Source organism: Nocardia sp. NPDC055053 (assembly GCF_053608285.1).
Window position 1 is genome coordinate 1 of the sequence record NZ_JBSGVD010000014.1, and the last position, 57,671, is coordinate 57,671.

48 protein-coding genes and 5 tRNA genes (1 of these 53 running past the window's edge) are annotated in these 57,671 nt (G+C 69.6%); 27 read left to right on the forward strand and 26 right to left on the reverse strand.

Going from position 1 to position 57,671, the window contains the following annotated elements:
- Positions 1–94: 94 nt before the first annotated feature.
- A complete protein-coding gene (locus ACWF82_RS16610; RefSeq protein WP_218716916.1) occupies positions 95–514 on the reverse strand; it encodes a cold-shock protein in 420 nt (139 codons plus the stop codon).
- A gap of 162 nt (positions 515–676) precedes the next feature.
- On the opposite strand from ACWF82_RS16610, the gene ACWF82_RS16615 reads away from it, so the two are divergent.
- Together ACWF82_RS16615 and ACWF82_RS16620 are read left to right on the forward strand one after the other, a co-directional pair.
- Positions 677–910, forward strand: coding sequence for a hypothetical protein (locus ACWF82_RS16615; protein ID WP_379307624.1), 234 nt, complete (start codon positions 677–679; stop codon positions 908–910).
- A gap of 373 nt (positions 911–1,283) precedes the next feature.
- Positions 1,284–1,892 (forward strand): transglycosylase family protein, encoded by a 609-nt coding sequence (locus ACWF82_RS16620; RefSeq protein WP_452502015.1) that lies wholly within the window; start codon positions 1,284–1,286, stop codon positions 1,890–1,892.
- A 67-nt stretch (positions 1,893–1,959) separates the two neighbouring features.
- Here ACWF82_RS16620 and ACWF82_RS16625 read toward each other — a convergent pair whose 3' ends face one another.
- Positions 1,960–2,151 carry a hypothetical protein gene (locus ACWF82_RS16625; protein WP_189030191.1) on the reverse strand — a complete coding sequence of 64 codons (192 nt, stop codon included), beginning with the start codon at positions 2,149–2,151 and terminating at the stop codon, positions 1,960–1,962.
- Between the two features lie 39 nt (positions 2,152–2,190).
- On the opposite strand from ACWF82_RS16625, the gene ACWF82_RS16630 reads away from it, so the two are divergent.
- Positions 2,191–4,491, forward strand: coding sequence for a helicase-associated domain-containing protein (locus ACWF82_RS16630; RefSeq protein WP_452502017.1), 2,301 nt, complete (start codon positions 2,191–2,193; stop codon positions 4,489–4,491).
- Positions 4,492–4,501: 10 nt separating this feature from the next.
- On the opposite strand, the gene ACWF82_RS16635 is transcribed toward ACWF82_RS16630, so the two are convergent.
- Positions 4,502–5,011 carry an LppU/SCO3897 family protein gene (locus ACWF82_RS16635; protein ID WP_452502019.1) on the reverse strand — a complete coding sequence of 170 codons (510 nt, stop codon included), beginning with the start codon at positions 5,009–5,011 and terminating at the stop codon, positions 4,502–4,504.
- A 108-nt stretch (positions 5,012–5,119) separates the two neighbouring features.
- On the opposite strand from ACWF82_RS16635, the gene ACWF82_RS16640 reads away from it, so the two are divergent.
- Together ACWF82_RS16640 and ACWF82_RS16645 are read left to right on the forward strand one after the other, a co-directional pair.
- Positions 5,120–5,980, forward strand: coding sequence for a hypothetical protein (locus ACWF82_RS16640; RefSeq protein ID WP_452502021.1), 861 nt, complete (start codon positions 5,120–5,122; stop codon positions 5,978–5,980).
- A 147-nt stretch (positions 5,981–6,127) separates the two neighbouring features.
- A complete protein-coding gene (locus tag ACWF82_RS16645; protein WP_452502023.1) occupies positions 6,128–6,991 on the forward strand; it encodes an LLM class flavin-dependent oxidoreductase in 864 nt (287 codons plus the stop codon).
- 21 nt (positions 6,992–7,012) lie between these two features.
- Here the strand turns inward: ACWF82_RS16645 and ACWF82_RS16650 are convergent, their stop codons facing one another.
- The 4 genes from ACWF82_RS16650 to ACWF82_RS16665 form a co-directional block, all read right to left on the reverse strand.
- Positions 7,013–7,405, reverse strand: coding sequence for an SgcJ/EcaC family oxidoreductase (locus ACWF82_RS16650; RefSeq protein ID WP_379307613.1), 393 nt, complete (start codon positions 7,403–7,405; stop codon positions 7,013–7,015).
- A 112-nt stretch (positions 7,406–7,517) separates the two neighbouring features.
- On the reverse strand, positions 7,518–8,909 hold the full coding sequence (locus tag ACWF82_RS16655) for a M1 family metallopeptidase (protein WP_452502025.1): 1,392 nt from the start codon (positions 8,907–8,909) through the stop codon (positions 7,518–7,520).
- Between the two features lie 70 nt (positions 8,910–8,979).
- Positions 8,980–9,645 (reverse strand): DUF3239 domain-containing protein, encoded by a 666-nt coding sequence (locus ACWF82_RS16660; RefSeq protein WP_452502027.1) that lies wholly within the window; start codon positions 9,643–9,645, stop codon positions 8,980–8,982.
- 94 nt (positions 9,646–9,739) lie between these two features.
- A complete protein-coding gene (locus ACWF82_RS16665) occupies positions 9,740–11,407 on the reverse strand; it encodes a DNA repair helicase XPB (RefSeq protein ID WP_452502029.1) in 1,668 nt (555 codons plus the stop codon).
- Positions 11,408–11,771: 364 nt separating this feature from the next.
- Here ACWF82_RS16665 and ACWF82_RS16670 point away from each other — a divergent pair, with 364 nt between their 5' ends.
- Together ACWF82_RS16670 and ACWF82_RS16675 are read left to right on the forward strand one after the other, a co-directional pair.
- The gene (locus ACWF82_RS16670; RefSeq protein WP_452502260.1) at positions 11,772–12,368 is read left to right on the forward strand and encodes a LysE family translocator; all 597 of its coding nucleotides are present in this window, start codon (positions 11,772–11,774) and stop codon (positions 12,366–12,368) included.
- A 268-nt stretch (positions 12,369–12,636) separates the two neighbouring features.
- The gene (locus ACWF82_RS16675) at positions 12,637–13,254 is read left to right on the forward strand and encodes a trimeric intracellular cation channel family protein (protein ID WP_379307654.1); all 618 of its coding nucleotides are present in this window, start codon (positions 12,637–12,639) and stop codon (positions 13,252–13,254) included.
- A gap of 118 nt (positions 13,255–13,372) precedes the next feature.
- Here the strand turns inward: ACWF82_RS16675 and ACWF82_RS16680 are convergent, their stop codons facing one another.
- The gene (locus tag ACWF82_RS16680) at positions 13,373–14,551 is read right to left on the reverse strand and encodes a pyridoxal phosphate-dependent aminotransferase (RefSeq protein WP_452502030.1); all 1,179 of its coding nucleotides are present in this window, start codon (positions 14,549–14,551) and stop codon (positions 13,373–13,375) included.
- 174 nt (positions 14,552–14,725) lie between these two features.
- On the opposite strand from ACWF82_RS16680, the gene ACWF82_RS16685 reads away from it, so the two are divergent.
- On the forward strand, positions 14,726–14,941 hold the full coding sequence (locus ACWF82_RS16685; RefSeq protein ID WP_189030173.1) for a hypothetical protein: 216 nt from the start codon (positions 14,726–14,728) through the stop codon (positions 14,939–14,941).
- 50 nt (positions 14,942–14,991) lie between these two features.
- On the opposite strand, the gene sigJ is transcribed toward ACWF82_RS16685, so the two are convergent.
- Entirely contained in the window at positions 14,992–15,885 is an 894-nt protein-coding gene (gene sigJ, locus ACWF82_RS16690) for an RNA polymerase sigma factor SigJ (RefSeq protein ID WP_452502032.1), read from the reverse strand.
- Positions 15,886–15,951: 66 nt separating this feature from the next.
- Here sigJ and ACWF82_RS16695 point away from each other — a divergent pair, with 66 nt between their 5' ends.
- The gene (locus tag ACWF82_RS16695; protein ID WP_452502033.1) at positions 15,952–16,530 is read left to right on the forward strand and encodes a GNAT family N-acetyltransferase; all 579 of its coding nucleotides are present in this window, start codon (positions 15,952–15,954) and stop codon (positions 16,528–16,530) included.
- A gap of 119 nt (positions 16,531–16,649) precedes the next feature.
- On the opposite strand, the gene hrpB is transcribed toward ACWF82_RS16695, so the two are convergent.
- Together hrpB and ACWF82_RS16705 are read right to left on the reverse strand one after the other, a co-directional pair.
- A complete protein-coding gene (hrpB, locus tag ACWF82_RS16700; RefSeq protein WP_452502035.1) occupies positions 16,650–19,136 on the reverse strand; it encodes an ATP-dependent helicase HrpB in 2,487 nt (828 codons plus the stop codon).
- Between the two features lie 176 nt (positions 19,137–19,312).
- Positions 19,313–20,401 carry a 3-deoxy-7-phosphoheptulonate synthase gene (locus ACWF82_RS16705; RefSeq protein WP_452502037.1) on the reverse strand — a complete coding sequence of 363 codons (1,089 nt, stop codon included), beginning with the start codon at positions 20,399–20,401 and terminating at the stop codon, positions 19,313–19,315.
- 316 nt (positions 20,402–20,717) lie between these two features.
- Between ACWF82_RS16705 and ACWF82_RS16710 the strand changes: the two genes are divergently transcribed.
- Entirely contained in the window at positions 20,718–21,536 is an 819-nt protein-coding gene (locus ACWF82_RS16710; protein WP_452502039.1) for an NmrA family NAD(P)-binding protein, read from the forward strand.
- A gap of 200 nt (positions 21,537–21,736) precedes the next feature.
- On the opposite strand, the gene ACWF82_RS16715 is transcribed toward ACWF82_RS16710, so the two are convergent.
- The 3 genes from ACWF82_RS16715 to ACWF82_RS16725 all read right to left on the reverse strand — a co-directional run bounded on the left by ACWF82_RS16715 (position 21,737) and on the right by ACWF82_RS16725 (position 27,227).
- Entirely contained in the window at positions 21,737–22,207 is a 471-nt protein-coding gene (locus ACWF82_RS16715) for a carboxymuconolactone decarboxylase family protein (RefSeq protein ID WP_452502040.1), read from the reverse strand.
- Between the two features lie 94 nt (positions 22,208–22,301).
- Positions 22,302–23,165 carry an oxidoreductase gene (locus ACWF82_RS16720; RefSeq protein WP_452502042.1) on the reverse strand — a complete coding sequence of 288 codons (864 nt, stop codon included), beginning with the start codon at positions 23,163–23,165 and terminating at the stop codon, positions 22,302–22,304.
- Positions 23,166–23,243: 78 nt separating this feature from the next.
- A complete protein-coding gene (locus tag ACWF82_RS16725) occupies positions 23,244–27,227 on the reverse strand; it encodes an amino acid adenylation domain-containing protein (protein ID WP_452502044.1) in 3,984 nt (1,327 codons plus the stop codon).
- A 261-nt stretch (positions 27,228–27,488) separates the two neighbouring features.
- Between ACWF82_RS16725 and ACWF82_RS16730 the strand changes: the two genes are divergently transcribed.
- Positions 27,489–29,108, forward strand: coding sequence for a (2,3-dihydroxybenzoyl)adenylate synthase (locus tag ACWF82_RS16730; protein ID WP_452502046.1), 1,620 nt, complete (start codon positions 27,489–27,491; stop codon positions 29,106–29,108).
- 108 nt (positions 29,109–29,216) lie between these two features.
- Here the strand turns inward: ACWF82_RS16730 and ACWF82_RS16735 are convergent, their stop codons facing one another.
- Positions 29,217–30,503 carry a salicylate synthase gene (locus ACWF82_RS16735; protein ID WP_452502262.1) on the reverse strand — a complete coding sequence of 429 codons (1,287 nt, stop codon included), beginning with the start codon at positions 30,501–30,503 and terminating at the stop codon, positions 29,217–29,219.
- A 204-nt stretch (positions 30,504–30,707) separates the two neighbouring features.
- Here ACWF82_RS16735 and ACWF82_RS16740 point away from each other — a divergent pair, with 204 nt between their 5' ends.
- Entirely contained in the window at positions 30,708–33,137 is a 2,430-nt protein-coding gene (locus ACWF82_RS16740) for a glycerol-3-phosphate 1-O-acyltransferase (RefSeq protein WP_452502048.1), read from the forward strand.
- Positions 33,137–34,552: an HAD-IB family hydrolase gene (locus tag ACWF82_RS16745; RefSeq protein WP_452502050.1), complete on the forward strand. Its 1,416-nt coding sequence runs from the start codon at positions 33,137–33,139 to the stop codon at positions 34,550–34,552. Before ACWF82_RS16740 ends, ACWF82_RS16745 begins: the two co-directional genes overlap by 1 nt.
- Positions 34,553–34,587: 35 nt before the next feature.
- Here ACWF82_RS16745 and ACWF82_RS16750 read toward each other — a convergent pair whose 3' ends face one another.
- The 3 genes from ACWF82_RS16750 to ACWF82_RS16760 all read right to left on the reverse strand — a co-directional run bounded on the left by ACWF82_RS16750 (position 34,588) and on the right by ACWF82_RS16760 (position 36,969).
- Entirely contained in the window at positions 34,588–35,793 is a 1,206-nt protein-coding gene (locus ACWF82_RS16750) for a Dyp-type peroxidase (protein ID WP_452502052.1), read from the reverse strand.
- Positions 35,786–36,322: a copper chaperone PCu(A)C gene (locus ACWF82_RS16755; RefSeq protein WP_452502053.1), complete on the reverse strand. Its 537-nt coding sequence runs from the start codon at positions 36,320–36,322 to the stop codon at positions 35,786–35,788. The genes ACWF82_RS16750 and ACWF82_RS16755 overlap by 8 nt, the downstream gene beginning before the upstream one ends.
- 98 nt (positions 36,323–36,420) lie before the next feature.
- Positions 36,421–36,969: a hypothetical protein gene (locus tag ACWF82_RS16760; protein ID WP_452502055.1), complete on the reverse strand. Its 549-nt coding sequence runs from the start codon at positions 36,967–36,969 to the stop codon at positions 36,421–36,423.
- 153 nt (positions 36,970–37,122) lie between these two features.
- Here ACWF82_RS16760 and ACWF82_RS16765 point away from each other — a divergent pair, with 153 nt between their 5' ends.
- Positions 37,123–37,563, forward strand: a complete 441-nt coding sequence (locus ACWF82_RS16765; RefSeq protein ID WP_452502057.1) for a DUF6069 family protein — start codon at positions 37,123–37,125, stop codon at positions 37,561–37,563.
- A gap of 61 nt (positions 37,564–37,624) precedes the next feature.
- Here the strand turns inward: ACWF82_RS16765 and ACWF82_RS16770 are convergent, their stop codons facing one another.
- A complete protein-coding gene (locus ACWF82_RS16770; protein WP_452502264.1) occupies positions 37,625–38,386 on the reverse strand; it encodes a polyprenol monophosphomannose synthase in 762 nt (253 codons plus the stop codon).
- An 84-nt stretch (positions 38,387–38,470) separates the two neighbouring features.
- A complete protein-coding gene (locus ACWF82_RS16775; RefSeq protein WP_452502059.1) occupies positions 38,471–39,154 on the reverse strand; it encodes a GAP family protein in 684 nt (227 codons plus the stop codon).
- Positions 39,155–39,305: 151 nt separating this feature from the next.
- Between ACWF82_RS16775 and ACWF82_RS16780 the strand changes: the two genes are divergently transcribed.
- From ACWF82_RS16780 to ACWF82_RS16790, 3 genes are read left to right on the forward strand one after another with little or no spacing between them, the layout of a single operon-like run.
- Positions 39,306–39,614, forward strand: coding sequence for a hypothetical protein (locus ACWF82_RS16780; protein ID WP_452502061.1), 309 nt, complete (start codon positions 39,306–39,308; stop codon positions 39,612–39,614).
- On the forward strand, positions 39,614–40,873 hold the full coding sequence (locus ACWF82_RS16785; protein ID WP_452502063.1) for a hypothetical protein: 1,260 nt from the start codon (positions 39,614–39,616) through the stop codon (positions 40,871–40,873). Before ACWF82_RS16780 ends, ACWF82_RS16785 begins: the two co-directional genes overlap by 1 nt.
- Before the next feature lie 9 nt (positions 40,874–40,882).
- Positions 40,883–41,908, forward strand: a complete 1,026-nt coding sequence (locus tag ACWF82_RS16790; RefSeq protein WP_452502065.1) for a hypothetical protein — start codon at positions 40,883–40,885, stop codon at positions 41,906–41,908.
- A 54-nt stretch (positions 41,909–41,962) separates the two neighbouring features.
- On the opposite strand, the gene ACWF82_RS16795 is transcribed toward ACWF82_RS16790, so the two are convergent.
- Positions 41,963–42,036: transfer RNA gene (locus ACWF82_RS16795), tRNA-Asp, on the reverse strand.
- 116 nt (positions 42,037–42,152) lie between these two features.
- Here ACWF82_RS16795 and ACWF82_RS16800 point away from each other — a divergent pair.
- The 8 genes from ACWF82_RS16800 to ACWF82_RS16835 all read left to right on the forward strand — a co-directional run bounded on the left by ACWF82_RS16800 (position 42,153) and on the right by ACWF82_RS16835 (position 51,814).
- Positions 42,153–42,806, forward strand: coding sequence for a TetR/AcrR family transcriptional regulator (locus ACWF82_RS16800; RefSeq protein ID WP_452502265.1), 654 nt, complete (start codon positions 42,153–42,155; stop codon positions 42,804–42,806).
- Positions 42,803–46,051, forward strand: a complete 3,249-nt coding sequence (locus ACWF82_RS16805) for a carboxyl transferase domain-containing protein (protein ID WP_452502066.1) — start codon at positions 42,803–42,805, stop codon at positions 46,049–46,051. The genes ACWF82_RS16800 and ACWF82_RS16805 overlap by 4 nt, the downstream gene beginning before the upstream one ends.
- A gap of 153 nt (positions 46,052–46,204) precedes the next feature.
- Positions 46,205–47,026, forward strand: coding sequence for an SDR family oxidoreductase (locus tag ACWF82_RS16810; protein ID WP_452502068.1), 822 nt, complete (start codon positions 46,205–46,207; stop codon positions 47,024–47,026).
- A 25-nt stretch (positions 47,027–47,051) separates the two neighbouring features.
- The gene (locus tag ACWF82_RS16815) at positions 47,052–48,272 is read left to right on the forward strand and encodes an acyl-CoA dehydrogenase family protein (RefSeq protein ID WP_452502070.1); all 1,221 of its coding nucleotides are present in this window, start codon (positions 47,052–47,054) and stop codon (positions 48,270–48,272) included.
- The gene (locus ACWF82_RS16820) at positions 48,272–49,054 is read left to right on the forward strand and encodes an SDR family oxidoreductase (RefSeq protein WP_452502071.1); all 783 of its coding nucleotides are present in this window, start codon (positions 48,272–48,274) and stop codon (positions 49,052–49,054) included. The genes ACWF82_RS16815 and ACWF82_RS16820 overlap by 1 nt, the downstream gene beginning before the upstream one ends.
- Positions 49,047–50,075, forward strand: coding sequence for a phosphotransferase family protein (locus ACWF82_RS16825; protein ID WP_452502073.1), 1,029 nt, complete (start codon positions 49,047–49,049; stop codon positions 50,073–50,075). The genes ACWF82_RS16820 and ACWF82_RS16825 overlap by 8 nt, the downstream gene beginning before the upstream one ends.
- 15 nt (positions 50,076–50,090) lie before the next feature.
- Positions 50,091–51,074, forward strand: a complete 984-nt coding sequence (locus ACWF82_RS16830) for an NADPH:quinone oxidoreductase family protein (RefSeq protein ID WP_452502075.1) — start codon at positions 50,091–50,093, stop codon at positions 51,072–51,074.
- Between the two features lie 50 nt (positions 51,075–51,124).
- Positions 51,125–51,814, forward strand: a complete 690-nt coding sequence (locus ACWF82_RS16835) for a TetR/AcrR family transcriptional regulator (RefSeq protein WP_452502077.1) — start codon at positions 51,125–51,127, stop codon at positions 51,812–51,814.
- 41 nt (positions 51,815–51,855) lie between these two features.
- On the opposite strand, the gene ACWF82_RS16840 is transcribed toward ACWF82_RS16835, so the two are convergent.
- The 4 genes from ACWF82_RS16840 to ACWF82_RS16855 form a co-directional block, all read right to left on the reverse strand.
- A tRNA-Phe gene (locus ACWF82_RS16840) sits at positions 51,856–51,932 on the reverse strand.
- Between the two features lie 58 nt (positions 51,933–51,990).
- Positions 51,991–52,064: transfer RNA gene (locus ACWF82_RS16845), tRNA-Asp, on the reverse strand.
- Positions 52,065–52,094: 30 nt separating this feature from the next.
- Positions 52,095–52,167 (reverse strand) — tRNA-Glu (locus ACWF82_RS16850).
- A gap of 92 nt (positions 52,168–52,259) precedes the next feature.
- Positions 52,260–52,931, reverse strand: a complete 672-nt coding sequence (locus tag ACWF82_RS16855) for a TetR family transcriptional regulator (RefSeq protein WP_452502078.1) — start codon at positions 52,929–52,931, stop codon at positions 52,260–52,262.
- 795 nt (positions 52,932–53,726) lie between these two features.
- Between ACWF82_RS16855 and ACWF82_RS16860 the strand changes: the two genes are divergently transcribed.
- A tRNA-Lys gene (locus ACWF82_RS16860) sits at positions 53,727–53,802 on the forward strand.
- Positions 53,803–53,988: 186 nt separating this feature from the next.
- On the opposite strand, the gene ACWF82_RS16865 is transcribed toward ACWF82_RS16860, so the two are convergent.
- Positions 53,989–57,012, reverse strand: a complete 3,024-nt coding sequence (locus tag ACWF82_RS16865; protein WP_452502080.1) for a toll/interleukin-1 receptor domain-containing protein — start codon at positions 57,010–57,012, stop codon at positions 53,989–53,991.
- 226 nt (positions 57,013–57,238) lie between these two features.
- Between ACWF82_RS16865 and ACWF82_RS16870 the strand changes: the two genes are divergently transcribed.
- On the forward strand, positions 57,239–57,671 hold the 5' portion of the coding sequence (locus tag ACWF82_RS16870; RefSeq protein ID WP_452502082.1) for a DUF937 domain-containing protein. It continues 161 nt past the right edge of the window; 433 of the gene's 594 nt are visible here — the first part of the coding sequence; the start codon lies at positions 57,239–57,241; its stop codon lies beyond the right edge, outside the window.

A 57,671-nucleotide genomic window follows, 5' to 3' on the forward strand; every position in this document is an offset into this window, starting at 1 on the left:
GCGCCGTTGCGTACGCGACGAAGGAGCAAGCAACGGTGCCTGACCGGCGGGACAGGAGGGGCCGCGACCTCGAGCGCGCCAGCGCTCCAAAAACTCAGTGGTCGAGTTCGCGCGCCACGGCGCGGACGACCTCGGAGATGCGCTGGGACAGCTTGCGATCCGGGTACTTGCCCCGGCGCAGGTCCGGCTGGACCTTGGTCTCGAGTAGCGTGATCATGTCCTCGACCAGGCCGTGCAGCTCGTCGGGCGACTTGCGCGGGCCCGCGTCCTTACGGGCGGGCTGCTGAGACTGGTTGCCGCGCACGGTCGGCGGCGCCTCGAGCAGCTTCAGGCTGAGCGCCTGCGGGCCACGCCGGCCAGCGGCCATGCCGAATTCGACGCGCTGTCCGGGCTTGAGCCCTTCGACGCCATCGGGCAGCGCGGAGGAACGGACGTAGACGTCCTCGCCCTCGTCTTGGGAAAGGAAGCCGAAGCCCTTTTCGACGTCGTACCACTTCACCCGGCCGGTCGGCACTGCGCTCACCCGTTCATCATTCGACACCCGAACCCTTGTGGTCCGGGTTACTTCGTACTCGTTGTCGCGAAAAGAACGCGCCCCACAACAAGGCAGGACGCGATGTGCTCAGAGTCTACCCCGGTGGCCATACCGCGAGCACATCAGTTTTACGGTGCAACGGTGACCAACACTCCTCCGCCCGCACGCGACCCTCGGCGCCCGAGCGATCGCCTGCTGCAACTCGCCGTCGCGCTGTTCGGAATCGGGATCCTGGCCGTGGTCGCGATCTTCGTGACGCCGATCGTCTCCGACAGCTCGCCGGGGCTATGGCTGTACGGGCTGGCGATGCTCGCGCCGGTAGGTTTCCTGCTCGGCCTGGTGTTCGCGTTGTGGTCGGGCCGTCGCACGCGTTGACGCGTCAACCGGTTACCCCGGTAGATCAATGCCAAGACGGTGGTGTGACCTTCGTCACATAACGGCATGGTCACGAAGTGAGCGTGCAACCGTCGCGCACACGCGGCACCGCGACTACCTGCGCCGACGCCTCCGGGATAACCCTGAGACCACCCCGATACCCGCCCGCACACGCCGGTTACCAAATAGTGACTTTCCCCGCTGTCCGTCGTACCGTTTCTCTCAGCCGGGGCAACCCCCGGAACCACCGGCCCGCCGCACCGAACTTCACCCCGCGGGTACCGGACCCCGATTGGAATCAGGGGTGAGGGCGGACCGGGAGACCTCTCAGTCCGGACCACATGCAGGTGCGCACGAGAGGAAGAAACCCGATATGAGTGGACGCCACCGCAAGCCGACTTCCACCGGCCGCACTGTCGCCAAGGTCGCCGTCACCGGCGCGATCATCGGCACCGCCAGTGCAGCTTTCGCCGGAAACGCCAGCGCGGCCCCCGACTCCGACTGGGATCGCCTCGCGCAGTGTGAAGCCGGCGGCAACTGGGGAATCAACACCGGCAACGGCTACCAGGGTGGGCTGCAGTTCTCGCCCTCCACCTGGAACGCACACGGTGGTGGCGAGTACGCCGCCACGGCCAACCAGGCCTCCCGCGAACAGCAGATCGCGGTCGCCGAAAAGGTTCTCGCCTCGCAGGGTTGGGGCGCTTGGCCCTCCTGCTCGTCCAAGCTAGGCCTGAGCAGCGGCCCGACCGAGCGCATCGCTCCCTCGGCCCCGAGCTGGGCCCCCCAGGTCAACGTCCCGCAGGTGCAGGATCCGAGCCAGGAAGTCTTCCAGGCCGTCGACCGCGCGCTCACCGTCGTGCAGCAGCAGGGTGTCGCCGTGCCCCAGCAGGCGCTCGATTTCTTCAACTCGGCCAAGGGCACTCAGCTCGACCCGGCCGTGATCGACTTCTTCGAGGCGAACAAGGGCCTGCTGCCCTCCTGATCGCCCCCACAGACAACAAGAGCCCGCATCCCCCCAGGGATGCGGGCTCTTGTCTTTCGCGTCCGAACTACACCCGGTTGATGACAGTCTGCGGGTGGATGTACGGCAGCTTGGCCGCCGGGACGGGAAACTCGGTGTCCTCACCGAAGGGCGAGAGATTACCGGCGCGGGTCGACGACAGTTCGGTCACGGCGTGCTCGCCGTCGGCCACCTGCGGCCAGCCGTTGTCGACGTAGGGTTTCTTCGATTTGTTCACCACGGCCTCATTCTGGCATACGCACAACGTAGGCTGGATCGGATGATCGCGACGGACTCCCTCGCCGATTGGCTCGGTGCGCGCACCGACGACCAGCTGGTGAAATTGCTGCAGTTGCGGCCCGATCTGGCGGTGCCGCTGCCCGCGTCGATGTCGGTGCTCGCGGTGCGCGCCCAGCAGCGGGCCTCGGTGCTGCGCGCCGCCGACGACCTCGACACGCTCGAGTTCGCGATCATCGAGGCGCTCACGGCCAACGAGGACGCGCGCACCATCGGCACCGCGATCACGCCGCTGTCCAAGACCACCCTGCACGCGCAGCTCAAGGACCGCGTCACCAAGACCGCGTTCACCGCCGCGCTGACCCGCCTGCTCGACCGCGCGGTGATCTGGCAGACCGGCGACGGCCTGCACCTGACGGCCAGCGCCGCCGAAGCCCTCCCCTGGCCCCTCGGCGCGACGACGGCGCTGCCGGACGCGCTCACCGAGCCCGAGGTCACCACCGCGCTGGCACAGGCGAGCCCGGCCGAACGGGCGCTGCTGGAGAAGCTGGCCACCACCGGCCCGCGCGGCCGCACCAGAGACGCGGCGCCAGGCACACCCGCCGACCGCCCGGTGCCGCGACTGCTCGATGCCAGGCTGCTGCACCGGATCGACGACGAGACGGTCGAACTGCCGGTCACGGTCGGCCAGGTGCTGCGCGGCGAACCGGTCACCGACCCGCACGCCCTCGCCCCGCCCAAGCCGACGCTGACCAAGCACGCGCCCGCCGAGGTGAACGCGGTCGGCGCGGGCGAAGTCGGTGAGCTGCTGCGCGATTGCGCCGATCTGCTCGACGCGCTGGGCCGCCTGCCCGCCCCCGCCCTGCGCGCCGGCGGACTCGGCGTGCGCGAATTGCGCAGGCTGGCCAAGCAGACCGGGGTCGACGAGCAGCGCGCCGGCCTGCTGCTGGAGTTGCTCGCCGCCGCGAAGCTCGTCGAGAAGGGCCTGCCCGAGCCGACACCGGAACTCGACACCACCGACGACTTCTGGGCCCCGACCCCCGCCGCCGACGCCTGGCTCGACGCACCGCCCGCGACCCGCTGGGTGCTGCTGGCGCAGGCCTGGCTCGACCTGGATCGCATGCCCTGGATGATCGGCCTGCGCGACGCCGCCGACAAGCCGATCGCCGCGCTCTCGGCGGAGCTGCGCATCCCGCACGCCGTGCGTGACCGGCACGCGATCCTCGGCCTGCTCACCGAGTACCCGAGTGGCTCCGCGCTGTCCGCGTCCGATATCGGCAAGCTGCTGGCCTGGCGGATGCCGCGGCGGCGCAGGCACTTCCGCCTCGACGCGGTCACCGCGACCCTCGCCGAGGCCGCCACGATCGGCATGCTCGGCCGTGGCGCGCTCGATTCCGCCGCCAGGGCCCTGCTGCACGGCGCGCCGACCAGCGTCGCCGACGCCGAGGCCGAGATGGCCGCGGCGCTGCCGGAACCGGTCGATCACGTGCTCGTCCAAGCCGACCTGACGGTGATCGCCCCCGGCCCGCTCGTCCCGGAACTGCGCGCCAGGATCGCGCTGGTCGCCGATGTGGAGTCGGCGGGCGCGGCCACGGTCTACCGGGTCGGCGACGCCTCGGTGCGCCGGGCACTGGACGCCGGGATGACCGCCGCCGAACTGCACGCCCTGTTCGCCACGCACTCCCGCACGCCGGTCCCCCAGTCGCTGACCTACCTCATCGACGACGTCGCCCGCCGCCATGGCCAGCTGCGCGCTGGCATGGCCCAGTCGTTCCTGCGCAGCGACGACCCGGCCCTGCTCGCCCAGGTCCTCGCCGCACCGGTGGCGGACACCCTGGCCCTGCGCGCGATCGCGCCGACCGTCGCCATCGCCCTCGCCCCGCTGGGCGAGCTGCTCGACCAGCTGCGCGCGGCCGGTTTCGCCCCGGCCGGTGAGGATTCCGCCGGCGCGATCGTCGACCTGCGCCCGCGCGGCGCCCGCATCGCCGTGCGCCCCCTGGCCCGCAAGCCCTACCGCCCGAGTCCCCCGAGCGACGAGCAGTTGTCCCTGCTGGTCACCGAACTCCGCGCGGGCGAACGCGCCGCGGGCGCCCGCACCGGCCAGTCCGTGCGCACCGACGGCACCCGCACGGGCACCGCGGCCACCCTGGCCCTGCTCCAATTGGCCGCCAGGGTGGGCCGCCCGGTGAACATCGGCTACGTCGACGCCCAGGGTGTCGCCAGCCAGCGCGTGGTCGAACCGATCCGCGTCGGCAACGGCCAATTAGACGCGGTCGACCCCGTCACCGGCGCGACCCGCCACTTCACCCTCCACCGCATCGCCTCGGTCGCCCTGCTGGACTGACGTTCCAGGATTACGGCTTGGCCATGCAGAACGTCGTCTTCGGGTCGGCGACCGTACGGAACTGGGTCGCGTCGGTGCCGCACTGGAGCTCGTCGGCAACTCCGTCGATCCGCTTGACGACCTTGAACGTCGCCTCCGGCGCGGTGCAGGCGACGGCCTCGGCGGGGCGCTTGCCCGCGTCGGCGTAGCAGCTGCCCTCGGCGAAATTGGGGGCGAGGCAGAGGCCGGTCTTGGTGTCGCCGACGGTGCCGTTGAAGGTGGCGTCGGAGACGGCGCAGGTCAGCGGGGCCGTGCCGACCTGAACGATCCGGTAGTTCGACGTCGCCGCCGAGCAGTCACCAACGGTCGCCTTCATCGCGTCGGCCGCGTTGTCGGTGACCTCGACGCAGGCGCCCTTGGTGACCGCGCCCGCCGACGAGTCGCTGTCCGACGAACAGGCGACGACCGCACCGACCAGTGCGACCGTCGCGACGGGGGCGAACAGAATCCGCGCCAGCAGTCGCTTTCCTGGGAAAATCACTGAAAACCTCACTCACCGAACGGTTCAGGCATACATGGCCGCCGGTGACGATACCCAAGCCGGTGTCGTCCGCGCTCGGCCACGTCGAACCTGGCTACCATCACAAAGATGACCCTCGACGATGTCGCAGGCGAGCTGTACGGCCTCGACCCCGGCGACTTCGTGGCGACCCGCAACCAGCGGGCCGCCCAGGCTCGCGAGGACGGTGACCGCGACCTGGCCAAGGCCGTCACCGCGCTGCGCAAACCCACGGTCGCGGCGTGGACGGTCAACCTGCTGGCCCGGCACGCGCCGAAGGAGATCGCGGCCCTGCTCGACCTCGGTGACGCCCTGCGTTCGGCGCAGCGCCAGCTCTCCGGCGACAAACTCCGCGCGCTCGGCGCGCAGCGCCAGCAGGTTGTCAACGCGATGACCAAGCGGGCGGGCGAACTGGCCACCGAGCACGACCGGCCCGCGAGCGAACAGGTGCTGCGCGAGGTCGGCCAGACCCTCACCGCCGCGCTGGCCGATCCCGATGTCGCCGATCAGGTCCGCGCCGGTGTCCTGCCCGCCACGGTCACCTACGACGGTTTCGGCCCGGCCGGGCTGGTCGCGATCACCGGGGGCAAGGCCGCCGCGCCCGCGAAGCGCGCGAGCCCCCGCCGTTCCGGCAGGTCACCGGAGGACGCCGAGGCGGCACGTCGCGCCGAGGCGAAGCAGGAACTCGACGACGCCGAATCCGCGCTGGAGACAGCCCGTTCAGCGCGGGATGTAGCGGAAACCGCCGCCACACAAGCCAAAACAGAGCTGGAAGAGATCGAGGCTCGCATCGACAAGTTGCGCACCGACCTCGAGCACGCCGAGCAGCAGCGCCATTTCGCCCGCACCACCGAGCATCGAGCACGCGGCGAATTGACCTCCGCACGTAGCCAATTCGAGCGGATGCAGCGATGGGCAGACCACGCCCGTGACCGCATGGAAGAGAAATAGTCATCCACCCGTGCCGAGCCCCGGCGGATGAGGACTGAACAGACCCAACACGTCGCCCCCAAGGTCATCGATACAGTCGCCGACTGGCTGAAGGTGCGCTGTCGGGGCTGGCATGATCGCGGTGTGGACCTACGATTCGGTATTCAGTTGGCACCGACAGCGACCGAGCTGCCGCAGCTACGCGCGATGGCAAAGGTGGCGGACCGGGAAGGCCTGGATCTGCTCGGCATCCAGGATCATCCGTACTCGGGCGGGCTGGCCGATACGTTCGCGGTGATCGCCACGATATTGGCGGAAACCGAACGGCTGCGGGTGTTCCCGGATGTCGCCAGCCTGCCGCTGCGCGGGCCCGCGATGCTCGGGAAGCAGGCCGCGACCTTGGATCTGCTCAGCGGCGGGCGATTCGAACTCGCTGTGGGAGCGGGCGCGTTCTGGCCCGCGATCGGCGCCATGGGCGGACCGGTGCGGTCGAATCCCGAAGCGCTGCGGGCGCTCGAGGAAGCTACCGCGATCATCCGCGCCATGTGGCGGCCGGGGACGAAGGCGACAGTCGAAGGCGCGCACTACACCGTGCACGACGTGCAGTCCGGACCCGCGCCGGCGCATCCGGTCGGGATCTGGTTCGGCAGCGTCGGCCCGAAGGCCAACGCGCTCACCGGACGTATCGCCGACGGGTGGGCCGCGCCCATCCCGCACTACCTGCCGTACGAGAAATGGCGGGCGACACAGGACATCATCTCCGCCGCCGCGATCGACGCGGGACGCAAACCGGCCGACATCACCCGGATGGCGCAACTCGTCGGAACGATCACCGACACTCCGGGGCCGGTCACCTTGCGCGGCGAGGATCCGATTCGCACCGACGCCGCGGGCTGGGCTCGCGTACTAGCCGATCTCGCCACGGAAACCGGCTTCGACACCTTCGTGTACTGGCCGGAATCCGCCGACGACACCCAGCTTCGCCGCTGGATCGGTGACGTCGTTCCCGCCACCCGCGCCTTGTGTGCCTGACCGTCCCCGGCGCTCCACCCGCTACCCGATACTCACCGGGGTGTTCTGCCCGGTACGGATACGCCATTCGCTCGCCCGCTGCTCGAGCGTCAAGATGATCACACCGTGCATCGGGTCCGGCGCCGAATCGTCGCTACCTCGTGTGCGTTGCCGGGCAACGACCTGCACGAAGGTCGGTGCCAATTCGATAGTCTTCTCGAGGCGGTAGTGCACATTCACGTCGTGCAGTGGGCCGTTCGCGCCGAACACGAAACGTTGTTTGATCAGCAGTTCGTCCCGGCCGGCGGCCACACTGCCACTGAAGTTCACGAAAGTGCTGTCCTCCCAGAACAACGCGTTCATGCCGTCGGCGTCGTTGGAGTTGAACGCCCCTTCATACCGCTCCAGCACCCGCACTGCCGCATCGATCGTCATCGCTTCTCCTAGCCTCGGTTTGACGCAGTACAACCCAGGCTAGAAGCTCGAGTGCACTTCAGGTAAAGCCCGCCGAGCTGGATCACATCTTGATCGACCCCGCCGCGGTGACTCAGCGGCCCAGCGTGCCCGGGTACAGGAATGCCTCCCGCGGCGGCGATGTCGAATCCAGCCACTCGCGCAGGAATTCACCGAGCGGCATCGAGGTCCGGCTCTGCAGGAACTCCCGGAATTCCGGCATCGAGGCATGGCCGTCGCGGCGCGCGGTCACGAAATCACGGATGGCCGTGAAGAACACGTCCTCACCGAGCAGTTTGCGCAACGCGTGCAGGAACAGCGGACCGCGATAATAGACCGAGGTGAACTCGTCGCCCGCGCCCGGATTCGCGAGCGCGATCTCCCAGAACTCCGGATCGTCACGGAATTTCGCGATCGTCTCGCGGTATTTGGTGTCGACATCGGCCTGCTCGACCCGCTCGATCCAGAGGTACTCGGCGGTGTAGCTGGCGAAGCATTCGTTGAGGCAGATATCGGACCACTGCTTCACCGACATGGTGTCGCCCCACCACTGGTGGGCCAGCTCGTGCACCACGGTGTCCAGGTCGGCCCACGGCGCATAGGTGGGGCGGGTCTGGGTTTCCAGCGAGAACGGGATCACGGCGTCGACGTAGATGCCGCCAGCGACGTCGAAGGGATAAGGGCCGTACAGGTTCTCGAGGAAGTCGAGGATTTCCGGCAGGCGCTGTTCGTCCTCGCGGTTGCCCTCGGACTCCGGCGCGAAGGCGCTCAGCACCGGGGTGCCGTTCGCCCGCCGCTGTTCGAGGAAGGTGAAGTGGTCGACCGCGATCGTGGTCAGGTACCCGAGGACGGGCGACCTGGTCTCCCAGGTGGTGACGAGCCTGCCGTCGCGCACCTCGTGCACGGTGCGGTCGCCGGTCGACATCACCTCCCAGTCGGCGGGCACGGTGGCGTGCAGGGTGAATGTCGCCTTGTCCAGGGGTGTGTCGTTGAGCGGATACCAGGTGCTCGCGCTGTGCGGCTGGCCGACGGCGAACGCGCCGCCGCTCGGCGCGTAGGTCCAGCCCTCGCCCGCGGTGTCGGCGGGCTGGCCTGCGTAGTCGACGATGATCCGCATCGGCAGGCCGGGCGGCAGCGGGAGCAGCGGGGTGACGACCAGCTCGCGGTCGCCGTCGCGGCTGAACCCCGCGGGCTGCCCGTTCACCGTCACCATCAGCACCTCGGGGCCGCGGTAGTCGAGGTTGAACTGGGCCAGCGGCTGGGTCGCGCCCGCATCGATGCGCGCGGTGCCACGCAGGAAGGAGGTGGCCGGGTCGTAGTCGATCGTCAGCTCGTAGTGGTCGACGTCGTAGCCGCCGTTGCCGTCCAGCGGATAGTAGGGATCGCCCAGCCCCGGCGCCCCGATCAGCCCCTGGTCCGCGGCGACCGGGCGGATACCGAGCGTCAGTATCGCCAGGATCGCGCAGATGGAGGCCGACCATCGCATCTGGACAGGCACCTTTCACCGGATCGAGCCCGCGGACACAGTCCATCGTCCCAGCCGCGCGGCGAGACTCCTAGCCCAGGTCGCCGGGCAGCTGCTGCGGGTCGAGCAGCAGGCGCTTGGTCGCCGTGCGCCGCACGCGCGCGGCCAGCGCCAGGTTCGCGGTGAGCAGCTGCCATTCGACCTCGGTGATCTCACCGCGGGCCCGCTCGATCACCGCACTGTCGCGAGTACCCCACGCGATCGGCATGGCGGTGACCAGCTGCCAGCGTTCGCCTACCTGCCGCGGCGCGCTGTCGGTGCGGACCGCGACGGCGGGCACCCGTTCGCCGGGTTCGGGCGCGTGGCCGGGCAGCGCGCGCACCTTGCGGGTGATCAGCGCCCAGCTGCGCGTGGCCGACGCCGGCTCGGCGACGTCGACGAGGGCGAGCAGCACGATGCCGGACGCCTCGGTCTCGGTGACCACGGCGGGCACCAAAGCGCCGTTCTGGTACAGCTTCTCGATACTGGAGCGGTGCGGAGTCCACAGCGCGACCCACAGCGCGATCGCCGCGACGAGGACGCACACCACCGCGAGCAGGTATCCCCACGCCTGCCCGCTCCACAGCAGCGCGGCCGTGGCCGCGACGGCGAGCCCGGCGACCAGCAGTGCGACCACGCGCAGCCTGCGTAACCCGGTGAACGTCTCGTTGACCGCATGAGCGTGCTCACGGTCGACCACGAATTCGAAGCGGCGCACGGTTCCTTCCTAGCACAAGTTGCGGAGGAGTTGCCTCCACTTATCTGCCGGGGACTTCACCGCACGGTACCGCGATCCGACCTGCCGATCAGCTCTACGCGCCGTCACCGATCGGCGGTCCGAGCAGATCGTCGGCATCGGTGATGCGGTAGGCGTACCCCTGCTCGGCGAGGAACCGCTGCCGATGCGCGGCGTACTCGGCGTCGAGGGTGTCGCGGGCGACCACGGAATAGAAATGCGCCTGTCCCCCATCCTGTTTCGGCCGCAACAGTCTACCGAGGCGCTGCGCCTCCTCCTGCCGCGAACCGAATGTCCCCGAAACCTGCACCGCCACAGACGCTTCCGGCAGATCGATGGAGAAGTTCGCCACCTTGCTCACCACCAGCACCGGTACCTCGCCGGACCGGAACGCGTCGAACAGCGCCTCGCGTTCCTTGTTCTTGGTGGCACCCGTGATCACCGGGGCGTTCAGATCGATGCCGAGTTCCTCGAGCTGATCCAGGTAGGCGCCGATCACCAGCGTCGGCGCGTCCTTGTGCCTGGCCAGGATCGACTCGACCACCGGGATCTTGGTGCGCGCGGTGGAGCACAGCTTGTAGCGCTCCTCCGGCTCCGCGGTCGCGTACGCCATCCGCTCGGCGTCGGTGAGCGTGACCCGCACCTCGATGCAGTCGGCGGGCGCGATCCAGCCCTGCGCCTCGATGTCCTTCCACGGCGCGTCGTAGCGCTTCGGGCCGATCAGCGAGAACACATCGCCCTCGCGGCCGTCCTCACGCACCAGCGTCGCCGTCAGGCCGAGCCTGCGGCGCGACTGTAGGTCAGCGGTCATCCGGAAGACCGGCGCGGGCAGCAGGTGCACCTCGTCGTAGATCACCAGGCCCCAGTCGCGACTGTCGAACAGCTCGAGGTGCTTGTACTCGCCCTTGGTCTTGCGGGTGATCACCTGGTACGTGGCGATCGTGACCGGGCGGATCTCCTTGCGCTCACCGGAGTACTCGCCGATCTCGTCCTCGGTCAGCGTGGTGCGCGCCAGCAGTTCGCGGCGCCACTGCCTGCCCGCGACGGTATTGGTGACCAGGATCAACGTGGTCGCTTTGGCCTTGGCCATGGCGGCAGCGCCGACCATCGTCTTGCCCGCGCCACAGGGCAGCACGACCACGCCCGAGCCACCGGCCCAGAACGAGTCGGCGGCCATCTCCTGGTAGTCGCGCAGGTGCCACTTGGCGTCGGTGTAGTCGAGGCCGATGTCGTGCGCCTCGCCGTCGACGTAGCCGGCCAGGTCCTCGGCGGGCCAGCCGATCTTCAACAGCATCTGCTTGATGTGACCGCGCTCGGACGGATGCACGATCACCGTGTCGTCATCGATGCGGGCACCGAGCATCGGCGCGATCTTCTTGTGCCGCAGCACTTCCTCGAGCACCGCGCGATCCAGGCTCACCAGGCACAAACCGTGCGCGGGATGCTTGACCAGCTGCAGCCTGCCGTAGCGGCCCATCGTGTCGACGATGTCGACCAGCAGCGGCTGCGGCACCGCGTACCGCGAGAAGTTCACCAGCGCGTCGACGACCTGCTCGGCATCGTGGCCTGCCGCGCGGGCATTCCACAGCGCCAGCGGCGTGATCCGGTAGGTGTGCACATGCTCGGGCGCACGCTCCAGCTCCGCGAACGGCGCGATGGCCTGCCGCGCGTTGCCTGACAGCTCGTGCTCGACCTCGAGCAGCAGGGTCTTGTCGCTCTGCACGATCAATGGGCCGTCGGTCACAGTGCTCCTCGGCGGCCGGGGCCGCGGGTTTCGGGGCCTGGTGACCCTCGACTCAGCACTCGAGACGCGCCTGCGCTTCGACTGCTGGGGCGAGGGGCAGCCCCGAACGGGCTCGTCAGCCCTGTGCGGGGTGCGTTCGGCCGGGATGTTTCTCCAGTGGGCGCCGACGCGATGGGACGCTTCGGCAGCCTTTGTCGATTGTACGGATCGGGACCGACACGACCTGGGCCGATTCAGCCACCCGCGCGATGGCCGGGGTCCAGCGAGTGTCGACTGGACCGCGACAAGGCCCGGCTGACCAGGTCAGACTCGATGCGTGCTTCAGACTACGGCGGTTCTCGGGGTTGCGGCGGCGGCGCTCGGCATGGTGCTGACGCCGGGACCGAACATGATGTATCTCGTCTCACGGACGGTGTCGCAGGGGCGGCGAGCGGGGATGATCTCGCTGGCCGGGGTCGCGGCCGGGTTCGGGGTGTATCTGCTGGCCGCCGCGGCGGGGATCACGGCGGTGTTCGCGGTGGTTCCCGGGCTGTACATGGGGATCAAGCTGGCCGGGGCCTGCTATCTGCTGTGGCTGGCCTGGCAGGCGGTGCGGCCGGGCGGGGTGTCGGTGTTCGCGCCCGCCGACCTGCCGGTGGATCCGGCGCGACGGCTGTTCACCATGGGATTCGTCACCAACCTGCTCAATCCGAAGATCGCGATCATGTACATGGCACTGATCCCGCAGTTCGTCGATCCGGAGCGCGGGACGCTGTGGTTGCAGAGCCTGTCGCTCGGCGCGGTGCAGATCACGGTCGCGCTCACCGTCAACGCGCTGATCGTGCTCGGCGCGGCAGGCCTGGCCGCCTTCCTCACCGCGCGGCCGCTCTGGTTGCGGACCCAGCGGTACCTGATGGGGACCGCGCTCGGCACCATCGCGGTGCTGCTCGCCACCGACAAGGCGCGGCCCTCGCCGGCCTGAACTCAGCCCCCACCGCGGCGGGCGAGTGTTCGACGAGGACACCCGCTGCCGCCGGGCCGCGCCACCGTGAGACCCGGCGTCGCGACGTGAAGTGCTTCCGCTCACATGCCGGGGGGCGACACGGTGAGGCCGGGTGGTCGGCGGTGAACTCCTGCGTGTCACGCTGCTGGGTGGTCCTGGCGAGAAGGAGTGAGCGGTGAGTGTTGGGTTGCTGGTGGCGGTGGTCGCGACCGGGCCGTCGGTGACGGAACTGGATTCGGCGGTGACCATGGTGCATCGGGGCGGCGAGCTGCTCGGGGTGATCTCGTTCGCCGCGTCCGGCGCGCTGGTCGCCGCCCGCAAGCGGCTCGATCTGTTCGGCATCGCGGTACTCGCCACCGCGACCGCGCTTGGCGGCGGCATCGTGCGCGACCTGCTGATCGGGCGCACGCCACCCGCCGCGTTCACCGACCTCACCTACCTGTCCGCTTCCCTGCTGACGGCCTTCGTCCTGTACTTCATCGCGCCGTCGCCCCGGCTCACCAAGGGTCCGCTGGAGATCGCCGACGCGATCGGGCTCGGCCTGTTCTGCGTCACCGGAACCGTGATCGCCGACTCGGCGGGTCTCGGCGCGCCCACCGCCGCGCTGCTCGGCATGACGACGGCGATCGGCGGCGGCGTCCTGCGTGACGTGCTCAGCGGCGAGGTGCCGCGCGTCCTGCGCCCCGACCAGGACCTCTACGCCATCCCCGCCCTGTTCGGCGCGGCCACCACCGCCACCCTGCTGCACTTCGACCTGTACCGGGCGTGGACCGGTCTGCTCGCCGCCGCCGGCGCCATCGGCTTCCGGCTGCTGGCCCGTCACTACCAATGGCACGCGCCACTGGCCCGACACGCTCGCGACTGAGCCATACCGACGATCGCCTGCCCGCTCGCGAGGCGTATGCCGACCGCCTGATCACTACCGGACGCTCACGCTGCACCCATGCCGGCGGGCACATCGGTACCGCCGGACCGGCAGCCCGTCAGCGCACCGCCATACCCGCGCGCAGGCGCCGCACTCCCTCGTCGATGGTCTCGTCGCGCTTGCTGAAGGTGAAGCGCACCAGGTGTTTCCATTCTTCGGGGTGGTCGGTGAACACACTCACCGGCACCGCGACGACGCCGAGACGCGCGGGCAGTTCGCGGCAGAAAGCCAGGCCGTCCACAGCGCCTAGCGGGCGGATGTCGGCGCAGACGAAGTAGCCACCGGAACTGGCGGCGACGCCGAAACCGGTGTCGCGCAGCGCGGCCGAGAGGCGCAGCCGTTTGTCGGACAGTCCGTCACGCATGGCGTGCACCCAGTCGAGCTCGGCGTTGATCGCGTGCGCGACCGCGGGCTGGAACGGCCCACCGCCGACGAAGGTGAGGAACTGCTTGGCCGCGAGCACGCCGTCGAGCAGCGGCGCGGGCGCGCAGACCCACCCGATCTTCCAGCCGGTCACATTGAAAGTCTTTGCCGCGCTGGACACCACGATGGTCCGCTCGCGCATGCCGGGCAGGGTGGAAATGCTGATGTGCTCCGCGCCGTCGTAGACCAGATGCTCGTACACCTCGTCGGCCAGCACCAGCAGATCGTGTTCGCGGGCCAGCTCGGCGATGGCGGTGAGATCGGCGCGATCGAGGACTGATCCGGTCGGATTGTGCGGTGAATTGATCACCAGCATGCGGGTTTTCGGGGTGATCGCGGCGCGCAGGCTGTCCAGGTCGAGGACGAAACGGTCGCCGTCGGGGACCAGGCGCGCGGTCCGCCGCCGGGCACCGGCCAGTGCGACCGCGGCGGCGTAGGAGTCGTAGTACGGCTCGATGAGCACCACTTCCTGGTCCGGCTCGACCAGCCCGAGCAGGGCGGCGCTGATTCCTTCGGTGGCGCCGACGGTGACCAGCACCTCGGTAGCCGGGTCGTAGGCGGTGCCGTAGCGGCGGGCGCGATCGTCGGCGATCGCCTGGCGCAGCACCGGCATGCCACGGCCGGGCGGGTACTGGTTGAGCCCGTCGGCGATGGCGGCCCTGGCTACCTCGAGCATGCCCGCGGGCCCGTCGGTATCCGGAAATCCCTGACCCAGATTCACCGCGTCATGGCGGACGGCCAGTTCGGTCATCTCGGCGAAGATGGTCGATCCGAACGGGCGCAAGCGGGAGACAGTGGGCGGCGCAGACGACATCTCCGCAGCGTATCCCACTTTTCGCGCACGTTGCCGACCGATAGCGAACACGCATGTTTCACAAACGTTTTGCGGGGTTGACCTGCGCTATTGTGCGATCACCCAGGCTGAGCTAGCCTCGCCGTGTTCTACCTCACACACCACTGCGTGGTGGTATATCGAAAGGGGCTCCCTATGGCCTCACCTCTGCTCGATTTCATCGCCGGACCGGCTGCGTCGGAGGTTGCCGGTTCCGCTCTGCGATTCATCCACGACCATCTGATGGGCAGCCCGATCGTGGACTACTTCACCGGCTCGGCGACCCCGGACAACAACATGGGTTCCTCCACCGGCGACCACAACCTCGGTTCGTCGACCGGCGACCACCAGTGGGGGTCGACCTACCCGTAGACACTCGCGGCATCGGACCGGATCGCGCGGGTCCGGTCCGATGCGAGGGTTCAGCGCAGCCGCGCGCCAGACAGCTTCATCACATTGGCGAAATCGTAAGCAGCCCAGACTTTTCCGTCGCGCACCGAGAATCCGAGGACGCGCACCGGCCGCCCGAACGGCGAGTTCGGATCGGTGAGCACGAGGCCCGATTGCCCGTTCACCGCGGCGAATCCCATGTCCAGCCCCGGTTCTTCCAGGTGCTTGCGCCACAGTCCCAGCGCCAGACGCGCGATCTTCTCCGCTCCCGCAACCACATTCAGTGCGGTCTTGGTCGTTCCGCCCGCATCGGCGACGAAGGTCGCGTCCGGATGCAGGGTGGCCGCCACCGCCACGACGTCGCCGGTCGCCAAGGCGGCGAGAAACTTCTGGACCGCCTGATCGTGCACCTCATCGGTGACCGGTTCCGGCGCCTTCGCCGCCGCCTTCCGGGCCCGGACCGCCAATTGCCGTGCGGCATCGGCGGATACGCCCAGGATCTCCGCGATCTCGTCGAACGGCACGTCGAGGCTGTCGTGCAGGACCAGCGCCACGCGCTGCTGTGGTGTCAGCGCGTCGAGTACCACCATCGCCGCCATCCGGCTGTCCTGATTGCGCACCACCACATCCAGCGGATCAGGGGTGCGCGACGGCGTGGTGACGATCGGCTCCGGTAGCCATTGCCCCACATACGTTTCCCGGCGTACCGCCGCACTGCGCAGATGATCGAGGCAGATCCGGCTGACCACCGTCGTCAGCCAGGCCCGCAGATCGTCGATCTCGGACTGGTGCACCCCGGCCATCCGCAGCCAGCTCTCCTGCACCGCGTCCTCGGCGTCGCCGACGCTTCCGGTGAGCCGATAGGCGACCGAAAGCAGGTGCGCTCGATGCGATTCGAACAGGTCGGCGAGAAGCGGGGAAACCATCGCCGATGATCCTACGGACCGGAAAACCTGCGGAGAAACCGGGCGTCGACCTGTCAGGATGACACGATGTACGAGCACACGCTCACCGACGGCACGGTCTGGCTCACCCGCCCGGCCCGCACCGACATCGACCGCATCACCGAGTGCTGCCAGGACCCCGAGGTGGGCCGCTGGACGACGATTCCCGTCCCGTACAGCCGCTCGGACGCCGAGCGATTCCTCGACCTGGTCGTCGCCCCCGGCTGGGCGGGCAACGCGCCCGTCTGGGCGATCCGCACCGCCGAAGACGGGCAGGTCGACGGCATGATCAGCCTGGACACCCGCGGCCCCGGCGTCTGCGAGATCGGCTTCTGGCTCTCCCCCGGCCACCGCGGCCACGGCCTGATGTCACGCGCCATCGCCCTGGTCTGCGACTTCGCCTTCGCCCCCGACGGCCTGGCCTTGGCCCGCATCACCTGGCGCGCCATGGTCGGCAACCACCCCTCAGCCGCCGCCGTCCGCCGCAACGGCTTCCACTACGAGGGCACCGCCCGCCTCGGCGGCATCCAGCGCGGCGCCCGCGTCGACGAATGGCACGCGGCCCGCCTCTCCACCGACCCACCCGGCCCCACCGACACCTGGCCCGCCGACATCGCACCCCGCTGACGTGGGAGCGAGGGAACCAAGATCACCACGCTCTGGTGGCGGTCGCTTCTCGGACGATGCTCACACCAGAGCGTGGTGATCGACCGTCCAACTGGGCGACTCGGCTGGGTGAGGGTTGGTCAGCGGTTCTGGGCGCGGCGGGCGGTGCCGCGGTGGGCGGTGATCGTGGTTGGGTCTTCCGGCCAGGCGTGTTTCGGGTAGCGGCCGCGGAGGTCGGCGCGGACCTGGGGCCAGCCGTTCTTCCAGAAGCTGGGGAGGTCGGCGGTGACGGCGACGGGGCGCTGGGCCGGGGAGAGCAGGTGCAGCAGGATCGGGGAGCGGCCGTCGGCGAGGGTTGGTGGGTCGGTCCAGCCGAAGATCTCCTGGACCTTCACGGCAAGGACCGGCGGTTCGGCGCTGTAGTCGAGGCGGACTCGGCTGCCGGAGGGGACTTCCAGGCGTTCGGGGGCGAGTTCGTCGAGGCGGGCGGCCTCCGGCCATGGGAGCAGGCGGCGCAGGGCGGTGCCCGCGTCGATGCGGGCGAGGTCGGCGCGGCGGCGGGCGGTGGTGAGTTCGGGGCCGAGCCAGTGGTCGAGGTCGGCGAGCAGCGCGCCGTCGTCGACGGCGGGCCATGGGGCGCCGAGCGCGCGGTGTAGGAAGCCGAGACGCTGCCGTAAGTTGCGGGCGTCGTCGGTCCAGCGCAGGAGCTCGAGCCCCTCGGACGCCAGGCCCTCGCGCACCGCCTTCTCCAGCAACCACGTATCCGGTTCGCGCAGCGTCTTTTCCGACAGGACGATCGCCCCGAGCCGCTCCACCCGCCGGGCAACCACGTCACCCGACTCCCAACGCACCTCCTCGGCCCGCGTCACCAACCCGGGCGCGGCCGCCCTGGCGAGATCCTCATCAGCGATGGCCGCCAACCGAATTCGCCCCTCGGCCCGCCCCGGATCACGATCCGCCACCGCCACCGCGAGCCACTTCGCCGCACCAAGACCGGAACCCGGCGGCAAAGTCACCGCCGTACCCCCGGCCATGAGATACGAAGACCCGCTCGCCCGCCGCTTGGCCAGCCGCTCCGGATACGCCAGCGCGATCATGAGCGCGGCGATATCCGCGGGGCTGTCGCTGGGCAGGTCGGTCGCGGCGACCAGTTTGGTCAGGCGCTGCACTTCCTTCGTCCAGCGGGGTGGGCGTTCGGCGCGCAGGGCGCGGAGGGCGGCGGCCGCGTCGACGCCTTGGGCCAGGGAGTCGTCGTCCATGAGCACCACCATTTCCGCGGCGGCGCGCGCACCGACGTGGGTGGCGCCGTCGAGGAGGGCGCGGGCGAGGCGGGGGTGCAGGCCGAGGGCGGACATGGCGCGGCCGCGTGGGGTGATGCGGTCGGTGCTGTCGAGGGCGCCGAGGGCGCGCAGGACGGCGCGGCCTGCGGCTAGGCCGCCTTCCGGTGGGGCATCCCACCAGGCGAGGCCGGTGCCGTCGGGGGTGCCCCAGCAGGCCAATTCCAGTGCTAGGCGGGTGAGTTCGGCGGTGCGGATCTCGGGTTCGGGGTAGGCGGGGAGGGTTTGGTGTTCGTATTCCGGCCAGCAGCGCCAGGCGGAACCGGGTGCTTCGCGGCCGGCGCGGCCCGCGCGCTGTTCGGCCACCGCCGACGAAACCCGTACCGTGGCGAGGCCGGACAGCCCGCGCCGATGATCGATGCGTGGCACCCGAGCCAAGCCGGAGTCGACGACAGCGCGCACGCCGGGCACGGTGAGGCTGGATTCGGCTACCGCCGTGGACAATACGACGCGACGCCGTGATCCCGGCCGCAGCGCGGTGTCCTGGGCGGCGCCACCGAGCCGCCCGTGCAGCGGCACGACATCGACGTCCAGATCGCGCAGCAGTGCGGCCGTCCGGTTGATCTCGCCGACGCCGGGCAGGAACACCAGCACGTCCCCGTCGGTATCCGCGAGCGCAGCCCGCGTAGCCCGCGCGACCTGCGCCTCGACCCGTTCGCGGGGCAACGCGGGAAGGTACCGGACCTCCACCGGATAGGTCCGCCCCCGCACTTCGAGCACCGGCGCTGACATCGAACTCCCACCCGGAGAATCCAACGGCGCCTGCTCGCCCGCGTCGAGAAGCTGCGCCAAACGATCGGCCGCCACCGTCGCCGAGGTCGCGAGCACCCGCAGGTCCGGCCGCAATCCCGATCTGGCGTCGAGCAGCAGCGCCAGCAGCAGGTCGGCGTCCAGATGCCGCTCGTGGCACTCGTCGAGCACTACGGTGCGGACCCCGGCCAGCTCCGGATCGCTCTGCAACCGCCGCACCAGCAAACCCGAGGTCACCACCTCGATCCGCGTCCTCGGCCCGACCTTCCGGTCCCCGCGCACGGAGTACCCGACGGTCTCCCCCACCTTCTCCCCGAGCAGCGCCGCCATCCGCGCCGCCGCCGCCCGCGCCGCCAACCGCCGCGGCTCGGCCACGACGACCCGGCCGTCGGCCTCGGCGGCCAATGCCAACGGCACCAGGGTCGTCTTACCTGTTCCCGGCGGCGCGACCAGCACCGCGACCCCGCGGTCGGCCAACGTCTCGACGATCTCTCCCAGCGCGGGCCGCACCGGCAGATCAGGCAGTTCAGGCAGCTTCATCACCCTCGAGTCTGCCGTCACCCCGCGAACCGGGAATCAGCCACCCTGACCATGGCCGTGCCGGTGGGCCTACACCGTGGACTGACGGGTTCCGCCGAGACCGCCGCGGTATCGAACGCCGTAGCCGGAAAGCCCTGTGGCCCCGGAATATTCCGGGGCCACAGGGCGAAAAGAACTCAGCCGCGACGGGATTCGACGGCGGCGGCGAGCCGGTCGAGCTGGGCGGCGGTGACGTTCCAGTCGATGCACGCGTCGGTGATGGACTGACCGTAGGTGAGCTCGTCGGCCTTGCCGAGGGTCAGGTCCTGGCGGCCCGCGACGAGGAACGACTCCAGCATCACGCCGACCACGCCCTGCTCACCGGCGGCGAGCCGCTCGGCGATATCGGTGACGACGTCGACCTGCCGGTTGTGGTCCTTGTTGCTGTTGCCATGGCTGGCGTCGACCACGACGCGCTGAGCCAGCGAGGACTTCTCCAGCCGCAGCTTGGCGTCGGCGACCGAGGCGGCGTCGTAGTTGGTGCCGTTGCTGCCACCGCGCAGGATGACGTGGCAGTCCGGGTTGCCGCTGGTGCGGATCAGCGCGGAGCGGCCGTCGAGGTCGGTGCCGGGGAAGACGTGGCTGGCCGCGGCGGCGCGCACACCGTCGACGGCGACCTGCACGTCACCGTCGGTGCCGTTCTTGATGCCGACCGGCATGGACAGCGCGCTCGAAAGCTGGCGGTGCACCTGGCTGGCCGCGGTGCGGGCGCCGATCGCGCCGTAGGAGACCAGGTCGGCGATGTACTGCGGGGTGATCGGATCCAGGAACTCACACGCGACGGGCAGGCCGAGCGCGGTGATGTCGACGAGTACCTTGCGGCCGATGCCGAGGCCGGTGTTGACGTCGAACGAGCCGTCCAGGTGCGGATCGTTGATGAGGCCCTTCCAGCCCAGCGTCGTGCGCGGCTTCTCGAAGTACACGCGCATCACCACATGCAGCCGGTCGCTCAGCTCCTCGGCCTTGGCGGCCAGCTTGCGGGCGTAGTCCAGCGCGGCGGCCGGGTCGTGTACCGAGCACGGGCCGACAATCACCATGAGGCGGTCGTCGTCGCCGTTGAGCACGTCGACGGTGGCTTTGCGGCCCGCGCGGACGGTGTCGGCGAGCTCGTCGGTGATGGGGTGGACCGTGCGGACCTCGGCGGGCGAGCGCAGGGGGCTCACGCTGAGGGTGCGCTGGTCGTCGAGGTCGGAATGCCGCGAGTCGACATCGGCTGCGGTAGTCATGTGTGGGGTTTCCTATCTTCGAGGCCGACCCACGGACTACGCGAACCCGTCGAGCCGGTCAGTATCCGGCTCGTGGGTGGCAGAGGTCAGCGCGCAGGGTCGCAGACCGGCCCACCCAGGGCCGGCTCGCTAAACCAGAAATATGCGCGCTGCATGGGTACGGACTCTACCACCGGAGAAACGTCGCCAGTCAGAGCTAGGTCGCCCGGAGTGTGGACCATCACACCACCGCGCCGACGACCCACGTCGGCCGAGACCCTTGACCTCTACCTTGCTCGAGCTTCTAGCGTCGGTAGCCGAGGAAAGGAAATCGACTGTGACAACACTGGTTACGGGCGCCACCGGGAACACCGGTCGCCAGGTGGTGCGCGAGCTCGTCGGTCGCGGCGAGAAGGTCAAGGCGCTCACCCGCGATGCCGCCGCCGCACGCACCCTGCTCGGTCCCGAGGTGGAAGTGGTCACCGGCACCCACACCGTGCCGTCGACACTCGACGACGCCTGGCACGGTGTCGACCGGCTGCATGTGACGGTGACCGCCGGGCTCGCCGAGGCCGGGCCGGAGCTGATCGGCCGGGCTGTCGAGGCGGGGGTGCGCCGCATCACCGTTGTCTGGGGCGGCGGGGTCGGTCCGGTCGAGCAGGCGATCGCGGAGTCCGGGGTGGAGTGGACGCGGCTGGAGCCGCAGGAGTTCATGTCGAACACGCTCACCTGGCTCGAGCCGATCCTGGCCGACGGCGTGGTGCGCGAGCCCTACGACCACCCGAGCGCGGTGGTCCACGAGGCCGATATCGGCGCCGTCGCGGCCGTGGCGCTACTGACGGACGGCCACCACGGCCGCGCCTACAACCTGACCGGACCCGCGGCGATCACCCCGCACGAGCGGATCGCGATCCTGGCCGCGGCCGCGGGCAGGCCCATCGGGTTCGCCAGGATCACCCACCAGCAGGCCGTCGACCGGCTCATGGCGACCGGCGTCTCGCAGGCCGACGCGGACTACGTGATCGGCTGGTACGCCGAGTCGAGCCCGGAGTCGTACACGGTCGACCCGACGGTCGAGAACGTCCTCGGCCGCCCTGCGCGAACCTTCACGCAATGGGCGGCCGAGCACGGACACCGGTTCGCTCAGCCCCACTGACCCGGCACGTAGTCGCCGATCGACGGCAGAGCCGGGCGGTGGGCACCGGTTTGGCCGCTCAGCCCCACTGACCCGGCACGTAGTCGCCGATCGATGGCAGAGCCGGGCGGTGGGCACCGGTTTGGCCGCTCAGCCCCACTGACCCGGCACGTAGTCGCCGATCGACGGCAGAGCCGGGCGGTGGGCACCGGTTTGGCCGCTCAGCCCCACTGACCCGGCACGTAGTCGCCGGCGGGGGTGCGGGCGATGGCGTTCATCCGGTTCCAGGCGTTGATCATCGCGATGGCGGCGATCAGGGCGGCGGTCTGGTCGTCGTCGAAGTGCTTGCGCACCTGCTCCCAGGTGTCGTCGGAGACGTGGCCCCCGTCGGCGACGCGGGTCGCCTCGTCGGTCAGCGCGAGGGCGGCCCGCTCGGCGTCGGTGAAGACGGTGGCCTCGTGCCAGGCGGCGACCAGGTTCAGCCGCGTCGCGGACTCGCCCGCGTGCACGGCGTCCTTGAAGTGCATGTCGGTGCAGTAGCTACAGCCGTTGATCTGCGAGGCCCGCAGCTTCACCAGCTCATAGGTCGCCTTGTCCAGCGTCGAGTCGTCGATCACCTTGCTCGCCATGGTCAGTCGCTTGGTGAAGCTGGCCGCGACGGGGTTGGCGTAGAGGTTGAAGCGCGGTTCCATGATGGCTCCTTCGTCGTTCTGTGGGGTTCTACAGAGAGGACGAGGGAGCCACCCGAGGTGTGACAGCGTCGATTGTGACGCCGGTCACCAACTCTCAGATCAGGCCGCAGAGCTTCTCGGAGAGCTCCCACAGTTCGGAGGCGACCGCGCGGTTCTTCGACGCGCCGGTGCTGCCGCAGCGGGCCGGGTATCCGCGCAGGCCGAGCAGGCCGTCGGGGCCGTAGAACGCGCCGGGCGCGATATCGGCGGTAGCCGCGAAAAGGGTCGGCAGCGCGCCCTGCTCGGCGCTCTGCGCGAGGGTGCGGTTGCCGAGCCACATGATCGCGTCCTGGATCGACTCGGTGTGCGACATGAGTTCGGTCGCGGCGTAGCCGGGGTGCGCGGCCACCGAGACCACCGCCGAGCCCTCACCGGCCAGCCTGTGCTGCAGCTCGTAGGCGAACATCAGGTTGGCCAGCTTGGACTGGCCGTAGGCGAGCCAGCGGTCGTAGCGGCGGCGCTCCCAGTTGGGGTCGTCCAGGTCTATCCGGCCGATGCGGTGCGCGCCGCTGGAGACGGTGACCACGCGATCGGTGATCCGGTCCAGCAGCAGGTTGGTGAGCGCGAAGTGGCCGAGATGGTTGGTGCCGAACTGCATTTCGAAGCCGTCGGCCGTGCGGCGCAGCGGCAGCGCCATCACGCCGGCGTTGTTGATCAGCACGTCGACGCGATTGATCGAGTCGGTGAAGGCGCGGACCGAGTTCAGGTTCGCCAGGTCGAGCTCGCGGACCTCGGTCGCACCCGGCATACTCGCCGCGACCCGCTCCGCCTTGCCCGTATCTCGACAGGCCAGGATCACCTTGGCGCCGGCGGCGGACAGCGCACGCGCGGTCGCGGCGCCTAATCCACTGTTGGCTCCGGTGACGACGATGGTGCGGCCGGTCTGGTCGGGCAGGTTCGCGGTAGTCCACTTACTCACTGGCGAAAGTCTACTGCGACCTGCGAGAATCGCGAATCGGCAAGAGCCGGTGCGTGGTTCGCACCGGCTCGGCGGCCCTCAGGACTGCGTGAGGATCTCCTCGTCGGTCATCGCGGCGACCTCGAGGTACATCGCGGCGACCGCGTCGAGCCTGCCCGTGGTGCCAGCCCCGGTCTCCCGCTCCAGCATGCGCGCGGCCAGGCCGGCGATGCTGCGGGCGGTGAACAGGTCGGCGACGACGGTATCGGGCGCGTCGAGCCATTCGCGAATGCGGGCGACGGCCGTGGTGGCCAGCACCGAGTCACCGCCGAGGGCGAAGAAGTCGTCGGTGAGGCCGATCTGCTCGGTCGCCAGGACCTCGCCGACCACGGCGGCGAGCGCGCGCTCGAGATCCGACCGTGGCGCGACGAACTCCGTTGCCGTCTCGCTCTTTTCGAGCACCGCGCGAACGGCCTTGCGGTCCGGCTTGGCATTCGAGGTCAGCGGGAGCTCGGCGAGCAGTTCGAGCCGGGTCGGGACCATGTAGGCGGGCACCAGCTCGGCGGTGGCGGCGAGCACGGCCTCGATGTCGAGGGTGGTGTCCGGGGTGGCGACGATCGCGGCGACCAGCTTCGGCGCGGCCGAGCCGACCACGGCGGCCACCGCGTGCCGGATCCCGGGCACCGCGCGCAGGGCACTCTCCACCTCGCCGAGTTCCACCCGGTAGCCCCGGATCTTGACCTGGTGATCGGCGCGGCCGAGGAATTCCAGGCCGCCGTCGGGCAGGTAGCGGGCCAGGTCGCCGGTGCGGTACCAGCGCAGGCCCTCGTGGGTGACGAACCGGTCGGCGGTGCGCTCCGGATCGGCACGGTATCCGGCGGCGACGCCGTCACCGCCGATCCACAGCTCACCGGTGACCCAGTCGGGGCAGTCGGTGCCTGCTGGCCCGACGACGCGGCACTGCACATTGCGCAGCGGGGTGCCGTAGGGCACCGCGCTCCACTCGGCGGGGACCTCGGCGCCGACGACCTCGCAGATGGTGGAGTGAATGGCGGTCTCGGTCGCGCCGCCGAGACCGGCGAACCGGCACTCCGGGGCGAGGGCGGCGAGGCGGGCGGGCAGGGCCACGTCGACCCAGTCGCCGCCGAGGATCACCGTGCGCAGCGAGGGCAGCTGCTCGCCCGCGGCGGCGGTCAGCAGCATGTCGAGCAGGCTGGGGACGCAGTTCAGCATCGAAACCCGGTGGCGGCGGATCAGTTCCACCCAGCGGGCCGGGTCGCCGCGCTGGGTGTCGTCCACAGCGACGACCGCGCCGCCTGCGGCGAGCAGGCCGAAGATGTCGTAGACGGACAGGTCGAACTCCAGGGCCGACAGTGCCAGCGCCCGGTCGTCGGCGCCGAGACCGAAACGCTCGTTCAGGTCGTCGATGGTGTTCATCGCGGCGCGATGCGGCACCTCGACGCCCTTGGGCTTGCCGGTGGAGCCGGAGGTGAACAGCACGTAGGCGATGTTCTCCGGATCACCGAAGACGGGGCGCGCCAGCGGTTCCCGATGCGTCCGCGCCTCGGCCAGGTCGATCGCCCTGGCGTCGGGAATCCGCGCGCCACCGACGGTGAGCACCGCGACCGCGTCGGCGGTACGCAGGATCTCCGCGCGCCGGGCGGCGGGCTGATCGAAGCCGATCGGCACATACACCGCGCCCGCCGCGAGCACGCCGAGAACCGCGAGCACCTGATCAGGCCCCTTCGGCAGCTGCACGGCCACCGAATCACCCGGCGCCACACCGGCTTCCCGCAGCGCACCGGCGACAGCCAGCGCGTCGGCGGCGAGCTCGCCGTAGGTCAGCTGCCCGGCGGGCTCCCAGAGCACGGCGGGCGCCGAAGGATTCGTGGCCGCGTTCGCGAAGAACCCGGTGTGCAGCAGCTCCCCGCTCACCGGTCCCGTCGTCGCGTTGACCCGCGCGCGAGTTGCCGCCTGTTCCACCGGAATACGCACGCCCGCCTCGGCCTGCCACCCGGCTCCGCCGATCACGGCGGCACGCGCCCGACCACCTTGCTCGCCGGATGTCACTGCCCGAGCAGCGTCTTCCGCTCCACCCGTCACCGGGTCGGCACCGCTCGGCGCATCACCGGTCACCGGCGCGCTGCCTTGCGCGGCATCGCCTGTCGAATCGGCGCCGCCCTGCCCGCCACCCGCAGCCAGCTCGCCATCGTGCGCACCAGTGCCCGTCGGCCCGGCGCCACCCTGCGCTCCACCATCGGCCAACTCACCTCCGCGCGCACCGCCGCCGACGCGCGCACCGGGCGTCGACTCCGCGCCACCCTGGGCATCGGCGAGCGCGGAGCTCTGGCCGCCCAGTCGCTCGATCGCCTCGATGTAGCGGGCGAACATCACCTCGACCATGCCTGCGGGGAAGGCGGATTCGCGGATGTCCCAGTTGAGCAGGAGGCCGCCGCGGACCTCGGTGATCTGGGCGTCGAGGAGTACCTGCGGGCCCTGGGAGATGATCCAGACCGGGTCGCCGAAGGTGTCGGTGACGGTGTCGGCGAACAGTTCGCCCAGGTTGAGGGCGCTGGTGTAGACGATGGGGGCGAGGACCGGTTCGCCGCGGTGCCTGCCGAGGTCACGCAGGATCTCGAGGCCGGAGTAGGCCGAGTGCGCGCCAGCTTCGTGCAGGCGCTGCTGGAGGGCGCGGGCGCGGTCGGCGACGGTGGCGGGCGCGGTGACGTCGACCTCGAGCAGGACCGAGGAGGTGAAGTCGCCGACGACGCCGTCGACCTGCGGGTGCACCGGCTCGCGGTGGAACAGCGGCAGGTTCAGCAGGAACCGGCGCTGCGCCGACCAGCCACCGATGGTCTCGGCGAAGACCGAGGCCAGCGCCATCGCCGGGGTGATGCCGCGGGCGTGCGCGGCGTCGAACACCTGCGCCTTGGCCTGCGGGGAGAGCCAGCGGTGCAGGCGGATCGTGCGGCTGGGGTCCGAGATCTGCTGGGCCTGCGGCAGTTCCGGTGAACCGGGCAGCTCGGGCAGGCGTTCCTGCCACCAGGCGCGGTCGCGGGCGTGCTCGTCGCCGGTGCCCGCGGGGTGCTCGGCCAGGTACTGGCGGAAGGTGTAGTCCTGCGGGGACAGCTGTTCGCCGTGGTAGAGGCGGGCCAGGTCCGTGATGAGGATGCGGTAGCTCATGGCGTCGGCGGCGAGCATGTCGACATCGAGGTGCAGGCGGGTGCGGCCGTCGGCCAGGCGGGTCAGCGCGATATCGATCACCTGCCCGTCCTGCACCGCCATCCGCTGATGGGTGCGCGCGCTCCGCAGTTCCTCGAGCCGTTGCTCGGCGTCCTGCGCGGACGCCTCGCGCAGGTCGGTCACGCTGTACACCGCGCGGCCGGGCCGGTCGAGGGTCTGCTGGGTGCCGTCGGGCAGGAACCGGGTGCGCAGCATGGGATGGCGGGCGAGCAGCTGCTCCACCGCGCGCTCGAGCCGCTCGGGATCGACATCGGCACCGTCGAATTCGACATAGAGGTGCGCCGCGACACCGCCGAGTTCCTGGGCGTCGGACCGGCCGATCCAGTACGCGTGCTGCATGGGGGCCAAGGCGAACGGGGTCCCGTCATCGGGCACGATCACCGATCCGCTTGCCGCCGAATCGAAGTCGGCGTCCACCGGCTGCCTGTCGGCGGTCAGGACACCCGCCGCGGAGACCTCGTCATCGGCAGCGGACGGCGCCACTGCGTCGCCTTCGCGGGCCGTAACATCGACGGCCGAGTCGGTCGCCGATGTCGCGGCGCCGGCCGCGGTCGCGCTCGACGCTTCGGCGCCGCTCGCCGCGAGGTCGTCGGGGTCGGCGCCGTTGAGCAGGGCGAACCAGGCGTCGACGGTCGGGTGGGCGGCGAGCAGGGCGAAGTTCACCGCGATGCCGCGCTTGCGCCAGCCGCCCGCCAGCTTCATGGTGCGGATCGAGTCGAGGCCGAGCTGGATGAGGTCGGTGGCGTCGGCGACGTCGGCGGGGGCGAGGTCGAGGTGGCGGGCGATCGCGGCGCGGATCTCGGCGCGGTCGATCACGACGCCTGCGGGTGCTGTGTCCATCTGCCGGTTCACTCCTTGCTCGCCGCCCGAGGCCGGACGGATTTCGGTACTACCCGGCGGCAGCCTACTTCATTGAGATAGGGTTGCCTAACCTATGCAAGGTTAGCCTGCGAGGCGGACACCCGCATCGATTCCGGATCGACCAGCGGGAGGGCCGAGGCCGGGTGCGAGAACGTGCCCCCGGACACCCGGCCCGATCGACTCGCGGGACGGCCAGGACAGGAACATGCGGCGCGAGCCGCCAGAGCAGCGAGGCAGAACGTGACGTCGACATCGGCCGAAGCAGACCACCGCGAGGGCTACGTCCCCTTCCCCGAGGCCGCGGCACAGCGGTACCGGGACGACGGCTACTGGGCCGGACGCACACTCGGCGACCTGCTCCGCGACTCCGCGCGCACCCAGCCGCAGCGTCCCGCCGTCCGCACCGACGGCGGCACCCAGACCTACGCCGAACTCGACGCGGCCGCCGACCGGATGGCGCACGGCCTGCTGGCCCTCGGCATCAACCCCGGCGACCGGGTGGTCGTGCAGCTGCCGAACATCCCCGAATTCGCCACCGCCCTGTTCGGCCTGCTGCGGGCAGGCATCATCCCGGTGCTCACCCTGCCCGCGCACCGCCGCGCCGAGATCGAGCACCTCACCGCGCTCTCCGGCGCCGTGGCGTACCTGATCCCCGACACCCTCGGTGATTTCGACTACCGCGAGCTCGCCACCACGGTGCGGCAGGCGGTTCCGTCCCTGCGCCACGTCCTCGTCGCGGGCGAGCCGGGTGAGTTCACGGCACTGGATTCGATCGCCCGTGACGGCGATTCGCTGCCCGAGGTCGATCCGTCCGAGATCGCGCTGATGCTGGTCTCCGGCGGCACCACCGGCCTGCCGAAGCTGATCGCCCGCACCCACGACGACTACGTCTACAACGCCACCGCCAGCGCCGAGGTCTGCGCGCTCACCCCCGACGACGTCTACCTGGCGACGCTGCCCGCCGCCCACAACTTCCCGCTGGCCTGCCCCGGCATCCTCGGCACCGTCGCCACCGGCGGCGCGATCGCCTTCACCCTCGACCCGAGTCCCGAGGCCGCGTTCGCCGCGATCGAGAAGCACGGGGTGACCGTCACCGCCGTCGTCCCGCCGCTGGCCCAATTGTGGAGCGCCGCGGTGGAATGGGAGGACGCCGACCTGAGCTCGCTGCGCCTGCTTCAGGTCGGCGGCGCCCGCCTGGCCGAGGTCAATGCCCGCGACGTCGAACCGGCACTGCACTGCCGTCTCCAGCAGGTGTTCGGCATGGCCGAGGGCCTGCTCAACTTCACCCGCCTCGACGATGACGACGAGCTGGTCTGCACCACGCAGGGCCGCCCGCTCTCCCCCGCCGACGAACTCCGCGTCGTCGACGCCGACGGCAACGATGTCGCGCCCGGCGAGGAGGGCGAACTGCTCACCCGCGGCCCCTACACGCTGCGCGGCTATTACCGTGCGCCCGAACACAATGCGCGCGCCTTCACCGCCGACGGCTACTACCGCAGCGGCGATCTGGTGCGCCGGCTGCCCACCGGGCACCTGGTGGTCAGCGGCCGGATCAAGGACGTGATCAACCGCGGCGGCGAGAACATCTCCTGCGACGAACTCGAGGAGCACCTGCTCGCGCATCCCGCCGTGCGGCACGCCGCGGCGGTCGGCCTGCCGGACGCCTCGCTCGGCGAAAAGGCCTGCGTCGTCCTGGTTGTCACCGGTGAGCTGCCCAGCCTCGGCGAGATCAAGACCTTCCTCACCGAGCGCGGCCTCGCCACCTACAAGCTGCCCGACGTTGTCCGGCAAGCGGATTCGCTCCCGATCACCGCCGTCGGCAAGATCGACAAGAAGGCCCTGCGCACTGATTTCGCATGAACATGGGTAACTCACCGGGAACGCCCGGTCCGGGCCGACGGCCATAACCGTCGGCCCGCCGCACAAGTCCAGCGCACCCCACGACCGGCAGAAGTCGCGGGGAGGCGGTCAAGCCTTCACGACGTAAGGCGCTACGCTGCCGAGCTTCTCGCAGGTCTCCTCGAACTCACGCTCGGGACGCGACTGCCCGACGATGCCCGCACCGGCCCGCAGCCACGCACCCTCGCCGGTCTGATAGATCGCCCGCAGCACCAGCGTCGCCTCCATCGCGCCGGTCGGCGAAACACACACCACCGCACCGGAGTACAGGCCGCGCGGATCATGATCGTTGCGGAAGACGGAGTCGACCCCCTCGCGCTTGGGAATGCCGGAGGCGGTCACCGAGGGGAACAGCACCTCGAGCGCGTCCCAGCTGGTCCGGTCGGTGGCGAGGGTGCCGCGCACAGTGGACGCGAGGTGCTGCACGCTGCCGCGCTCGCGCACCGCCATGAAGTCGGAGACGGCAGGGGTGCCCGGCGCGGCGACCTCGGTGATCTCGGCGAACGAGGTCTGCACCGACATGGCGTGCTCCACGATCTCTTTCGGATCGGCGAGCAGCTCGGCGCGGGCGGCGTCATCGGCCTCGGCACCGAGCCCGAAGGCACGGGTCCCGGCGAGCGGCTCGGTGGTGACGATCCGGTCGTCGTCGACCGAGGCCACCAGCTCCGGGCTGAACCCGGCCGCCTCCAGCCCGCCGAGGCGCAGCAGGAAGGAGCGGGCCGGGGTGTTGTTGGCCCGGCCGAGCCGGTAGGTGGCGGGCACGTCGACAGCGAAGGGCAGCTCGACCTTCCTGGACAGGATCACCTTCTGGTAATCGCCGGAACGGATCTCCGACACCGCCGTGGCGACGCGGGCCTGGTAGTCGGTCGGGTCGGGCCGCACGTCGACGGGGAACGCGACCGGCAGGTCGGTGCCCTGCGACGCGGCGATCAGATCGTGGATATCGCAGGCCTCGGCGGGCGTGGCGCCGCTGATCCGCACTCCGGTGGCGTCGATGCGGACCTCGATCCGCGGAATCATCAGGTGCACCAGCGGGGTCAGCGGGTTCAGGTAGCGGGTCGCGGCCAGCGAGAAGGCGCAGAATTCGAAACCGATCCAGCCGTAGGCATTGCGGCCGTCCAGGGGTAGCTCGGCCAGCGCGGCGTCGACGACCTGGGCGGGACTGCCGGTCCACGCGCTCGTGGTGGTCTTGCCACCCCACACGGTGCGCAGTTCACCGGCGTCGAGTTCGACGCCGCCGAGCGGGTCGGCGGCGAACACCCACCCGCCGGGCTGCTCGTACATCACGTACTCGCCGAAACGATCGGCTGCCGCCAGGCGGGACATCGCTGCCGCCGGATCGGTCACATACTCCACCCTCACGGGCTGTTCCGTCGACGACAACGATCCTCCAAGGTAATGCTGACCTAACTTGTTCGGGGTTAGGTTAGCATTACCTGGGAGATTAGCCAGCGTCGTCCGTGGGTATCCTTCACCACCCAGGTGGCCGACATGGCCGTGCGCAACGCGCGGTAGCCCAAGTTCGGTGCGCCGAGGCGGAACTGCCGCTTGAATGGAGAGATGATCGACATCGGTGGGCGGCGCGGCCCGCGAACGGGACCCATGGCCGACTCGGTGGTCGCCCTGGTCGACGCGGCATCCGGCGTCGAACGCGAACTCATCGGCAACTGGATCGCCGAAGGCGGCCTCAGTCGCGACATCGGCTCCGATGCCCCGGTGACCCAACTCGACCTCGACGCCAAGGCGATCACCAAACGCCTGGTCGGCAGGCACGACGACCCGCTCGTCGTCCCGGTCCGGGTGCTGTGGCTGCCGCCGGAACGCGACGGCGTCCGCCGGGTCACCTTCGCCGACCTTGTCATGCTGACCAACCCGCGCAAGCCGAACCGGCTCGTCCAGCGCAGGCTGCTGCGCACCGAACCCGACCGGCACCGGGTGCTCGTCGGCGCACCAGCCCGGCTCAGCGAACTGCGCACCAACAATCCCGAGGCCGCCGCCCTGCTGCGGGCCGGCACGGCCGAGCCGTTCGCGCGCTCGGTGGTGCGCGCTGCCGTCGTCGCGCTGGAGCGGGCCGAGCGCACCGTCATCGGTGACCGCTACAAGGTGCCGCAGCTGGTGGCCGAGGAGATCCTCGACTCCCCCGAATTCCAGCGCAAACTCGATTACATCGCCGACGAGACCGGCACCGAACCCGACCAGGTGTACCGCAATGCGGAGAAGGCGCTACGCGAACTGGTCGCCGCGCAGAGCAGGCTGGTCTCGGATCTGTTCACCCAGGCCATGCGCCCGGTGCACGCCTCGACCTGGAAGGTCGACACCGATCTGCCCGGCCTGGACGCGCTGCGCAAGCTCAACCGCAAGCACCCGCTGGTGTTCCTGCCCTCGCACCGTTCCTATGTCGACGCGTTCGTGCTCGGTGACGTGCTGGCGCGCAACGACTTTCCGCCCAATCATGTGATCGGCGGGGCGAACCTCAACTTCTGGCCGATGGGCCCGATCGCCCGGCGCACCGGAACGGTGTTCATCCGGCGCAGTTTCGGCGACGACGAGGTCTACAAGGCCGTCGTCGAGGAGTACTTCGCCTACCTGCTGGCCAAGCGCTTCAATCTGGAGTGGTACTTCGAGGGCGGCCGCACCCGCACCGGCAAACTGCGACCGCCCCGCTACGGCCTGCTCAATTTCCTTGCCGCGGCGGTCCGTTCACGCCGCGTCGAAGACGTGATGCTGGTGCCGGTCTCGATCACCTACGAGCGGCTCAACGAGCTGGGCGCGATCGCGAGTGAACAGGCAGGCGGCACGAAGAAGCCGGAGGGTATCGGCTGGCTCGCCAGATATGTCCGCAGCCAGCAGCATTCGGCCGGGCGCGTGTATGTGCGATTCGGCGAGCCGCTGTCGGCACGGGAACGGCTGGGCGCCAACGGCGATCCGCTCGATCAGCGCCCGATGACGATCCCGCTGCGCGACACCACGACGGGCGAGGCGAGCGTGCCCGACGAGTCGGCGCTGCGTGAGAGCGAGCGCAAAGCCGTGCAGCGGCTGGCCTTCGACATCGCCGTCGGCATCAACCAGGTCACCCCGATCACGGTGAACGCGCTGGTCACACTGGCCTTGCTCGGCGTCCACGAGCGTGCGCTGACGCTGGGACAGGTGCGCACCGTGGTCGACCCGGTGCTCGGCTACATCGCCCAGCGCGGGCTCCCCAGCGGCGAGCTGTCGGCCCTGCGTGACGATCAGGGCCTGCGGGTCGTCCTCGAACAGCTCGCGCTCGCCGGTGTCGTCACCGTGTATCGCGGTGGGCTGGAGCCGGTGTACGCGATCGAGCCGGGTGCGCACCTGGAGGCGGCGTTCTACCGCAACAGCGCGGTGCACTGGTTCGTCAACCGGGCCATTCTCGAACTGGCCGCGCTGACCGCCGTGGAGGAACCGGGCGAGGACCCGCTGCGCTCGGCGTGGAAGGCCGCCTTCGCGCTGCGCGACCTGCTCAAGTTCGAGTTCTTCTTCCCCGAACGCCAGGAGTTCGCCGAGCAGATCATCGACGAGGTGCGGATCATCGTGCCCGAGTGGGACGAGAACACCCCCGACGATCGGCTCGATCGCCAATTCCTCGGCGCGCTCACCGATTCCGGCTTCGTGATGGCGCATCGCGTGCTGCGCTCGTTCTTCGACGCGCAGCTGGTGGTCGCCGAACGCTTGGCCGCGCGGTCGGCCGACGCGACGATCGATCGCAAGGAGTTCATCGACGAGTGCGTGGCGGTCGGGAAACAGATGCTGTTGCAACAGCGCTTGCACAGCCCGGAGTCGGTCTCGACCGAATTGTTCACCAGTGCCTGGAAACTGGCCGACAACCACGGTCTCATCGCTCCCGCCGTCCCCGGCGCGGAAGCCGAATTGCTGCAACGGCGGCAGGAATTCGCCGATCGGCTCCGTGATCTCGGTGAGCGCATCGCGCGCGCGGCCAGCCTCGACCCGTCGAACCGGACCGCGATCTGATGGGCACACTCACCGAAGCACTGGCCGCTATCCGGTCGGGACCGCAGGGATCGCGGGTCGCCGCCGTCTTCGATTTCGGCGGCACCGTTGTCGACGGGCTGCCGCGACGGGGTCTGGCGCGCAGACTGTTCCGTCGCGGTGACGCGCGCAGGGCCGCGCTGCTCGGTGGCATCGTGCGCGGTGGCAGCGACGGCGATTACGTGCGCGTGCTGCAAGCCGTCGAGCGGGCCTGGGCTGGCCAGTCCGAGTCCGATCTGGAAGAGCTGGGCCGCAGCGCTTTCCGCCGGGAGATCTACGGCAGGCTGTTCCCCGAGGCCTGGCAGCTCGTGCGCGCCCATCAGCTGGCCGGGCACACGGTGGTGCTGGTCAGCGAACTCACCCGTTTCCAGGTGCTGCCCGCCGCCGAACGACTCGGCATCGAGCATGTCCTGTGCACGGAACTGGCTGTGGACGACGGCATCCTGACCGGGCACACCGAAGGCGCACCGCTGTGGCGGGCCGAAAAGGCCGACGCCGTCGGTGAATTCGCTGCGGCCGCCGAAGTGGAGATCGGCTATGTCTATGCCGACAGCGCCACCGATCTGCAACTGCTCGACCTGGCCGAGGTCCCCACGGTGGTCGACCCCGATCCGAAGCTGGCCGGGATCGCCGCCGAACGAGGCTGGCCCGCACTGACATTCCGTCCCCGCCTCGCGCCACGCCCCGTCGACTATCTGCGCACGATCGCCGGCTTCGCCGCGCTGCTCGGCGGCGCGCTGGTCGGTGTGCTGCGCAAGTCCTACACCGGCAGGCGCCAGGCCATGGCCGACGCCCTCATGCACGACGCCACCACCGCGACACTCGCGGCGATCGACGTGCGGTTGCGCGTCGTCGGCGCCGAGCACGCCCGCGCCCCGCGACCCGCGGTGTTCCTGTTCAATCACCAGAGCCAGTTCGACGTGATCATCGTGCCCAAGGTGCTCGGCGGGGCGGTCACCGGCATCGGCAAGAAGGAGCTGGCCAATCATCCGCTGTTCGGCCCGCTCATGCGGTTCGTCGGCGTCACCTTCATCGACCGCACCGACACCGAACGCGCCAAAGCCGCACTCGCGCCGGTGGTTTCCACCCTGCGCGACGGACTCTCGATCGGTATCGCGCCGGAAGGCACCCGGTCGTACACGCCGCGGGTCGGCCCGTTCAAGAAGGGCGCGTTCCATATCGCCATCCAGGCGGGCGTACCGGTGATCCCCGTGGTGATCCGCAACGCGGGCGAGATCGCCTGGCGGGATTCACCGATCGCACGGCAGGGGATCGTCGATGTCGCGGTGCTGCCACCGATCGATGTCTCCGGCTGGGACCCCGCCGACATGGACGACGAGGTCGAGCAGGTGCGGCAACTGTTCGAGAACACCCTGCTGGACTGGCCGCAGGCCTGAGCCGGCCGGGCGCGGTGGTGGGCCCGGCCGGACTCTCAGCCCTCGAACAACTGCTCCCCGAGATAGTGCCCCGGTCCTGATACACCGGGCGGGATCGCGAACACTGCCGAGCCGACGGGTGTTGTCCATTCGTTCAGTGCGTCGAATTCCGCCAGGCGCTGCTGTACCGGCAGGAACTGGGTGTCGATATCGCGCTGGTAGGCGACGAACAAGAGGCCCGAGTTCGACAGCTGGCCGGGGGCAGGGGCTTCGTCGTAGTTGAAGCCGCGGCGGAGGAAACGTTCGCCATCGTGAGTGTGTCTGGCGCGCGCGACATGCGACGAGGGTGGGATGACCGGGATGCCGTTGCGGTCGACCGCTGTCAGGTCGGGCTCGTCGTGTTCGGCGGTGCCGGTCAGCGGGGCACCGTTGGACACCCGGCGGCCGACGGTGAGTTCGCGGCCGTCGGCGTCGAGTTCGTCCCAGGTGTCGAGGTCCATGGCGATGCGCCGCAGTACCAGGGAGGTGCCGCCTGCCAGCCATGGCGTCGACGCGCCGTCGTCCCACACCAGGCGATCGAAGTCGACTGTGCGCGGGGCGATGTTGACGGTGCCGTCGACCTGGCCCATGAGGTTGCGCATGGTCTGGCCGCGGGGCGCGTCGCGGAAGCCGCGCTGCACCCAGCGCACCGTGACCAGCGATTTCACATGCTTGGACAGCACCCGCACCGCGTGTGCGACCGTCGTCGCCTCCTCGGCGCAGATCTGGAGGACCAGGTCGGCGCCGGTATAGGCGGGATCGAGGCGGTCGATGGGGAACACCGGCAACGGGCGCAACCAGCTCGGCCGCCGCGCCTCCAGACCCGTGACCGTGAAAAGCCCGGGTCCGAAGCCGACGGTGATCGTCAGGCGCGTCGGCCTTGCGGCGAGTTCCGGTTCGGTGTCGGCGAGCGCGGGCAGGCCCTTGGTAAGCCGGGACGCGTCGTCGGTCCAGATCCGGAGCAGGCCGATGACGTCCTCGCGGCCTGCACCGGGCGCCAGGTCGAAACCGGCGAAGGCCACGTGACCGGGTGGCGTCGTCTCGACGCCTGCCTGGTGCGGGCCGTAGAACGGGACGACGTCGAGCGCATCGTCCCTGGCTGGTTCCTCCCGTGCGAAACCAGCCGCACCCCAGCTGATTCCGGCGGCGCCGACGACACCCGCGGCCGCGGCTCCCCCGCCGAGCAACCGACGGCGGGAGAGCCTTTGCTGCGGATCAGCCATGCGTGGGATGCTCGGTGCCCGGCGTGTAGTTCTCCTTGCCGCCGGCGAAGTCGCGCACCTGCGCGGTGACGACGGTGCTCGAACCGTCGGCGAAGGTGAGCGTGAGCGAGGTTTCCGCGCCGGTGCGCAGCGGCTGCTTCAGATCCATGAACATCAGGTGCTCGGCGCCGGGTTTCAGCGTGACCTCACCGTGCGCCGGGATGGTGATGCCACCTTCCTTGGGGCGCATGGTCTTGGCGCCGGTGCTGTCGGGCACCACCTCGTGGATCTCGACGCGATCCGAGGCCGGGCTGGTCGCGGCGACCAGGGTCATCGGTGTGTCGCCGGTGTTCTTCAGATTGCCGAAAGCGGCGGACATGCCGGAATCGGCGGCCTTGATCCACTGGTCGCTCATGGTGATTCGGTCACCCGGTGCATCGGGTGCGGGGTCGGCGGCCGAGCAGGCGGTGGCGAAGAAGGTCAGCGCGGACAGGGCCGCTGCGGCGCCGAGACGACGTGCGAGCCGGGGCGGACGCGGGAATGCGGACACGGGAGAACTCCGATCATCGGGGTTGGGTGAGGACCCGAACCGACGCGCGAAAGTCGACGAATCAACCGCACGGACAGCGGGATTCGTGGAACGGCGGACTACGCCGGAACGGGGTGAAGTCTGGTCGCGGCCGCGGGTGGCGGTCCGCGCAGGCCGATGCTGGGTCGCAGGAGGAGTTGCCGCAGGACCGCGCGTTCCTCGACCGGTGGCAGCCGCATCGCGGGCGCGGCGGGCTCGGTGATCCCGGCCAGCACGAGGACAAGGCGTCGCACGCTGGTGATCGCCCGCCGCGCACCGAGTTCGGCGGCGCGGATCGCGAGGGCCCCCGCCGGGATCGCCACCAGGTGCGCGAGCAACATGGCGGCGGAAAAGCTGTGGTGGTGGGCGTGGCCCAGCGTCAGCGCGATGTGCCCGACGCCCTGGCCGACGGCCAGCACCGCCATGGTCGAGGCCGGACTCTCGCCGCGGGGCAGCGCGGTGACGACGACGCCGATCAGGGCGCAGGCGGCGAACAGCAGCGTCAGCGACGATCCGGTGGGAACCGCGGTCGCGCCTCCGATTCCGTGCGCGAGCACGGCGACCGCACCGGAGGCGGCACCGACCGCCGCGCCACGCAAGCGCGCGGTGTGATCCGTCGGTGAACGCACCCCGCCATGCTACGACTCGCTGTCGTAGAAGGGTGGTCCAGGGCGCGTGACCAGCGTCTCATCCGGTTCGCGGAAATTGATCGGGTCAACGGCTTGACCTAAATAATGGTTCAGGTTCGATGATTGTCTCACCACCGAATGAGGGAGAACATCATGACCACCACCACCGCCACCCCGACCACCATCCGCACGCTGCCCGCGCTGAACCGGCCGGTCGCCGTCCTGGGTGGCGTGGTCGTCGCCGTCGTGGCGAACTTGATCGTCTGGGGCATCGGTGCGGCCGCAGGCGGGTCCTTCATCACCACCGACGCGGGCAAGGTGATGGACGTCGCTCCCGGCGGCGTGATCTTCATGTCGGCCGTGCCGCTGCTGATCGGCCTGACCGTCGCCGTGCTGGTGTCCTACCTGTGGACCGGGGTGCTGCGCGTCGGCGCGGTCGTCGGCTCGGCACTGTCGATCGCGACGATCGCACTGACCGTCGACGCCGATTTCGACACCGCCTCCACCATCGCGCTGTCGGTGATGCACGTGGTGCTGGTGCCGGTGATCGTGGTCGCGCTGGAAGGTGTGCGCAAGAGCATCACCGCCCGTTGACCCCGCGACGACGAAGGACCCCGCCGGAGATCTCCGGCGGGGTCCTTCGTGTGGTCAGTACTTACACCGAGCGGCCGAACAGCAGCTTCCACGGCATCAGCGCCGACTCCAGCTGCACCTTCAGGCTCATCTTCGACGCGCCGAGGGTGCGCTCCTCGAAGCGGATCGGCACCTCGGCGATCGTGTAGCCCTTCTTGATCGCGCGGTAGTTCATCTCGACCTGGAAGGAGTAGCCGTTGCTGCGGATCGACGCCACGTCGATCGCGCGCAGGGTGTCGGCCTTCCACGCCTTGAAACCGGCGGTCGCGTCCTTCACGCCGAGGCGCAGGATCAGGTTCACGTAGAAGTTGGCCCAGGCCGAGAGCGCCTTGCGGTACCACTTCCACTCCGCCGCGGTCGAGCCGCCGGGAACGTACCGGGAACCGAGCACGACGCCGGTATCGGCGGAGCCCAGCTTCTCCAGCATCGCCGGGATCACCTCGGCGGGGTGCGACAGGTCGGCATCCATCTGGATCACCACGTCGGCGCCCTCGGCCAGGGCCTGGGTGATGCCCGCGATGTAGGCGCGGCCGAGGCCGTCCTTCTCGGTGCGATGCAGCACGCTCACCACGTTCGGCAGCTCGGCGGCCAGCTTGTCGGCCACCTCGCCCGTGCCGTCGGGTGAGTTGTCGTCCACCACCAGCACGTGCAGGTCGGGGACCGGCAGCGCCGTCAGCCGCTCCACCGCCACCGGCAGATTTTCCCGCTCGTTGTAGGTCGGCACAACAACGGTAACCCTCAAGGGTCGCCCTCCCTGCTCACCTGGTAACGCCCCGCGACCCAGCCAGCGGGCACGGAAACATGTCATTGATTCGTTATGACGGTACTCGATCGACCTGACACCGACCTGAGCGGCCGTGCGGGCCCGTCACCACAGCTGGCGTGCGTGGACCAGCGCGTCCACCACCAGGACCACGCCGAACACCACGAAAAGCACCCGCACCACCGGCGGTCCGAAGCGGGTGATCCACCGCACCAGCAGGCGGTACACCCGGCGGGCGCGCGGAGTCTTGCGCATGGCGAGGGCGAGCACCACCAGTGGCAGCAGCAGGGCTATCGCGCAATATCCGGCCACGATCAACGGCCACGCCACCGGCAGCGGACGCTGCGCCGACAACATCGCCAGCGCCGCCAGATACGGCACCGAGGTCGGCACCTTCGCCAGCCCGAGCGTGAACCCGACAACCCCCATCAACCACGGATACCTGCGCACCGGTTGCACCCAGCGCCCGCCACCACGCATCGTCGTATCCATCGGCAACGCCGCTACCACGATCAGCACCACACCGATCAGCAGCTCACCCCAGTACCGCAGCAGCGGCGTCAGCTCGAAGTCGAACAGCCGAACCAGGAAATCGATCCCGAGCACCGTCGCGATCCCGAACGCCACCGACACCGCGAACACGCCACCGAGAAAACTGAACCCACCAACCACCGGCGACCGCCGCGCCAGCCGGCTGTCCGCCACCACCGCCGTAGTGATCGCGACCAACAGCACATCAAGCGCGTCGACCACCGCGAACCCGAGCAACGTGATCAGCAGGACACCCATGACCGTTGCGACCCTACTCGCCGGTCACCTGGGTTCCGGCCTGCGGTGCACGCCAGTCCCACCCACAACGGCGCCGATCTCGTTAGGCTTTTCGTGCCGGGAGTGCCCGACGAGCACCCGCGATCGTGAAGGGGAAGACATCGTGGCGGAAATGTCATTCGACCCGTCAGCGCTCGACGCGTATCAGCGCGCTGCAGCTCGGGTCGCGGATCTACTTGGTGAAGCGGCTACCAATACCAGTACGGCGGCGGGGGTGGATCTGTCCGGGCTCGGAGTGCTCGGGCGGGAATTCGCTGCCGCGTGGACGGAGGCCGCGGGGGCGCACGCGTCGACGTTGAGTACCGCGGGGAATCTGGTCACCGCGTATCAAGACATTCTGAATCGCTATGGCGCCGAGGTCACCGGGATCGATACCGGGCTGGCCGGCGACCTGCGAGCGACCGAGAGCGAGGTGGCGTGATGCGCGCGAAATCCCTGGTCACCGAGACAACGCTGAGCACGATCACCCCGGCCGAGGCCGAGGCCAAGATCGCGCCGGTGGTCGCGTTGCTCGAGGTGCCGTTGCTGGAGCTGCGGAAATCGCTGGGCTCCAACACCTCCGCCGACCCCGATGCCGATGTAGTGGCCGCGCTGACCTCGGCGACAAACGCCACCACCGCCACCGAGGACCCGCACCGGCTCGGCCTGTACGCGCTGGAGTCGACCGAGACCGCGGTACCCGCCACACCCGCGTTGCGCCAGACCGCGACCGAGGTGTCGGCGGCCGCTGACCGTGGCCAGAAGCTGAGCACCTTGCTCGGACAGGCACATTCGACCCAGGCGAGCGCGGCGGCCAAGGTCGACGCGATCATCGCCGACTTCCGCGCCAAGGCGAAAGCCGCCGCACCCGCGGTGAACGGCAACAACCTGGACGCGATCGTCGAACTCGCGGAGGAGGCGATCCAGGAGGCGGTCGGCGTCGTCGGGAGCGCGAGCACCGACATGGATCAGTACACCCGCAACACCAGGGAACTGACCTCCGATCTGGGCGGGACCAACGGCGTGACCGTGCCGCAGGGCGCGACCGAGGTGGCGCCGGGCGTGTATGTGCTCGGCACCGGCGGCACGTCGACGGACACGATCGACACCGACACCACGACGACCGATCCGGCGACGGCGGCGCAGATCGCCTTGCAGGAGGCGCTGATCGACGGTGGGGTCGCCCTCGGCACCGCGGCGATCGATGCGGGCGTCACCTTCGGCACGCACCTGATCGACAAGATCGCCGAGGTCGCGATGCACGGCATCGACAAGGGTTCCGAGCTGGCGACCACCGGGATCGATACCCTCGCGGCGAATGTCACCGGGACCGAGGGTACGGCGACCAGCCCGGCCACGACGACACCGTCGCCCACCACGCCGTCCACCAATGGCGGCGGCAACTCGGGCGGGTTGTTCGCCGGGCTCGGCAACGGTGACACCGCCGCCAAGCCGGAACCCGCGAACAACAACAAGCCCGCGTCACCGGCCCCGGCGAGCCAGGCGCCCGCCGCGGCACAACCACAGCCGCAAGCTCCGGCGACAACGCCGAGTACACCCGCCGCTCCGGCGCCGGCACAGCAGCCGGTCCAGAACGGGGTGATTCCGCCGACCGGCCGTCCGCAACAGGATCAGGAGACCGAGAAGCCGTCGGCCGCACCGAAGCACGGGCAGCCGGGAGTCGTCCCGGCGCCGGCGTAGGGCGCCCGGATGGACAATCCGTTCGGGGCCTATTTCTCGTCACCGGAGAATCCGGCGCGCCGTCGCCCCCAGGGCAAACGGCGGCGCAGGCGCAGGCGCGAGGCCGAGCCGCAGACCATCGGCACCAACCCGGAGACGTGGCCGCCGCCGGAGCCGGAACTCTACGACGACGCCTCCGGCCACCTCGCGAACGCCCAGACCGAGCCGATCTACCGCGCGCCCGCCGACGAGGACGGGTTCACCGGCGACTGGAACGACTGGAACGACGAGGCCCCCGTCGACGAAACACCGCGCCGCGGTGACGATGTCGACTGGAACGACTGGGCCACCACCACCGCGACCGAGCAGAGCGGCGACCGGGTCGAGATGCCGGTCCTCCCGCGCCTGAAGGACTTCGGTGGCGGTGGGCCGATCGCGCGCAGGCCACGCAAGAAGTACGACGACGAGCGCTACGACGATCCCAACGGCCGCACGAAAGCCGCTGCGGCGGTGAAGGGCATCGTCGGCGCGCTGGTCTTCGTCGTCATGGTCGGGCTGGCCGCCAATATCTTCCTCGGCTCCGACGACAAGCCGGTGGCGGCGAAGCAGGCGGCCGTATCCGGTTCGCCGACAACGGAAACCACCGTTCCCCCGCTGCCGGCGCATGCCGTGGCCGGCTGCGAATCCTTCCGCAGCCAGTCCATCACCATCAGCGCCGAACGCGGCGACACCGCCACCCCGCAGGGCGCGATCCTCGGCTTCGAATACAGCTACTACGTCGACCGCGACGCCGCCAAAGCTCGCACCTACGTCACCGACGACGCCCATGTCGGCGACGAATCCGCGCTCGCCGCAGGCATTTCCACCTTCCCGACCGGCGTCAAGTACTGCATCCACATCACCAGGGCCGACGCCGCCGATCCCACGCTCTGGAACGTCACCGTCCAGCAGCAATGGCCCGGCGACCCGGCCATCGAGAAAATCCAGCAGACGATGCGCACCGCCGAGGTCGCCCCTGGCCGGTATCGGATCACCAGCATCGACCACCGCCGATAGGAATGCGCTGAGACGCGAAATCCCCGCACCAGAACTGGTGCGGGGATTCTCTTGCGACCCTGACGGGACTCGAACCCGCGACCTCCGCCGTGACAGGGCGGCGCGCTAACCAACTGCGCCACAGGGCCGTGATGTATCGCTACATCGCGGGAGCGACTGTACCCCGGTAGCGGGCCTGGGCGTTAACCGAGCAGGTGGGGCCATAGATCGGTCATTGACATTGACGTCAATGTCAATGACACTTGTGACGGTGACCACAAGTGCGGCCCAGGAGCGGGCGCGGTCGGCGCGCAAGGACAGTGCCGGACCGCGGCGGGGTGAACTGCTCGACGCGGCGGGGCGGTGCTTCGCGGAGTTCGGGTACGACCAGACCTCGGTGGAGACGATCACCACGCGGGCGCGGGTCTCCCGGGCGACGTTCTACGCGTACTTCTCCTCGAAGGACGAGGTGTTCGGGGCGATCACCGAGCGGGTGTGCGCACAATTCCTGGACGCGCAGCTCGTGGTGGACATCGAGGTCACCGAGCCCGCCGAGGTAATCGCGGCCACCACAAGGGCTTTCGCGGAGGCGGTGTTCGCCAACGGCGCGCTGGTCGCGCTGATCGAGCACCGCGCTGGGATCGATCCGGCGATCGGCGCGCAGTGGTCGCGGGTGCGCACCCGGCTGCGCAAGCGGTTCGCCGCGTTTCTCGAACGGGTCGACGCGCGCGGCGGGATCGACCCGTGCGCGTCCCTGTCGCGGGTCGTCGAGACCCTGTCCGACGCACTGCTGGCCGGCGCCTCCCGGCTCGCCGGAGCAGGCCCCGACCAGCGCGAACGGTTCATCACCGACCACATCGCCATCGCCGAGCGACTGATCGGCTTCACCCCGGCCGAGCACGACAAGGACACCCAGTGAAACTGCTGATCGCCAACCGCGGCGAGATCGCCCTGCGCATCATCCGCACCGCCGCCGAACTCGGCGCGAGCACCGTCGCGGTCTACGCCGAGGACGACGCGGACAACCCGAATGTGCACGCGGCGGACGAGGCGATCGGGCTGGCGGGCGCCGGGCCCGCGTCCTATCTCGACCACGCCGCGATCCTGGCCGCAGCCAAGGAATCGGGTGCCGAGTTCATCCACCCTGGCTACGGATTCCTCAGCGAGAACGCCGAATTCGCCAGGTCGTGCGCGGCCGCGGGGTGCACGTTCATCGGCCCGGATCCGGCTGTGCTCGACCTGTTCGGCGACAAGTCGTCGGCCCGCGGGACCGCCCTCGCCGCGAGCGTGCCCGTCCTGCCCGCGACCGAAGGCCCGAGCGAGGTCGGCGAGGTCAAGGCGTTCTTCGACGCGCGATCCGGCCCGATCATGATCAAGGCGCTGGCAGGTGGTGGCGGACGCGGCATGCGGGTGGTGCGGACGGCCGCGGAGATCGATGACGCCTACCGGCAGTGTGCCGCCGAGGCTCAGCTCGGTTTCGGCAATCCGGCGGTGTTCGCCGAGGCGCTGATGGAGAACGCCCGGCATATCGAGGTGCAGGTCGTCGCGGCACCCAGCGCGAACGGCACCACGGCGCTCGCGCTCGGCGATCGGGATTGCAGCGTGCAGCGTAGGCATCAGAAGCTGATCGAAATCGCGCCGGCCCAGGGTCTTTCGGATGCGCTGCGACGGCAACTGCACGAGGCGGCGGCCCGGCTGTGCGCGCATGTCGGCTATCGCGGACTGGCCACCGTCGAATTCCTGGTCTCCGGTTCGGAATTCGTCTTCCTGGAGGTCAACCCGCGGATCCAGGTGGAGCACACCGTCACCGAGGAGGTGATCGGCGTCGACCTGGTCGCCGTGCAGCTGGCGATCGCCCAGGGCAGAACCCTCGACGAGCTCGGCCTGCCCCACGGAATCACCTCCGATGGAAGGCAATCCAACGGCGACCCCGCACAAGCCGACGGCATCGCGATCCAGGCCAGGGTGAATATGGAGACCATGGCCGCCGACGGATCGGCGATCCCGACCGCAGGCACCCTGACCGCCTTCGCCCCGCCCACCGGTCCTGGCGTGCGAGTCGACACCTTCGGCCGCCCCGGACTCACCCCGAGTCCGCGCTACGACTCACTGCTGGCGAAGGTGGTCATCCGCACCCGCGGGGACTCCTTCCCCGCCGCCGCCCGCAAGGCCGGGACCGCGCTGGCGGAATTCACCGTCGACGGTCTTCGCACGAATATCGGGTTCCTGCGGGAAGTGCTCGCCGACAGCCATTTCCAGACCGGCGTCGTCACCACCGGCTACCTCGGCGAGAACCTGCCCGCACTCGTCGCAGCCGCCGAGGCGGGACAACCCGAGGTCGCGGTCGCGACCGTCGAGCTGTATCCGGGGCAGGAGGCAGTGCGCGCGCAGTTGGCGGGCACCGTGGTCGAGGTGGCCGACGAAGGCGTCGAGGTCGGCGCGGGCGGGCAATTGGTCGTGCTCGAGGCGATGAAGATGCAGCACGTGCTCGCCGCGCCGGATGCCGCCAGGACCATCCGGATTCTGGTGCGACCGGGGCAGGTCGTCGCGCCCGGCGATCCGCTGGTGATCATCACCCGCACCGGCGCCGACGCCACCGGCAGCGTGCGGGCCGATCTGGATCCCGACCGCGCCCGCGCCGATGTCGACGAGATCCGCGCGCGCCACCTCGTCACGCTGGACGAATCCCGCCCCGAGGTGGTCGCCAAGCGGCACGGGCTCGGCCGCCGCACCGCCAGGGAGAACATCGCCGACCTCGTCGACGCCGGCAGTTTCGTCGAGTACGGCGCACTGGCCGTCGCCGCGCAGCGCAGCAGGCGCACCGAAGAGGACCTGATCGCCAACACCCCCGCCGACGGCCTCGTCACCGGCCTGGCCACCATCGGCGCCGACCGCTTCGGCAGGGCAGCGGCCGAAGCCGTGGTGGTCTCCTACGACTACACCGTGCTCGCGGGCACCCAGGGCAAGAACAATCACGCCAAGACCGACCGCGCCTTCGAACTGGCCGCCCGCAAGCAGGTGCCCGTGGTGCTGTTCGCCGAGGGCGGCGGCGGCAGGCCCGGCGACACCGACGTGACCGGTATGGGCCTGGACGTGCCGACCTTCCGCGCGCTCGCCGCGCTGCGCGGTCAGGTGCCGCTGGTGACGATCGTGTCGGGCCGCTGCTTCGCCGGGAACGCCGCGCTGGCCGGGGTGTGCGACGTGATCATCGCGACGCCGGACGCCAATATCGGCATGGGTGGTCCAGCGATGATCGAGGGTGGCGGGCTCGGTGCGTACCGGCCCGAGGACATCGGGCCGATCGACGTGCAACGGCGCAATGGCGTCGTCGACCTGGTCGCCCGGGACGAGGCGCACGCGGTGGCGCTGGCCACGCAGTACCTCGGCTACTTCCAAGGCCCGGTCGACGACTACGAAGCGCCCGACCCCCGCCTGGCCAGGCATGTCGTGCCGGAGAATCGCTTGCGCGCCTACGACATCCATCGCGCGATCGAGGCCATCGTCGATGTTGGCTCGATCCTGGAGCTGCGGCCCGATTACGGAGTCGGCATCGTCACCGCGCTGGTCAGGGTCGATGGTGTGCCGTTCGGCTTGGTCGCCAACAGCAGTCATCACCTCGGCGGCGCCATCGATGCCGAAGCCGCCGACAAGATGGGCGACTTCCTCGGGCTGTGCGAGTCGTTCGGGCTACCCGTCGTGTCCCTGTGCGACACACCGGGATTCATGGTCGGGCCGGAGGCCGAGAAGACGGCGACGGTCCGCCGGTTCAGCGAGCTGTTCGTGCTCGGCGCCCGGCTGAGCGTGCCGTTCGGCATGGTCATCCTGCGCAAGGGTTACGGTCTCGGCGCGATGGCGATGGCGGCCGGGCACTTTCGCGCCCCGAACTTCACCATCGCCTGGCCGACGGGCGAGATCGGGCCGATGGGCCTGGAAGGCGCGGTGCGCCTCGGCTTCCGCAAAGAGCTTGCCGCCGTGGCGGATCCAGCCGAGCGCGAGACGCTGTTCCAGCAGCTGCTCACCCTCGCCTACCAGCAGGGCAAGGCGCTGACCGCGGCGACCGGGTTCGAACTCGACGACGTCATCGATCCGGCCGACACCCGCGCGTGGATCGCCACGTTGGCCGGCGACGCGCCGCGGACAGGATCGGCACGAGCCCGGCAGTGATGTCGCCGGGTTCCGCCGGGCCGACTCGAGCCGAGGCGAAAAGGCCAGTTCATCGCGGCCGGGCCACGGTCGACCGACCTGAGCTGGGAATTCAGACTTGAAGTTGACGTCAACTTCTAATAGGTTCGGATCCACCGACCGAAGGAATTCATCGTGAGAGTTGCACAGAAGGTGGCCATCGTGACCGGCGGCGGCGCGGGGATCGGGGCCGCGCTGGCCACCGCCCTCGCCGCGGCGGGCGCGCGCGTGATCGTCGCCGACCTCGACGAAGCGGCCGCGCTCGCCGTCTCGGCGCGGATCAACGCCGAGCACCCGGACGCGACGGTGGGCGCGGGCGCGGATGCCGCCGAAACGACCGCGATCCAGGGGCTGATCGCGCTGGCGGAGCAGCACTTCGGCCCCGTCGACCTGTACTTCGCCAACGCAGGCGTGGTCGGCGCGCCCGGGCTGGACGCCACCGAGAGCGACTGGGATCTCGCCCTCGCGGTGAACCTGCGCGCGCATATCCGGGCCGCGCAACTGCTCGTCCCCCAGTGGCTCGACCGCGGCGAAGGCTACTTCGTGAGCACGGCGTCGGCCGCGGGTCTGCTCACCCAGATCGGCTCGGCCACCTACTCGGTGAGCAAGCACGCCGCGGTCGGGTTCGCCGAATGGCTCGACGTCACCTACGGCGACCAGGGCATTCGGGTGAGCTGCCTCTGCCCGATGGGCGTGAACACCGCGCTGCTGTATGCCGGGCAGGAGTCGGGCGAGCCGCTCGGCGCCGCCGCCACCCGCGCGGTCGTGTCGGCGGGTGAAGTCCTCGAACCCGCCGAAGTGGCCGAGATCGTGCTCGAGTCCATCGCGGCCGAGCAGTTCCTGATCCTGCCGCACCCGCAGGTGCTGGAGATGTACCGCAACAAGGGCGCCGACTACGACCGCTGGCTGCGCGGGATGCGCCGCTACCAGGCCGCCCTGCTGGCCGAAACCCGCTGACACCCCTCGACTCCCTGGAGTACCCATGTCACTGTTCGATCTGTCCGAGCGCGCCGAGAAGTACCGCGCAGACCTGCTCGATTTCATGGACTCGCACGTCTATCCGGCCGAAGCCGTCTACGACGAGCAGATGCGCGCCGCAGGCAACCCGCACTTCCAGCCGCCGATCCTCGAAGAGCTCAAGGCCGAGGCCAAGCGGCGCGGCCTGTGGAACCTCTTCCATCCGCATCCCGGCCGCGGCCCCGGCCTGACCAATCTCGAATACGCGCCGCTGGCCGAGATCATGGGCCGCAGCCACCTCGCGTCGGAGGCCTGCAACTGCAATGCCCCCGACACCGGGAACATGGAGGTGCTCGAGCTGTTCGGCACCGAGGAGCACAAGAAGAAGTACCTCGAACCGCTGCTCGACGGCACCATGGCCTCGGCATTCGCGATGACCGAACCGGGTGTGGCCAGCTCCGATGCCACCAATGTCGAACTGTCGATGGTGCGCGACGGCGACGACTACGTGCTCAACGGGCGAAAGTGGTTCGCCACCAACGCCTTGCACCCGAACTGCCGGGTGCTGATCGTGATGGGCAAGACCGATCCGCAGGCCGCGCCGCACCGGCAGCAGTCCATGATGGTCGTCCCGATCGACGCGCCCGGCGTCACGATCCTGCGCGGGCTGCCGGTGTTCGGCTACCAGGAACGCGAAGGCCACGCCGAGATCGATTTCGCCGATGTGCGGGTGCCCGCGACCGACGTGCTCAAGGGCGAGGGCGAGGGTTTCGCGATCAGCCAGGCCCGGCTCGGCCCCGGCCGCATCCACCACTGCATGCGCAGTATCGGCATGGCCGAACGCGCGCTGGAGATGATGTGCAAGCGGGCGCAGTCGCGGGTCACCTTCGGAAAGCCGATCGCCGAGAACGCCAATATCCAGGACTGGATCGCCGAGTCGCGCATCGAGATCGAGATGATCCGGCTGCTCACGCTCAAGGCCGCGCACCTGATGGACACCGTCGGCAACAAGGCGGCGCGCACCGAGATCGCCGCGATCAAGGTCGCCGCGCCGACCATCGCGCTGAAGGTCCTCGACCGCGCGATCCAGGTGCACGGCGCGGGTGGCGTCACCGACGACTTCCCGCTCGCGGCGGCCTGGGCCGGGCTACGCACGCTGCGCCTGGCCGACGGCCCCGACGAGGTGCACAAGCGCGCCATCGCGCGCCAGGAACTGGGCAAGTACCGCGGCAAGGAGAGCAACTGATGACCGGACTCGACCTGACCGGGCGCACCGCCATCGTCACCGGTGCCTCGCGCGGCATCGGGCTGGCGATCGCCCAGTCGATCGCGGCGGCGGGCGGCACCGTCGTGCTGACCTCGCGCACCCAGGAATCCGCCGACGCGGCCGCCGCACAGGTGCGTGGCGATGTCCTCGGCGTCGCCGCGCACGCGATGGACGAGGACGCGGCGCGACGCTGCGTCGAGCTGACCATGGAACGGTTCGGCAGCGTCGACATCCTGGTCAACAACGCGGGCACCAACCCCGCCTTCGGCCCGGTGATCGGCCAGGACTACACCCGGTTCGCGAAGACCTTCGGCGTGAACGTGTGGGCGCCGGTGCTGTGGACCTCGCTGGTCACCGAAGCCTGGATGGGCGAGCACGGGGGCGCGGTCGTCAACACCGCGTCCATCGGCGGGCTGACGCTCGAGGCGAATATCGGGCTGTACAACGCGTCCAAGGCGGCGCTGATCCATCTGACCAAGCAGATGGCGCTGGAGTTGTCGCCGAAGGTGCGCGTCAACGCGGTCGCGCCCGGTGTCGTACGCACCAAACTGGCCGAGGCGCTGTGGAAGAACCATGAGGAGTCGGTCGCCGGTGCCACCGCGCTGGACCGGATCGGCGAGCCGGAAGACATCGGCGCGGCCGTGGCGTTCCTCGTCTCGGACGCGGCGAGCTGGATCACCGGTGAGGTCATGGTGATCGACGGCGGGCAGCGGCTCGGTGACGCGCCGCTGTTCCGGAGCGGAGCGTCGCTCGGTGTCTGAGGTTGTCGGGATCGACCCTGCCGTGGTGACCGAGTGGTTCGCCACGCTCGGCATCGAGTGCGCGGCGCCGCTGCGTTTCGACCGGATCGGGCTCGGGCAGTCGAATCTCACCTATCTGGTCACCGACGCGGCCGGGCGCCTGTGGGTGCTGCGCAGGCCGCCGCTCGGTGAGCTGCTGGCCTCGGCCCACGACGTGGTGCGGGAGGCGCGGATCATCGCCGCGCTCGAGCACACCGAGGTGCCGGTGCCGCGGATCTTCGGTGTGCTCGCCGACCCGTCGGTCGTCGAGGCGCCGCTGGTGCTGATGGAGTTCGTGGACGGGCAGGTGGTCGACACCATGCCGATCGCACGGTCGCTCACCCCGCAGCGGCGCAGGGCGATCGCGGAATCGCTGCCGCGGACGCTGGCGCGGATCCACGCGGTCGATCCGGCGGCCGTCGGGCTGGCCGATCTGGCCAGTCACAAGCCGTACGCGCCGCGGCAGCTCAAGCGCTGGAGCGGGCAGTGGGAGCACTCGAAGACCAGGGAGCTGCCCGAGATCGACGAGCTCACCCGCAGACTCGCCGCCGCGGTGCCCGAGCAGCACGAGGTGTGCCTGGTGCACGGCGATTTCCATCTGCGCAATGTCATCACCTCGCGCGAGACCGGCGCGGTGACGGCCGCGCTGGACTGGGAGCTGTCCACCCTCGGTGACCCGCTGGCCGACATGGGCAGCATGCTCGCCTACTGGGCCGAGCCGGGCGAAGTCATCGGCGGCGACTTTCCCGCCTCCGCGCTCGACGGGTTCCCGGACCGCGCCGAGATGTCGCGGATGTACCTCGAGCTGACCGGCCGTGACCCCGCCGCGCTGCGGTACTGGCATGTCCTCGGCCTGTGGAAGCTCGCGATCATCGCCGAAGGCGTGTTGCGCCGGGCACAGGACAACCCCATGAACAAGGCGGCGGCGGGCACGCCGACCATCGAACGAATCGACGCCGTAGTGCGTCTGGCCTGCGACGTCGCCGACGACGCAGGCATCTAGCGAAGGGATTTCAGCATGAAGGCATGGCAGGTCGGCGAGCTCGGCGAACCACGGGACGTGCTGCGGCTCGACGACATCGAAGATCCCGTCGCCGGGCCGGGGCAGGTGCTGGTGCGGGTGCTCGCGGCGCCGGCCAACTTCCCGGATGTGCTGCTGTGCCGTGGGCAGTATCAGGTGAAGCCGCCGCTGCCGTTCACCCCGGGCGTCGAGCTGTGCGGCTCGGTGGTCGCGGTCGGTGCCGGTGTCACCGGGTTCGCGATCGGCGATCGGGTTGTCGGCACCACGACCCTGCCCGGCGGCGCGTTCGCCGAGCTGGCGGTGCTGGACGCGGAGAACGTCTTCCCCGCGCCCGATTCGCTCGACGACGCCGAGGCGGCCGCCCTGTGCATCGGCTACCAGACCAGCTGGTTCGCCCTGCACCGGCGGACCCAGCTGCGGGCGGGCGAGACCCTGCTCGTGCACGCGGCGGCCGGTGGCGTCGGCAGCACGGCCGTGCAGCTGGGCAAGGCCGCGGGGGCGAGGGTGATCGGTGTGGTCGGCGGGCCGGACAAGGCCGACTACTGCCGCGAGCTCGGCGCCGACCTCGTCATCGACCGGCACACCGAGGACTTCGTGCCGATCGTCAAGGAGTTCACCGGCGGACGCGGCGCCGACGTGATCTACGACCCGGTCGGCGGCGACGCCTACGCCAAGTCGACCAAGTGCATCGCGTTCGAGGGCCGCATCCTGGTGATCGGTTTCGCGGGCGGCACCATCCCGCAACCCGCGCTCAACCACGCGCTGATCAAGAACTACTCGATCATCGGCCTGCACTGGGGGTTGTACAAGCAGTACAACCAGCAGGCCATCCGCGACTGCCACACCGAACTGACCAGGCTCGCCGCGGCGGGCCAGCTGAAACCGCTGATCAGCGAACGCCTTTCGCTGGCCGAAGTCCCCGACGGGCTCGGCAGGCTCGGCGATGGCAGCACGGTCGGCCGAGTCGTCTTCCACCCCTGAGCAGCGACTCGCCGGACGCCGCGGCCCCGGACGCGCGCTATAAATACAGCATGGATCGACCCGCGGACACCGACGGCGAAGGCGCGCTGCCCTCGATGGCGCGCACTTCGCTGTTGCGCGAGCTGCCAGCCACCCCGCGCGGCCTGCGGACGCGTTCGGCCCTGATCGACGCGGGCCGCAAGGTATTCGAGCGGCTCGGCTACCTCGACACCAGGCTGGTCGACATCACCCAGGAAGCCAACTGCTCCTCGGGCACCTTCTACACCTATTTCGCGGGCAAGGAAGAGATCTTCGCGGCGATCCTCGAACACGCCCAGGAAGACATGCTGCATCCCGGCATGCAACATGTCGCCGGTGACGACGACCCCGCGTCCATCGTCGAGGCGAGCAACCGGGCCTACTTCGAGGCCTACAAGCGCAACGCCAAGCTGATGGGCCTGCTCGAACAGGTCGCCAATATCGACCCCGAGTTCAGCAAGCTGCGCCAGGACCGCGCCGACGCCTTCATCCACCGCAACGCCCGCAGCATCGCGAACCTCCAGGAACGCGGTCTCGCCGACCCGGAGCTCGACCCGATGCTCACCTCGCGGGCGCTGTCAGGCATGGTCAGCCGTCTCGCCTTCAACTACTTCGTCATCGGTGACGGCTACCTCGACGGCGAAGCCCGCCCGATGGAAGACCTCGTCTACACCGTCACCCGTCTCTGGGTGAACGCCCTGCGCATGCCGACCACCCGCTGACGCAAAAATCCCCTCTACCAGGGACTGGTGAGGGGATTTCGTGGTGGCCAGGGCCGGGATCGAACCGGCGACCTTCCGCTTTTCAGGCGGACGCTCGTACCAACTGAGCTACCTGGCCGCAGGCACCCGTACTGAATGCCATACGCGAAGCGCCGGATCACTCCGGCGCTTACTTGCGACCCTGACGGGACTCGAACCCGCGACCTCCGCCGTGACAGGGCGGCGCGCTAACCAACTGCGCCACAGGGCCTTGCTGTACTGCTACACAGTCCGGAGACTGTACCCCCTACGGGATTCGAACCCGCGCTACCGCCTTGAAAGGGCGGCGTCCTAGGCCGCTAGACGAAGGGGGCTCGTCCCGGATCTCTCCGGACCGGCTTTCAACGTTTCCGTTGGGAGCTCGCATAGCTTATGACAGGTGTGCGCAGACTTCCAAATCGCCTGGTCAGGCGCCCAAACCGAGGTCATCGAGGCGTGCTTGCGCGCGCCACCCGTCGCTGCGGAAACTCTGGATCCACACCGGGGTTGCCATCGCCTCGACAATAACCTCCAGCACCTCGGCGAACCGGGCACGCAGGTCGGCGGCCGAACCGCTGGCGATCGGATCGACCAGATAGCGCTGGCCGGCCAGGGCCGCGGCGAGGGTGCGGGTGAAGCGGTCGGGGTCGGTGTCGGCGCGCAGCTGGCCGTCGTCGATCGCGCGCACCGCGAGGACCCGGGTGGCGCGGCCGACGATGCGTCCGCCGCCGTTGCCCGCGTCGCGATGGAAGTCGGGCTCGATCACGAGCCGGTACTCGGCCTGCACGATGGTGTCGTGCTCTAGCCGCAGCGCGATCTCGTCCACCATCCCGTGCAGCAGGTCGAGCGGGCCGAAGTCGGCGCGGCCGAGCCAGCGTTCCGCGCAGACGCGGTAGCGCTCGACCGCGGTCTCGAGCACCGCGCGCGCCAGATCTTCCTTGGAGTCGAAGTGGAAGTACATCGCGCCCTTGGTCGCGCGCGAACCTTCCAGAATGCGGTTGAGCGATGCCGCGGCATATCCGCTCTTCCCGAACTCGACGGCCGCGGACTTGATTATCGCCGCGCGTGTCCGGCGGGCCCGCTCTTGCTGCCGTGCCATGCTCGAAACGCCTCCGAACCTTCTCACCGCCAACGATCAATAACCGACCGTTGACGCGAATAGTGGTTTTAATACAAACTTTCGGTATGAAATCTCGCAGTAAAGCCGGTACCCCGCCGGCTGGTATAGTTCGCCCGCCCGGGTGCGCCGCAGGGGGTGCACACTCGGGCTCAACTACCTGTGAGAACCGCCTCCTCCTGCGGTAACGATTGCCCCTTTGCCGAAGATTCGCGCGCCCTTCGCGATTACCCCGGCACTTCGAACCCTCGATGAATTCCTCGACACCACGACCGGCACCGGCGCGTTGAACAACGCAGCACCGGTGATAGTTTCGAAATTCACCAGGCGATCACCGTACCCGCATTCGCGAGCCGACACGCGGCAAATGGAACACCCATCCGAACATCCGGTTCGGTTATCCAACGCAGCTAACGAGGCGCAACCGAAATGGTTTCGTCGGCTATGAATTCCGTAGGCGCACAGCCCGGTTGACCAGGCCGACGACCGTCGGGCGAACCCCCTGCTGTTCGCCCGACGGTCGCGAGACCCGCGTCCACACCGGACCACCTGATCGACCACGAATCCCCTGCTCATCGAAACCTGTTGCGTGACAACAGTATTCGATACCATGTCGAGACCTGAAGTGCGAACGGTGGTGGGTACCAGTTGGTTACCGGGAATCGTCGGTGGCCTGCGCTTCGTTACCGGCGTCCACCAGGGTTGATCGGGCTCCCCGACAGAGCTGGGGACCGGTATTCGGCCCGATGGCGGGGTGTCCGCTAGACTCCCCTCCGCGCCCCTTTAGCTCAGTTGGTAGAGCTGGTGACTTTTAATCACTAGGTCGTAGGTTCGAGTCCTACAGGGGGCACCACGATTTACCCGGTTTGACCAGCGGTTATGGCCTAGGCGAACCATCGATTGACGCTTGCCGTGCCGACGAGACTGGCGGCAACGCTCCCCGAAGCCATCGCGCGTCCGTATGATTTCCTCCGCCTATGCCCCTGACCTGCGGTTCCAGCGGGGCGAATAATTGTGATTCCCGCCACGTCAGCGCCGCTCAGCGGTCGTCGGGATGAGGCGGGAGGCCGGGGCAGCTGGGGCGGTACCCCAGGTCGGGGGAAACCCAGTCCGACCACTGTTGGCGGCTCATTTCGAAGGTCAGCTTGTCGCACAGCAGCTCTGTCCATGCGCCGGGACCAGGCCACGTCCACAAGCCGGCGTTGTTGTCGAAGCCCAGATAGGTGGTTCCGACGATCGTGCTGTCCGCACTGATCGAGACGTCTTCGATCCAGCCCGGTGACCCGTGCAACGGCTCGCCGACTGCACGGCCGTCGGCGAGGTCCCAGAAGCGCAAGGTCTGGTCGCTGGAGCCGGAGACGATGTAGCGGCTGTCGGCGCTGATCGCCAAGCTGCGCACCATCGCGGTGTGCCCTTCCATCGGGGGGCCGATCTGCTCACCGGTGCGCATATCCCACCGGCGCAGGGTGGTGTCCTCGCCGGTGACGAAGCGGGAACCGTCGGGAGCCATCGCCACCGACCAGATTCCCAGGGAGCGAATCTCCTTGATCATGGCACCGGTGCGCAGGTCCCACAGACGTGCCGAGTCGCCGCTGTGGGTGAGCAGGCGTGTTCCGGCGGCGTCGAATTCGAGGCTGGTGAGGTGCGCGGTGTGCCCGGTCATCGGGCCGCCGATCGGCGTGCCGGTTTCGGTGTTCCACAGTCGCACTGTCTCGTCGCCGGTGGCGGCGAGATAGCGGCCGTCCGGGCTGAGCTCGATCCCGCCGACCTCGGGCAATCCTTCGAACGGACCGCCGACGGGTGCTCCGGTTTCGATGTTCCACAGCTGCACGACGTTTCCGGCGGTGAGCGTGGCCAGACGTGTGCCACGAGCTCCGAAGTCCAGCGCGCCTACCGGCTCACCGAATCCGGTCAGTGGAAGGCCGACCTGTTTTCCTGTCTCGGTGTCGTGGAAGGTGACGGTCTTGTCCGGGCCGGCGACGGCAACGCGGCGGCCGTCTTCGCTGATCGCCGCACGGGCATCGGAGCCGTCGGGGTAGTCGGCCAAGAAAGTACTGCGGCCCGTCTGGGAATCCATGAGCCAGACCGAGGCATTCTCGCTGTCCTGCTTCACCAGCCGCCTGCCATCGCGCTCGACAGCCAGCACCGGGCCGTAGCCGGGCTCGGGTGATCCGGGGTCTGACGGCCAGGGCACACCGAGCGAACCGGACTGGCCGAGGTCCCAGACGCGCAGCGTCCCGTCCCAGGCGGTGGAGGCGAGGCGGTGGCCGTCGGGGCTGAACACGATGCCCATGACCCACCCTGCGTGGCCGGGCAACGGCGTCCCTTCCGCGCTGCCGGTGGCGGCGTTCCACAGTCGGATCGTGTTGTCGGTCGCCCCGGAGGCCAACTTGGTGCTGTCCGGACTGAAAGCGACGGAATTGACGAGCCCGTCGTGCCCGACGAGCGGTGTGCCTATGAGTTGGCGTGTGTCGGCGTCCCAGAGCAGCAGCGGCGCTCCGAGCTCGGGGGCCATTTCCGCCGCCTTGGGCGAACCGTTGCTGCCGGACGCGATGCGCCCACCGTCAGGACTCCACGCGACGGTCTTCACGGGATAGCTGTGCCTGCGCAGGGTCTCGGGTGGGTCCGTGGGGGATTCGACGTTCCAGATTCGCACGGTGGTGTCCTCGCCGCCGGAGACGATGTGCCGCCCGTCGGGGCTGAACGCCACCGAGTACACGGGGCCGTCATGGCCGGTGAATTCCGCTGTGCGACCGCCGGCGACATCCCACCACCGGATCGTGCCGTCTTTGCCGCCGGCCACCACCGACCGGCCGTCCGGCGAGAAGGCGACGCTGTTGACGGTATCCCGGTTCCCCGTGAGCGGCGGCGCGGCGGACTTGCCGGTGTCGGTGTCCCAGATCTGGACCGCGTTGTCCGGCGTGGTGCCGGCGATCCGGCGGCCGTCCGGGCCGAACACCGCGCGCAGGGCGAGCGGCGTCGGTTCGAAGACCCGATCGATCCGGGTTCCGGTCGCCGCGTCCCACAGCCGCATCTCCACGCCGCTGGTGAGGATCCGGTCGCCTGCCGGGCTGAAGGCGATGCTGAAGTCGGGCTTGGCCGCGCGAATGTGCTCGCTCACCGCTGCGGGATCATCGAGAGGGCCGGGACCGTACGGTTTACCGGTCTGGACGATCTTGTCCACTGCCGCTTCGGCATTCAGGGTGCCGAGCAGCGCACCCTCGTCGAAGTCGGGAGCGATCTGCGCGGCGGCGAGAGTCTGCTGGATCGCCCGGACGTCGTCGCGGGGGCGGGCACCACCCAGCATCGCTTCCGCCTCGGACACCAATCGCAACGCGATCGCCTGATTGCGCTGCCGCTCCGCCTCCCGCTGCCGGTCGACGGCGATATACGCCGCCGCCAACGCGAGAACAGTGAGCAGCACCAGCCCCGCGACGGCGGCGCGGCGCACACGCCGGAATCGGCGTTGCTCCCGCAGATCCTCCCCCGCCAGTTCGTATTTCGGCTTGCCGTGGATGGGAGCGGCCAGGTCGGTGAGCTTCTCCCGGAACAGCGCGGCACGCGGGTCCCACGGCGCGTCCTCGGTGACGTCGACGTAGAGCGGCTCGGTGGGCAGCACCCCCGGCTCGGTCAGGACCGGCAGCGCCACGGTCGATCGCTCTGGATCGAAGCGTCGAGTGTGCCGATCCCACTTCAGCTTTCCGCCCGCGACGACGAACAACAACTGTTCCGAACCTCGTGTACGCAGCCAGTAGGCGATCTCGCGGTCGACCCATTCCGAAACGGCCGAGTGCGGCGACAGCACCACGATGCAGTACCGGGCCTGGTCCATCGCCTCGGTGACCTTGCCCCACAGATCGGGGCTCGCGGTCAGGTCGGTCGCGTCGCGGAATACCCGCAGCGCGTGCAGGTGCCCCATCCGGCGGCCGATGCGGTGCAGGCCCTTCTGGATGCCTGCCGCGATCGCGCGGTCGGCGTGCGAGTACGACAGGAACGCGTCGTAGGCACCGATCGGCGCGGCGCCGGACGGCGGATCCGGCGCGATCGTCATCGACTCACCCATCGTCTTCTCCCGGTGTGGGACGACCGTTCCCCTCGAACGGTCCTCCCCCGACAGGCTCGGGTCACGAGTACCCGGCTACTCGGGTTCCCGCGGGTCGCGCGAGCCATCGTCACGTGGCGACGCGCCGCACGCAGACGCCGCCGAAACCGGCGGTTCCGGCATCGCGAGCCCCTACCCTGAGCCTGGCCCGGGCGCTACCGGGCACCCCTCGACACAGGCGGAGCCGATGACTTCTTTCGATGATTTGCTCTCCCAGGTACCGATCGCCCAGATCGCCGACCAGCTCGGCGTCGACCAGGCGACCGCGACCAATGCCGTCCAGGCCGCGCTGCCGACGCTGCTCGGCGGCTTGCAGGCCAACGCGGCCGAGCCTCGAGGCGCGGCATCGCTGCTCGGTGCGCTCGACAACCATGGCGGCCTCGTCGAAGGTGACGGCGCGGTCGACCTGCGGCAGGTGGACGTGGCCGACGGCGAGAAGATCGTCGACAACGTCTTCGGTGACGAGAAGAACACCGTCATCAGCGCGCTCGGTGGCACCGGTGGGACCGGTGGCAACGACCTGATCGGCAAGCTGCTGCCGATCCTGGCGCCGATCGTGCTCGCCTACGTCGCCAAGCAGCTCACGGGCGGTGGCGGCGCGGCCGCACCGGCGCCCCAGC

Bases quoted from the DNA above. Each gene is read 5' to 3' on its own strand.
- ACWF82_RS16745 (WP_452502050.1), top strand. From the start codon at position 33,137: ATGGGCACACTCACCGAAGCACTGGCCGCTATCCGGTCGGGACCGCAG.
- ACWF82_RS16705 (WP_452502037.1), bottom strand. From the start codon at position 20,401: ATGACTACCGCAGCCGATGTCGACTCGCGGCATTCCGACCTCGACGAC.
- ACWF82_RS16750 (WP_452502052.1), bottom strand. From the start codon at position 35,793: ATGGCTGATCCGCAGCAAAGGCTCTCCCGCCGTCGGTTGCTCGGCGGG.
- ACWF82_RS16675 (WP_379307654.1), top strand. From the start codon at position 12,637: ATGGTGCATCGGGGCGGCGAGCTGCTCGGGGTGATCTCGTTCGCCGCG.
- ACWF82_RS16855 (WP_452502078.1), bottom strand. From the start codon at position 52,931: ATGGCACGGCAGCAAGAGCGGGCCCGCCGGACACGCGCGGCGATAATC.
- ACWF82_RS16740 (WP_452502048.1), top strand. From the start codon at position 30,708: ATGATCGACATCGGTGGGCGGCGCGGCCCGCGAACGGGACCCATGGCC.
- ACWF82_RS16775 (WP_452502059.1), bottom strand. From the start codon at position 39,154: ATGGGTGTCCTGCTGATCACGTTGCTCGGGTTCGCGGTGGTCGACGCG.
- ACWF82_RS16725 (WP_452502044.1), bottom strand. From the start codon at position 27,227: ATGGACACAGCACCCGCAGGCGTCGTGATCGACCGCGCCGAGATCCGC.
- ACWF82_RS16680 (WP_452502030.1), bottom strand. From the start codon at position 14,551: ATGTCGTCTGCGCCGCCCACTGTCTCCCGCTTGCGCCCGTTCGGATCG.
- ACWF82_RS16830 (WP_452502075.1), top strand. From the start codon at position 50,091: ATGAAGGCATGGCAGGTCGGCGAGCTCGGCGAACCACGGGACGTGCTG.
- ACWF82_RS16715 (WP_452502040.1), bottom strand. From the start codon at position 22,207: ATGGAACCGCGCTTCAACCTCTACGCCAACCCCGTCGCGGCCAGCTTC.
- ACWF82_RS16780 (WP_452502061.1), top strand. From the start codon at position 39,306: ATGTCATTCGACCCGTCAGCGCTCGACGCGTATCAGCGCGCTGCAGCT.
- ACWF82_RS16655 (WP_452502025.1), bottom strand. From the start codon at position 8,909: ATGCGATGGTCGGCCTCCATCTGCGCGATCCTGGCGATACTGACGCTC.
- hrpB (WP_452502035.1), bottom strand. From the start codon at position 19,136: ATGAAGCTGCCTGAACTGCCTGATCTGCCGGTGCGGCCCGCGCTGGGA.
- ACWF82_RS16815 (WP_452502070.1), top strand. From the start codon at position 47,052: ATGTCACTGTTCGATCTGTCCGAGCGCGCCGAGAAGTACCGCGCAGAC.
- ACWF82_RS16685 (WP_189030173.1), top strand. From the start codon at position 14,726: ATGGCCTCACCTCTGCTCGATTTCATCGCCGGACCGGCTGCGTCGGAG.
- ACWF82_RS16820 (WP_452502071.1), top strand. From the start codon at position 48,272: ATGACCGGACTCGACCTGACCGGGCGCACCGCCATCGTCACCGGTGCC.
- ACWF82_RS16835 (WP_452502077.1), top strand. From the start codon at position 51,125: ATGGATCGACCCGCGGACACCGACGGCGAAGGCGCGCTGCCCTCGATG.
- ACWF82_RS16670 (WP_452502260.1), top strand. From the start codon at position 11,772: ATGGTGCTGACGCCGGGACCGAACATGATGTATCTCGTCTCACGGACG.
- ACWF82_RS16785 (WP_452502063.1), top strand. From the start codon at position 39,614: ATGCGCGCGAAATCCCTGGTCACCGAGACAACGCTGAGCACGATCACC.
- ACWF82_RS16620 (WP_452502015.1), top strand. From the start codon at position 1,284: ATGAGTGGACGCCACCGCAAGCCGACTTCCACCGGCCGCACTGTCGCC.
- ACWF82_RS16630 (WP_452502017.1), top strand. From the start codon at position 2,191: ATGATCGCGACGGACTCCCTCGCCGATTGGCTCGGTGCGCGCACCGAC.
- ACWF82_RS16790 (WP_452502065.1), top strand. From the start codon at position 40,883: ATGGACAATCCGTTCGGGGCCTATTTCTCGTCACCGGAGAATCCGGCG.
- ACWF82_RS16640 (WP_452502021.1), top strand. From the start codon at position 5,120: ATGACCCTCGACGATGTCGCAGGCGAGCTGTACGGCCTCGACCCCGGC.
- ACWF82_RS16650 (WP_379307613.1), bottom strand. From the start codon at position 7,405: ATGACGATCGATGCGGCAGTGCGGGTGCTGGAGCGGTATGAAGGGGCG.
- ACWF82_RS16695 (WP_452502033.1), top strand. From the start codon at position 15,952: ATGTACGAGCACACGCTCACCGACGGCACGGTCTGGCTCACCCGCCCG.
- ACWF82_RS16765 (WP_452502057.1), top strand. From the start codon at position 37,123: ATGACCACCACCACCGCCACCCCGACCACCATCCGCACGCTGCCCGCG.
- sigJ (WP_452502032.1), bottom strand. From the start codon at position 15,885: ATGGTTTCCCCGCTTCTCGCCGACCTGTTCGAATCGCATCGAGCGCAC.
- ACWF82_RS16865 (WP_452502080.1), bottom strand. From the start codon at position 57,012: ATGGGTGAGTCGATGACGATCGCGCCGGATCCGCCGTCCGGCGCCGCG.